At 28.6% G+C, this 43,269-nt stretch carries 42 protein-coding genes, 1 rRNA gene, 1 riboswitch and 2 other annotated features; of the genes, 3 read left to right on the forward strand and 40 right to left on the reverse strand.

The window, feature by feature from the left end; translation table 11 throughout:
- Positions 1 to 89: 89 nt before the first annotated feature.
- The 17 genes from ACRCYC_RS03220 to purR all read right to left on the reverse strand — a co-directional run bounded on the left by ACRCYC_RS03220 (position 90) and on the right by purR (position 17,762).
- Positions 90 to 869 carry a prepilin peptidase gene (locus ACRCYC_RS03220; protein ID WP_438617745.1) on the reverse strand — a complete coding sequence of 260 codons (780 nt, stop codon included), beginning with the start codon at positions 867 to 869 and terminating at the stop codon, positions 90 to 92.
- Positions 869 to 1,930 carry a type IV pilus twitching motility protein PilT gene (locus ACRCYC_RS03225; protein WP_438617746.1) on the reverse strand — a complete coding sequence of 354 codons (1,062 nt, stop codon included), beginning with the start codon at positions 1,928 to 1,930 and terminating at the stop codon, positions 869 to 871. Before ACRCYC_RS03225 ends, ACRCYC_RS03220 begins: the two co-directional genes overlap by 1 nt.
- A gap of 19 nt (positions 1,931 to 1,949) precedes the next feature.
- On the reverse strand, positions 1,950 to 3,383 hold the full coding sequence (locus ACRCYC_RS03230) for a type II secretion system protein (RefSeq protein WP_438617747.1): 1,434 nt from the start codon (positions 3,381 to 3,383) through the stop codon (positions 1,950 to 1,952).
- A gap of 37 nt (positions 3,384 to 3,420) precedes the next feature.
- Complete coding sequence (locus ACRCYC_RS03235; protein ID WP_438617748.1) at positions 3,421 to 5,502, reverse strand: hypothetical protein; 2,082 nt, start codon at positions 5,500 to 5,502, stop codon at positions 3,421 to 3,423.
- A 33-nt stretch (positions 5,503 to 5,535) separates the two neighbouring features.
- Positions 5,536 to 6,060 carry a type IV pilus modification PilV family protein gene (locus tag ACRCYC_RS03240; RefSeq protein WP_438617749.1) on the reverse strand — a complete coding sequence of 175 codons (525 nt, stop codon included), beginning with the start codon at positions 6,058 to 6,060 and terminating at the stop codon, positions 5,536 to 5,538.
- Between the two features lie 11 nt (positions 6,061 to 6,071).
- The gene (gene pilO / locus ACRCYC_RS03245) at positions 6,072 to 6,818 is read right to left on the reverse strand and encodes a type 4a pilus biogenesis protein PilO (RefSeq protein WP_438617750.1); all 747 of its coding nucleotides are present in this window, start codon (positions 6,816 to 6,818) and stop codon (positions 6,072 to 6,074) included.
- Positions 6,811 to 8,364, reverse strand: a complete 1,554-nt coding sequence (locus ACRCYC_RS03250; protein ID WP_438617751.1) for a PilN domain-containing protein — start codon at positions 8,362 to 8,364, stop codon at positions 6,811 to 6,813. The genes pilO and ACRCYC_RS03250 overlap by 8 nt, the downstream gene beginning before the upstream one ends.
- A gap of 12 nt (positions 8,365 to 8,376) precedes the next feature.
- The gene (locus ACRCYC_RS03255) at positions 8,377 to 9,585 is read right to left on the reverse strand and encodes a type II secretion system F family protein (RefSeq protein WP_438617752.1); all 1,209 of its coding nucleotides are present in this window, start codon (positions 9,583 to 9,585) and stop codon (positions 8,377 to 8,379) included.
- Positions 9,586 to 9,599: 14 nt separating this feature from the next.
- On the reverse strand, positions 9,600 to 11,270 hold the full coding sequence (locus ACRCYC_RS03260; RefSeq protein WP_438617753.1) for a GspE/PulE family protein: 1,671 nt from the start codon (positions 11,268 to 11,270) through the stop codon (positions 9,600 to 9,602).
- A gap of 97 nt (positions 11,271 to 11,367) precedes the next feature.
- Positions 11,368 to 11,805: a type IV pilin protein gene (locus ACRCYC_RS03265; protein ID WP_438617755.1), complete on the reverse strand. Its 438-nt coding sequence runs from the start codon at positions 11,803 to 11,805 to the stop codon at positions 11,368 to 11,370.
- 18 nt (positions 11,806 to 11,823) lie between these two features.
- The gene (locus ACRCYC_RS03270) at positions 11,824 to 12,324 is read right to left on the reverse strand and encodes a type II secretion system protein (RefSeq protein ID WP_438617756.1); all 501 of its coding nucleotides are present in this window, start codon (positions 12,322 to 12,324) and stop codon (positions 11,824 to 11,826) included.
- 62 nt (positions 12,325 to 12,386) lie between these two features.
- A riboswitch (cyclic di-GMP riboswitch) is annotated at positions 12,387 to 12,469 on the reverse strand.
- Between the two features lie 57 nt (positions 12,470 to 12,526).
- Positions 12,527 to 13,102: a pilin gene (locus ACRCYC_RS03275; protein WP_438617757.1), complete on the reverse strand. Its 576-nt coding sequence runs from the start codon at positions 13,100 to 13,102 to the stop codon at positions 12,527 to 12,529.
- A 23-nt stretch (positions 13,103 to 13,125) separates the two neighbouring features.
- On the reverse strand, positions 13,126 to 13,701 hold the full coding sequence (locus ACRCYC_RS03280) for a type IV pilin protein (protein WP_438617758.1): 576 nt from the start codon (positions 13,699 to 13,701) through the stop codon (positions 13,126 to 13,128).
- 102 nt (positions 13,702 to 13,803) lie between these two features.
- The gene (locus ACRCYC_RS03285) at positions 13,804 to 14,757 is read right to left on the reverse strand and encodes a ribose-phosphate diphosphokinase (protein WP_438617759.1); all 954 of its coding nucleotides are present in this window, start codon (positions 14,755 to 14,757) and stop codon (positions 13,804 to 13,806) included.
- Positions 14,758 to 14,854: 97 nt separating this feature from the next.
- The gene (gene glmU, locus ACRCYC_RS03290) at positions 14,855 to 16,222 is read right to left on the reverse strand and encodes a bifunctional UDP-N-acetylglucosamine diphosphorylase/glucosamine-1-phosphate N-acetyltransferase GlmU (RefSeq protein ID WP_438617760.1); all 1,368 of its coding nucleotides are present in this window, start codon (positions 16,220 to 16,222) and stop codon (positions 14,855 to 14,857) included.
- 207 nt (positions 16,223 to 16,429) lie between these two features.
- Positions 16,430 to 16,708, reverse strand: a complete 279-nt coding sequence (gene spoVG, locus ACRCYC_RS03295; protein WP_021126861.1) for a septation regulator SpoVG — start codon at positions 16,706 to 16,708, stop codon at positions 16,430 to 16,432.
- A 169-nt stretch (positions 16,709 to 16,877) separates the two neighbouring features.
- Entirely contained in the window at positions 16,878 to 17,762 is an 885-nt protein-coding gene (gene purR / locus ACRCYC_RS03300) for a pur operon repressor (protein WP_438617761.1), read from the reverse strand.
- Between the two features lie 222 nt (positions 17,763 to 17,984).
- On the opposite strand from purR, the gene murC reads away from it, so the two are divergent.
- Positions 17,985 to 19,337: a UDP-N-acetylmuramate--L-alanine ligase gene (murC, locus tag ACRCYC_RS03305; RefSeq protein WP_438617762.1), complete on the forward strand. Its 1,353-nt coding sequence runs from the start codon at positions 17,985 to 17,987 to the stop codon at positions 19,335 to 19,337.
- Positions 19,338 to 19,375: 38 nt separating this feature from the next.
- On the opposite strand, the gene ACRCYC_RS03310 is transcribed toward murC, so the two are convergent.
- The 13 genes from ACRCYC_RS03310 to ACRCYC_RS03370 all read right to left on the reverse strand — a co-directional run bounded on the left by ACRCYC_RS03310 (position 19,376) and on the right by ACRCYC_RS03370 (position 32,396).
- Positions 19,376 to 20,170: a hypothetical protein gene (locus ACRCYC_RS03310; RefSeq protein ID WP_438617763.1), complete on the reverse strand. Its 795-nt coding sequence runs from the start codon at positions 20,168 to 20,170 to the stop codon at positions 19,376 to 19,378.
- A 111-nt stretch (positions 20,171 to 20,281) separates the two neighbouring features.
- Positions 20,282 to 21,178 (reverse strand): cation diffusion facilitator family transporter, encoded by an 897-nt coding sequence (locus tag ACRCYC_RS03315; protein WP_438617764.1) that lies wholly within the window; start codon positions 21,176 to 21,178, stop codon positions 20,282 to 20,284.
- A 186-nt stretch (positions 21,179 to 21,364) separates the two neighbouring features.
- A complete protein-coding gene (locus ACRCYC_RS03320) occupies positions 21,365 to 22,480 on the reverse strand; it encodes a M20/M25/M40 family metallo-hydrolase (RefSeq protein WP_438617765.1) in 1,116 nt (371 codons plus the stop codon).
- A 99-nt stretch (positions 22,481 to 22,579) separates the two neighbouring features.
- Complete coding sequence (locus ACRCYC_RS03325; RefSeq protein WP_438617766.1) at positions 22,580 to 23,692, reverse strand: hypothetical protein; 1,113 nt, start codon at positions 23,690 to 23,692, stop codon at positions 22,580 to 22,582.
- A gap of 72 nt (positions 23,693 to 23,764) precedes the next feature.
- Positions 23,765 to 24,631, reverse strand: a complete 867-nt coding sequence (gene rsmA, locus ACRCYC_RS03330; protein WP_438617767.1) for a 16S rRNA (adenine(1518)-N(6)/adenine(1519)-N(6))-dimethyltransferase RsmA — start codon at positions 24,629 to 24,631, stop codon at positions 23,765 to 23,767.
- 35 nt (positions 24,632 to 24,666) lie between these two features.
- Positions 24,667 to 25,200 (reverse strand): ribonuclease M5, encoded by a 534-nt coding sequence (rnmV, locus tag ACRCYC_RS03335; RefSeq protein ID WP_438617788.1) that lies wholly within the window; start codon positions 25,198 to 25,200, stop codon positions 24,667 to 24,669.
- A gap of 156 nt (positions 25,201 to 25,356) precedes the next feature.
- Positions 25,357 to 26,127, reverse strand: coding sequence for a TatD family hydrolase (locus ACRCYC_RS03340; RefSeq protein WP_438617768.1), 771 nt, complete (start codon positions 26,125 to 26,127; stop codon positions 25,357 to 25,359).
- A gap of 12 nt (positions 26,128 to 26,139) precedes the next feature.
- The gene (metG, locus tag ACRCYC_RS03345) at positions 26,140 to 28,140 is read right to left on the reverse strand and encodes a methionine--tRNA ligase (protein ID WP_438617769.1); all 2,001 of its coding nucleotides are present in this window, start codon (positions 28,138 to 28,140) and stop codon (positions 26,140 to 26,142) included.
- Positions 28,138 to 28,369: a binding site (T-box leader), on the reverse strand. Its footprint overlaps the gene before it by 3 nt.
- 128 nt (positions 28,370 to 28,497) lie before the next feature.
- Positions 28,498 to 29,220, reverse strand: a complete 723-nt coding sequence (locus ACRCYC_RS03350) for an amino acid ABC transporter ATP-binding protein (protein ID WP_438617770.1) — start codon at positions 29,218 to 29,220, stop codon at positions 28,498 to 28,500.
- Between the two features lie 2 nt (positions 29,221 to 29,222).
- Complete coding sequence (locus ACRCYC_RS03355; RefSeq protein WP_438617771.1) at positions 29,223 to 29,954, reverse strand: amino acid ABC transporter permease; 732 nt, start codon at positions 29,952 to 29,954, stop codon at positions 29,223 to 29,225.
- Positions 29,955 to 29,973: 19 nt separating this feature from the next.
- Positions 29,974 to 30,783: a transporter substrate-binding domain-containing protein gene (locus ACRCYC_RS03360; protein ID WP_438617772.1), complete on the reverse strand. Its 810-nt coding sequence runs from the start codon at positions 30,781 to 30,783 to the stop codon at positions 29,974 to 29,976.
- A 219-nt stretch (positions 30,784 to 31,002) separates the two neighbouring features.
- Positions 31,003 to 31,211, reverse strand: a binding site (T-box leader).
- Between the two features lie 82 nt (positions 31,212 to 31,293).
- Positions 31,294 to 31,818 carry a spore maturation protein gene (locus tag ACRCYC_RS03365; RefSeq protein ID WP_438617773.1) on the reverse strand — a complete coding sequence of 175 codons (525 nt, stop codon included), beginning with the start codon at positions 31,816 to 31,818 and terminating at the stop codon, positions 31,294 to 31,296.
- Positions 31,818 to 32,396 (reverse strand): nucleoside recognition domain-containing protein, encoded by a 579-nt coding sequence (locus ACRCYC_RS03370; RefSeq protein ID WP_438617774.1) that lies wholly within the window; start codon positions 32,394 to 32,396, stop codon positions 31,818 to 31,820. Before ACRCYC_RS03370 ends, ACRCYC_RS03365 begins: the two co-directional genes overlap by 1 nt.
- Positions 32,397 to 32,524: 128 nt before the next feature.
- Here ACRCYC_RS03370 and ACRCYC_RS03375 point away from each other — a divergent pair, with 128 nt between their 5' ends.
- The gene (locus tag ACRCYC_RS03375; RefSeq protein ID WP_438617775.1) at positions 32,525 to 33,958 is read left to right on the forward strand and encodes a nicotinate phosphoribosyltransferase; all 1,434 of its coding nucleotides are present in this window, start codon (positions 32,525 to 32,527) and stop codon (positions 33,956 to 33,958) included.
- 23 nt (positions 33,959 to 33,981) lie between these two features.
- A complete protein-coding gene (locus tag ACRCYC_RS03380) occupies positions 33,982 to 34,410 on the forward strand; it encodes an Lrp/AsnC family transcriptional regulator (protein WP_438617776.1) in 429 nt (142 codons plus the stop codon).
- A gap of 26 nt (positions 34,411 to 34,436) precedes the next feature.
- On the opposite strand, the gene ACRCYC_RS03385 is transcribed toward ACRCYC_RS03380, so the two are convergent.
- The 10 genes from ACRCYC_RS03385 to rrf form a co-directional block, all read right to left on the reverse strand.
- Entirely contained in the window at positions 34,437 to 35,138 is a 702-nt protein-coding gene (locus ACRCYC_RS03385; RefSeq protein WP_438617777.1) for a M15 family metallopeptidase, read from the reverse strand.
- 148 nt (positions 35,139 to 35,286) lie between these two features.
- Entirely contained in the window at positions 35,287 to 36,477 is a 1,191-nt protein-coding gene (locus ACRCYC_RS03390) for a pyridoxal phosphate-dependent aminotransferase (protein ID WP_438617778.1), read from the reverse strand.
- 185 nt (positions 36,478 to 36,662) lie between these two features.
- On the reverse strand, positions 36,663 to 37,367 hold the full coding sequence (locus ACRCYC_RS03395) for an HD domain-containing protein (RefSeq protein WP_438617779.1): 705 nt from the start codon (positions 37,365 to 37,367) through the stop codon (positions 36,663 to 36,665).
- Between the two features lie 16 nt (positions 37,368 to 37,383).
- Positions 37,384 to 38,217: a 16S rRNA (cytidine(1402)-2'-O)-methyltransferase gene (gene rsmI, locus ACRCYC_RS03400; RefSeq protein ID WP_438617780.1), complete on the reverse strand. Its 834-nt coding sequence runs from the start codon at positions 38,215 to 38,217 to the stop codon at positions 37,384 to 37,386.
- Positions 38,218 to 38,970, reverse strand: a complete 753-nt coding sequence (locus tag ACRCYC_RS03405) for a tRNA1(Val) (adenine(37)-N6)-methyltransferase (protein WP_438617782.1) — start codon at positions 38,968 to 38,970, stop codon at positions 38,218 to 38,220.
- 61 nt (positions 38,971 to 39,031) lie between these two features.
- Entirely contained in the window at positions 39,032 to 39,916 is an 885-nt protein-coding gene (locus tag ACRCYC_RS03410; protein WP_438617783.1) for a PSP1 domain-containing protein, read from the reverse strand.
- Positions 39,913 to 40,848 (reverse strand): ATP-binding protein, encoded by a 936-nt coding sequence (locus ACRCYC_RS03415; RefSeq protein ID WP_438617784.1) that lies wholly within the window; start codon positions 40,846 to 40,848, stop codon positions 39,913 to 39,915. Before ACRCYC_RS03415 ends, ACRCYC_RS03410 begins: the two co-directional genes overlap by 4 nt.
- A gap of 2 nt (positions 40,849 to 40,850) precedes the next feature.
- Positions 40,851 to 41,540: a dTMP kinase gene (locus ACRCYC_RS03420; RefSeq protein WP_438617786.1), complete on the reverse strand. Its 690-nt coding sequence runs from the start codon at positions 41,538 to 41,540 to the stop codon at positions 40,851 to 40,853.
- A gap of 65 nt (positions 41,541 to 41,605) precedes the next feature.
- A complete protein-coding gene (locus tag ACRCYC_RS03425; RefSeq protein ID WP_438617787.1) occupies positions 41,606 to 43,030 on the reverse strand; it encodes an aminotransferase class I/II-fold pyridoxal phosphate-dependent enzyme in 1,425 nt (474 codons plus the stop codon).
- Between the two features lie 114 nt (positions 43,031 to 43,144).
- Positions 43,145 to 43,261: ribosomal RNA gene (gene rrf / locus ACRCYC_RS03430) — 5S ribosomal RNA — on the reverse strand.
- Positions 43,262 to 43,269 lie beyond the last annotated feature (8 nt).

Consider the following 43,269-nt stretch of genomic DNA (forward strand, 5'->3'; position numbering starts at 1 on the left):
TATCTAGATTATTGCCAATTTAATTAATTTATAGTCTTGTTGATTTTTATAAATAATAACCTATGGGTATAATACTCATAGGTTATTATTTATAAAAATGTTTTTAGATAAAATTGTATTATTTGATTTCCATAAAATATGGAAATTACTGCTGCAATTGATATAAACGGACCAAATGGTATTGTTGAACTAAACCCTTGTTTTTTTACTTTATTGTAAATAATAAATATAATCCCATATACAGCTCCTATATATATGCTTATTACTATAGTTAATAAAGCAAGTTTAGTACCTAAAAATAATCCTATCATGGCATATAGCTTTACATCGCCTCCGCCCATTACTTCTTTTTTAACTATATATTCTAAAGTTAAAGTTACTACTAATACTCCTCCTCCAGCAAATAAAGCTCCCTTTAATCCATCTATAAGAGGCACTCCATATCCTAGTAAGTTTACTATTATAGCTACTATAGAACCTATTAAAATTAGGTTGTCAGGTATTATATAATGATCTATATCTATAAAAGTTATTATTATAAGAAGTGATACTAAAAACATATAATATAGTGTTTTAATTTCATATCCAAAACTTATATATATTAAGCTAAATAATATTGCTGTTAAAAACTCTACTATAGCATATCTTGAAGAAACTTTTACTTCGCAATATCTACATTTACCTTTTAAAAATATCCAACTTATAATTGGTACTAAATCTATATATTTTAATCTTGCATTGCAATTATAGCAATGAGATGGAGGACTAACTATAGATTGTTTTTCTGGTATTCTGTAAATACATACATTATAAAAACTTCCAAATATAGCTCCCATTACAAATGATACTATTAAAAAATATGTATCCATTAATATGCACCACCTAATAACCTATTAGTATATTCAAAATCTGCACATCTACTTAAAACACTTTCCCTGGAAATTTTACCTTTCCTAAATAAATCTACAAGTTCGTGATCCATAGATTGCATCCCCAACTTTGTACCTGTTTGTATCATATTAGGTATTTGATATGTTTTTGATTCTCTTATTAAATTTCTTATAGCTGGTGTAGCTATCATTACTTCAACTGCAACTACTCTGTTTCTACCATCTATAGTCGGTATAAGTTGTTGAGATATTACACCTTCACACACAGTTGATAATTGCGTTCTTATCTGCTGTTGCTGTTCTGATGGAAACATATCAACTATTCTATCTATTGTTTTTGAAGCTCCTACCGTATGTAAAGTGGAGAATACTAAGTGACCTGTCTCAGCTGCAGTTAATGCTATAGAAACTGTTTCTGGGTCTCTCATTTCTCCTATAAGTATTACATCTGGATCCTGACGCAATATAGCTCTCAATGCACTATTAAAGCTTTCAGTATCATGTCCAATTTCTCTTTGTGATATTATACATTGTTTGTGATGGTGCACATATTCTATAGGATCTTCAAGTGTAATTATATGCTTTTGTTGATTCTCATTTATTATATCTAGTAAGCTTGCTAAAGTTGTACTTTTACCACTTCCCGTAGGACCTGTAACCAAAACTAATCCTTTTTCCTTTTCTGTAAATTTACTTATGCTTTCGGGTAGCCCTAACATTTTAAAAGATGGTATTTCAGATGTTATTGTTCTTATTGCTATTGCATAATTCCCCTTTTGCTTATACACATTTACTCTGAATCGTTCTCCAGTCTCTATTGCAACAGAAAAATCGCATTCTCCAAGTTGCCTCACTCTTTCAAAGTTTTTTGGTCCAGCTAATTCTTTAGCCATCTCTTCTGTATCTTCTTTTGTTAATAACTTGTCCGATAACTTAACAAATTTGCCTTTTGTCCTAGCTATAGGTTCACAATCGGTTGTTACATGTATATCCGAGGCCCCTAACTCTACAGCTATTTTTAACATACTAAAAATTTTCATTTAATCTCTCCTTTATATCCTACTGATTAATATAATAGTTAGAACTCTCAATGCGAGCCTTTATCTCTATTAACGCATCTATAAGGTCATCTAACTCATCATTTACTTTTTGTCCCTTTTTATTTACTTCAGCAGAATTTCCTTCTTTCAAAATATCTTCTCTTATTACTTTATTTACATATACTTTAGAATCTATAACTTTATCTATTACAGTATTCATAGTTGTGCATATAATTTTTTTATTTTCATCAGTTAGCCCTGTATTCCACGAACCATGAATTATATTAAATATTTCAGACCCTGCTGTCCTGTTTACATATTTCCACATACTATCAAGATTAGATTTAACTTGTTCTGATAGTTTAGTAGCAAAGTCAATATCATCCTTGCTCATTCCATTGGCATGATGTTTAATTGCATCCGTAAATTCATTCAATTGTATAACAAATGTATTTTTACCACCTTCATTTTCTTCATCATCATAAATACCATTATGTATATTATTTGAAATCGCCTTAGCTTTATCTATATCTTGATTTTCATTTATTTCATCTAAAGTTTCTTCAGCTGTATACATATAATATAGTGCTTTATTTAAATTATCATAAGAGTCTTTAAGTATGTTAGTATCACTTTTTATTATATATAATAAATCATTTTGTAGACCTTCCATAGTTTCTTTCATACTTTCTTGATTTAAATTTATATCTTTAGTTAAAACAGAGTTTAATGATTCTATTATCTGGCTAACCTCTTTATTTCCAAGTTCTGAATCATTCAAGTTTTTCAAACTCTGACTTATACAATACTCAAAATAATTGTCTACTATTATTGGATTATCTGGCTCTATAGGTTTAATGCTATCATTATTAAAACTATATAACCTATTATATACGTCAAAACTATATAACTCTGTATTTTGCTTTATATAACTTATATTTACATTATATAAATCTTTATCAAAAAGTATTTCCAATGGTATTTTATCTTCACCTAAAGCCTGATTAGTTATAAAATTCATTTTTGTTTTTTTATCTAACCTATCAATAGAATATAATTTTTTATAATTTTTAATATAAATATTTACAATGTATTCAACATTTTTTTCATCATTTATATTTATTAAATATTTATATGAAAAAATATCATCACCGCTTATAGAATCTATTTTCTTTTTTATGTTTTCATATGCTTTATTGTCTTTGTCTATATCTTTTATATTTTCGTATTTATTTTTTTCATAACTTAACTTAACTTCTTTAGCTGAACTTAACTCATTTGTCATATAACGTTTTAAATTATTTACCCCATTTTGTATATCAGCTGTTAAGGCTTGATCTTTGCTTAAAGTATGAGTTTTATTTATAACTTGATATCCAATAAAACTAACAGAAGTAATTATAGCTAAGGCTATAATCACTTCTATTAATGTAAATCCGTTATCTTTTTTCATTTTAAATCTCTCCTTAACAAAATCCAATATTAAATTATCAATTTTTCCATTCTAAAACTTTATAATTTATATCATAATCCGATTCAGTTTTTAAACTTGTAATACTTACTTCAACTTTTGATTTAATAGGTTTTTTTAATTTTTTATCCTTAGACTCTAAACTTATATCTATATATATATCATTTCCTGGACTAGTTTCGATAATATTATATCCACCCTCTGGTTTAACTCTAAGAGTGTAATCAATACCATTTACTCTAACTTGATTTAAGCTAACTTTAACATTTCCACCTTGACTATCTTTTAACGTTGTGAAATCTTGAGGAAACTTTATACTTAATTTACCATCCTCATTTCTATTTTGGATATAATGATCGCCTTCACTCCAAACACTGTTAAATTCATACCTTGTCTTTATTAATAAATTTATAGATTTATTTATTTCTTGTAAAAAATTATCTATTTGAGCTTTATCTGCATTAGAGGATATAGAATTTTTTAAATCCTTTAGTTGCTGTTCTATCGATTCTGATTTGTCTAATAAATAATCTAAATTTACAACTATATCTCCTATCGTTTTATCATAATTTAAGTACATTGCATTTTGCGAATCATCATTTCCAAAAATCCACTTCCAAAATCCATTCCACCAGTTGCTTTTATCCTTTGCCCCAAAGACTTTTATAATATCTAAGTTGCTTTCTAACTTTTCACGCTGGTTCAATATACTATCGCAATTATCTTTAATTTTTTTTGAACTCATATTATAGTCATTGATTTTTTCTATATTGTTATATGTGCTATTTATATTTTTTTGAATTTCATCATCTATAATATATTCATTGATAAGCCCTTTATTTATTTTATATTTCATATACTTTAACTGAACTTGAGTGGATTTAATGTATCTTCTAGCAAACTGAGAATATACCCTAATTGTAGATAACATCTCTCTCTCAGATAAACTTATACCGTACTCTTTGCCTGCATCCAAACTTGCAACACCATTTTTATGTATATTCATAATTTCTTTTTCATAGTTATATTTACCAATCATTATGTAAAGACTATCTAACTTTGAAGATATTTTTAAAACTTGATTTAATTTTTGATCGTAATTGTTACAGTCTTTTAGTTTTTGTATATCTATCTTCAAGCTATTTATATAGTCACTATCTTTTACATCCTTCATTGTATATAGCATGTATTCAATAAATTCTATACTTTTTTTATCTTTTTCACTTTCTAAATCTAAATCTTTTAAATTTGATGTTGATTTTACAATTTTTTCTAGATAATTTATACTGATATCTAATTCAGATGTTAATTGATTAATATCTTGATTTGATATTATATTTATATGTTCACTATCTAAAGTAGTCCCATATTGAAAATATATAAATTCACTATTTAATTGATTTATTAAATAACTTATATAATCTTGTGATTGTTGAATAAGATTTTTTATTAATTGCTTATCCGTTGAAGGATTACCTCCATTTAGCTCTTCATTATTTAACACCGTACTAAGATTTTGATTTATATACGTTAATGCATCTACTATATTTTTTTGCTTTTCTTCCGTTATTCCATTTATATATTCCCCTTGATTTATAACATAGTCTATAGGAGATTTTTTACCTGTTTCCGATTTATAAGTTTTATCAAAATATATTTCTTTTAAAATTTTACCTATTTCAGGATATGTACTTTTTCCATCAATGTATTTACCCTCTGAATTAATATTATTTCCAACTTTATCAGGCATCTCTAATTGCTTATTTATAAGCTGAGCTTCAAGTAAATTAGCTTTTACATCTCTTCCTATTCTATAAACAATACTTTGACTAGCCTCATACTTAATTTTTCCTGTTGAATTTGATTCTGTTGACTTATTGTTACCCTCAATACTTACCTGTGATATAAAATCTCCTATACCTTCTTCAATATTTCCTTGGACATTATAATCTGTTTGTATTGAATCTTGAGTATTTTTCGTTATTTTTATTTGATTTAATATTTGCTTTGAAAGAATTAACATTACTATGCTAGCTAATACTATTACAATCATTGCTAGTACCATAGCAGAGCCATTTTTACTTTTCAGCTTTTTTTTCATTGTATATAGCCCTCCTTTCTAGCTTAATTTCTTCTAATTACCATTATCTAGTACCTTAGTTTGTATTTTAGCTTCTCTTTTTGTTAAATCTGTCAAAGGTTTTACTTTAACTTCTATATCATATAAATAATAATTTTTTTCTTGTTGCTTTTTTAAACTTGGTTTTAATGATATAAGAACTTGATATTTGGTATTTTCTTTTTCGTTATATTGAACTATGTATTTAGGATAATCAACATCCCCTTCAATCATATCTAATCCATTTTTTTGAATATAACTTTTTAAAATTTTCTCATTGCTATTAATATCCTCAGTCTCATTTATTTCCTTATCACCGTTAAAATCTATGTCTATAGTTTCTTTTTTACTTTTTATTTCTTTAGTTAAATATTCAACTTGACTTTGAGCTATATCCATAGCCTGTATATCTTTTTCATTTTTAGCATTTTCTTTATTAGTCATGTTTACCGACATAAAAAATGCCATACTTATTATAGAAACAATAGTTAATGAAATTAAAACTTCTATAAGTGTAAATCCTCTATTATCAATATTCATATATTACACTCCTACTTTGTAGTATCGACAAATGGGTTAAACTTTCCAGGGTTCCAGTTGCTAGGATTTTCTGTTTCTAGTTTTAAATTAGGCTCTTGTGACATATACATTACAAATTTAAAAGTTGCCGTAACTTTTCCCTTTGCCTTATTCTCTTTATTAGTAGTCATATTTATATTACCTAAACTAGAGTTTAACGCATTACTTTTATCAAACACTATATTTTCAGGTTCTATATATGTTTCCATATTAAAATTTTGGATTTGAGTAACATTTTTTTGTTCTTCTAAGTAATACATCATTTCTCTTATGTATCTATAATCTCCTCTTACTTCCAATATAGTTGGTACTGCATAAAAATTTTCACACTTTGTGTATGTGTCAACATTATATTTAATTAACTCTATCCCATTTTTACTCATCATATTAGAAAGTCCTACTAAAAACATTCCATCCTGCATATCATAAGATAATTTTTTACTTTTAGTATTTACTTCTTCATTTAAGGTATATAGCTTATCAGTTAGTTGAGGTCTAGTATCTAACTCATATTGATCCGCTTCTAATTTAGATTTAGCTTCATTTAAATTATTGTTTACTTTCATATATTCATTAAATTTAGGATACAAAATAAAATACATATAAATAAATAATCCTAAAAATGCACCTACTAAAATTAATATATTTTTAGGATTTACTTTAATGTCACTTTTAAATAAATCCTTTATATCCATATGAAGTATATTTTTTTTATCCATTGAACATAACACCTTCTTTCAAATAAGCCTTTATTACATATTCATAAGTACCTTTATCTTCATTTTTTTTGATGCTTTGCAACTTAACATCTTTAAAATAACTTGAAGTGCTTAATTCATATACAAATTGACCTACGTTCCTTGTGGAACTTGAATTACCTTCTATAGTTATCATGTTTGGTATTTGCTCATATATAGGTTCTTTATCTTCTTTTTCATTATTAGAATCAGATGTTTTATTATTTTTGTTATTAGTTATTTCATCATACTTAACATCTAACTTTGTTATATCTACCCTATACGGTATATTGCTGTTTATAGAATTTAGTATAGGTCCCCATGTAACCTGTTTAGATAGTATCATATTATAAACTTTTAATTCTTCTTTTTTAGCGTTTATATCTTTCTTTATTTTTACTATTTCTTCATTCTTTATTTCAATTCTCTTTATATCATCATTTAAATTTTTTAATTTTTCTTTTTTACTATCTATAGAATATATAAAAAACATATATGGAATAGATAAAATAATTAAAATTAAAGGAACTATTTTATATGCTTTTTTTATAATTTCTTTTTTTCTTTGCTTTGATTTAAGTTCTTGAGGAAGTAAATTCATATACGGATAACCTTTTTTATTTTCATTATGTAACATACATCCCAAAGCATCTACAATTAAACTTATTTCATTTTCTTTTATGTTTCCTTTTACACTTTCTTCTATATCAAAAAGATTTTCTATTCCTTTTACTAATTCACTAGAAAATGCCATTTTAAATGCATTTTCTAAGTCTTTGTTATATGCATATTTACCAATGGTAACAATTTTATCAACTGACTTTCCAAAGTTTCTAGAAGAATAGTAATTCATAAGTCCATTTACTTCCGTGGCAATGTTACTGCTTTGATATTCCGAATTTTCACTAGTTAATTTAATTGGAACGTTATCGTGAATAAATAATTTATCATCTTTATATATATCAATTGCAGTTCCATAATCTCCCACATTAGCAATCATTATATCTTTATATTCTATTAACTTTAATACTCGCAAATAAGAAGTAGCTATAGTATCTACGACTTCTAAATTCAAATTAAATTCTTTTAAAACTTCTATTATTTTTTCAATTTCGTTATTAGGAATGGCAGCTAATATCATTTCAATAAACTTAGTACCGTCTTGCTCATCCTCAGTTGTTACTTCATATGAAAATACATGACTATCTTTGTCTAAAGATATCATCTCATAAATTTCTATGTTCATAATACCTTCTAAATCTTTTTTATCAACTTTCGGTATTTTATTTGATTTCAAAATAATATCTTTAGTATTAAAACATAAAACTACATTTTTACTTTTAAATTGACTTCTCATTAATGCCTGTCTAAGTAATTCATATTTATCTGCATCATAATCTATGTCGATGTCTGAATTTGAAAGGAAAAATTTTTCTTTTATTATAAATTTTTCTTTTTTCTTATTATAAGTTCCTTCTACTATAGACACATAGTCTCCATAATATGAAATATACAATTTTGCTGTCATAAACACTTCCTCCTATATAGCATCATATATGCTTAACATTGGTAAGAATACTGATATTACTAATATAGCTACCATTATACCAACTATAATTATCATTATAGGCTCTATCATAGCTACCATTCTATTTAAATAAATTTCTGCTTCTGACTCATAAAACTCAGCCATTTGTTTACTTATACTCTCTAATTCCCCTGTTTGTTCCCCTATTGCTATCATCTGTATAAGTACAGGATCAAAGTACTTTGATTTTTCAAGGTTTTCAGATAGTGTTTCTCCTTTAACTATACCTTCTTTTGCTTTGTTAACTGCTTTTTCTGCAATAGCATTATTTAAACTATCTTTTATATGATCTAATCCTTGCAGCATAGGATACCCTGAAGATACAAATAAATATAGAGCTCTTGAAAATCTCATAGAAACTATACTATTTATTCCCTTCCCTAAGAGAGGTGTTTTGTTTACCAATCTATCTTTATGCGCTCTTCCTACTGGAGTTTTTATATAAACTTTTAATTGATAATATAATAGCACTCCCAATATCAATACTAAGTACCAATAATTTTTCATAAAGTTACCTATATACATTACTATTTTAGTCATCAAGGGCAAAGTTGCTCCCGTTTCAGTTATAGTTTCCATCATTTGAGGAAGTATAAAACTAGTAAAAACAAACAACATTACAAATGATGAAATGGCTACTATCGCTGGGTACATAGATGCATTTTTTATCTTTTGATTTATCCTATATTCTCTCTCATAAAAAGTTGACATACTTTTCAATACTTCTTCTAAAGTTCCAGTTTCTTCTCCTGTTGCAACCATTGCACCTAACAACATAGGAAATTTGGATTGTTTATCCATCATAGTTGCTGCAATTGTAGATCCCATTTTTATGTCACTTACCATTCGTTTTATTTCATCTGATAATGTTTTATTTGAAGCTTTTTTACCTAAAGTTTCTAATCCTACCATACTATTTATTCCCGAGGAAATTATTATTGCAAATTGCCTACAAAAATGGCTTATCTGGTCAGCTTTTAATTTCTTTTTTTTTGATTTTTTAGAATTAAATAAAGAAACTACCTTCTTTTCTTTTAATTCTATAATCATCAGTTTTTTTTCCTTTAGCAAAGATTTTGCTTCAATATAATCTTTTGCCATAATTGTGCTAGAAATCTTTTTTCCATTTAGCATTATAGCTGCATATTTAAATTCCTTCATTTATAAACACTCCTTTAATTAGCTATAAAAGTGACTCTTAACATTTCTTCTATTGTTGTTTCTCCATCTATAACTTTATTAGCAGCATCTTCTTTCATAGTCTCCATACCTAATTCCTCAGCTTTAGCTTGTATTTGTGCATCCGTAGCACCTTCATTTATCAAATCTTTTATTGGCTTTGTTATTCTAAGCATTTCATAAATTCCTAGTCTACCTTTATACCCTGTATTGCTACATTTTTCACAACCTTCACCTCTATAAAGAATTAAATCCTTATCTAGTGGATAATTTAAAGCTTTTTTTTCTCCTATTTCTGCCTTGTACTCAGTTTTACAGTTTTCACATATCTTTCTAACTAATCTTTGAGAAACTACACCCATAAGAGATGATGTTATAAGGAAACTATCTATACCCATATCTTCAAGCCTTGAAATTGCTCCTACAGCTGTATTTGAGTGTAATGTACTTAATACTAAGTGACCTGTAAGAGCTGCTCTTATTCCTATTTCTGCAGTATCAGAATCTCTTATTTCTCCAACCATTATTATATCTGGGTCTTGACGTAAAAAAGCTCTTAAAGCACTTGCAAAATTTAATCCTGCCTTATAGTTAATTTGTGATTGATTGATTCCGTCTAGTTCATATTCAACTGGATCTTCAATTGTAAGTATATTTTTTTCAACACTATTTAATTGATTTAACATTGAATAAAGGGTTGTTGTTTTTCCACTTCCAGTAGGCCCTACAACTAATATTAATCCATATGGATTATCAAGCAATTCATCATATATTTTAATATTTTTATTATTAAGTCCTAATTTTTCTTTATTAACCATAAATGTACTTTTGTCTAGCACCCTCATAACAACTTTTTCATCTTTGCTTGTAGGCATTGTTGATACCCTATAATCGATAGGTTTGTTATCTACATTTAAAAATATTCTTCCATCTTGAGGTAGTCTTTTTTCAGATATGTTTAAGCCTGCCATTATTTTTACACGACTTATAACTGCTTTGTATGGTTTAGAATTCATCTTCATATATTCACTTAAAATTCCATCTACTCTAAATCTAATCCTCATGAAATCGCCTTCTCTTTCAATATGGATATCACTGGCTTTTGCTCTTACTGCGGTTTCTAACACATTATGTACAAGTCTAACTATTGGAGCTGAATTCACATCATCTTCTAGCATTATTTCTTCTTTTATTTTTTCTGATTTTGAATACTCAGTTAATGCCTTATCTAAATCTACATTTGAATAAAAAAATTCTATAGCTTGATTTATTTGCCCCATAGTAGCTATATAAGGTATTACATCTAATCCTGATATTCTTTTAGCATCTTGAGTTGCTTGTCTATCTTGAGGATCTGCCATAGCTAAGTATAGTTTATTATTTTCTTTTTTAAATGGAAATATTTTATAACGTTTGCATATATTTTCTGGTATTAATTTTATAGCTTCAGGGTTTATATTTGAACGTGTTAAAGCTATATTTTCTATATCAAGAAGTTCTGTTAATACACTAGTTAATAGTTCTGGAGTTATAAGCCCTTGCTCTATAAGTATTGCCCCTATTCTTTTACCAGTTCCACTTTGAAGTTTTAATGCTCTTTCTAATTGTTCATTTGATATATATCCTTTTTCTACTAATTTATCACCTATTCTTACTTTTTGTGACATTTTTCTCACCTCTATTTAATTATATCACTTATAATTTACACAAATAATGCGTTTATGATAAAACATAAACGCATTATAATAGGTTATATATAATATATTACCCTTTTATTATATTTATTTTTATTGAAGTTTTGCTACTATCAGTTGCAAAATTACTTGCTCCTAAATCTTTAACAAGTTTATCATATCCACTTTGACTAAGCTTATCATTCGCTGGAGTTATAGTTAATACTAATGGACTTGGAGCTGTTCCTGTAAATGCATATTGAGAACTAAACGGCTCCGATAAGCTCTCAAGTTCTGATGATATTTTCGTCATATCTGTAGGATAATTTCCATTATCAGAGTAATACGATAATGATGCAGATTTTATTGCACTTATATTAGACTCTAAATCTGCTATTTTTGCTTTTTCTATATTCTTAAATAAAGCAGGAACTGCTACTACTGCTAGTATTCCTATTATCGCTATTACTACTAATAATTCTATTAGTGTAAATCCTTTATTATTTTTCTTTTTACTATTTTTTTTCATATTTTAATCTCCTTCTATTTAATTTTTATTATTTATTATTGTTATAGTTAGTGGTGCTGTGCTTCCACTTGAAGCATTCACCATACTATTACCTAAATCTTTTTGTAATTTAGCAATTGCATTACTACTTATACTTTTTCCATCTGCTGGAGTTATTTTCAATACTAAAGGTCCGGGTGCTGAGCCCTCAAATTCATATTTTCCTTCATATGGGAAGCTTAAATTTTCAACTTCACTTGAAATTTTACTAGCTCCAGTATCTTTTCCATCTACTTGTGGTGTAGTTATTTTTCCATTAGTAACTACTAATGATCCATTTGGGTATGCCCCATTATCTCCGTAATAAGATAGTGATGCTGATCTTATTGCACTTATATCACTTTCTAAATCTGCAACTTTAGCCTTCTCTATGTTTTTGAATAAAGCTGGCACTGCTACTACTGCTAATATTCCTATTATTGCTATTACTACTAACAATTCTATTAATGTAAATCCTTTGTTATTTTTCTTTTTTTTCATATTTATACCCCTCCAATTCCATTTTTACGCATAAAAAAAGACTATATTGTATAATATTACATACCAATTATAGCCGGTTGCACCACTAACTCCAAATATCCCAGGTGCCCAAATACAGAATATTCTTCAAAGTTCTACAATATTTTTAATTGTCCATACTTATTTTAACATATTATCTACTTTTTACAACATTTTCACACATTTATTTTGGAATTAATCCAATATAAATCTCAACTTTGTCTTTTGCAAAGTTCTTATTTGATACGAAAACATTCTGATAACCTAAGTCTTTCCCTAACTTTAAAAATTCATCTTTTTTTATCTTGATACCACCATCAGCTTTATTTTGTTCATCATATGGTCTTATAGCTAATATAGCTTTGAATTCATTTTGTAATTCACCTGATTTCACATAATCAAAACTATTATTTTTAGAATCATATTTATATGCTCCAAAATTTATATATGGATTACCATTTTCATCATTATAATCTGGAACTATATGATAAAACCCTCCCAATGGCGTTCCTTTAGCTCCATTATCAACATATTTATCTATAAAACTTTGATTCGATATTTCATATGGTAATTTTCCATTTTCTGCATACTCAGCTAAAACAGCACTTCTTATAGCACTATAATCTGACTCTACGTCTGCTATTTTAGCTTTATTTATATTCTTAAATAAAGCTGGAACTGCTACTACTGCTAATATTCCTATTATTGCTATTACTACTAATAGTTCTATTAATGTAAACCCCTCATTATTCTTTTTCATGTTTCTCCTCCCTTTAAATTAAACTATTTTATTTTCAATGCTACCTCTCCAGACTTATTATAGTACACATTTCCATAACCTAAGTCTTTTACTAATTTAGCTAGCCCATTCTTTGAAATATTTATATCCTTAGATTCTTTAGATGTGTCTGTATATATTAATAAAAATAAATCTCCAAACTTATTTAATGGTTTTCTCTCTCCCTCTACATCTCCATTTTTATTAACCACTTGAGCTTCTCTATTAGATAACAAATTGTTTTCAGTTTCATTAGGTTTACTTATATTTCTGTTAGGAGCTAAAATATAATACCCTCCTATAGGTGTACCTTTAGTAAAGTCAGCATTATTATTTTCCATATATTTATTGAATTCATCATTACTTCCATAATAAGTATTATAATATGCTAGCTCTCCTGTTTCAGCATAATATCCTAATGCAGTTGCCCTATAAGCATTGTATTCACTCTCAACATCCGCTATTTTAGATTTTTCTATATTTTTAAATAAAGCTGGAACTGCTACTACTGCTAGTATACCTATTATTGCTATTACTACCAATAGCTCAATTAATGTAAATCCTTTTTCTCCTTTTTTCATTTCGCCACTTCCTTTTCTAAATTTCGACTTTATTTTACCATTTTTAGACAAACAACACAAACAAAAAGAGACCTCTTTAGAGATCTCTTTTTATCGCTCATTTTAGTTGAATAATTTACTTACTGATTCATTAGCAAATATTTTCTTTATAGCGTCTCCAAATAAAGGAGCTACTGTTTTTATTTTTATTTTTTCTATCTTCTTTTCTTCAGGAAGTTGGATAGTATCAAGTACTATTAACTCACTTATAGCTGAATTTTCTATTCTCTCTATAGCTGGACCTGATAAAACTCCATGAGTACAACATGCATAAACATCTTTAGCTCCAAATTCTTTTAGAGCATTAGCAGCATTAACTATTGTTCCTGCAGTATCTATCATATCGTCTAATAATATAACATTTTTATCCTTAACCTCACCTATTATGTTCATAACCTCACAAACATTAGCTTTTGGTCTTCTCTTGTCTATTATAGCTATTGGAACATCTCCATTTAAATCATTAGCAAATTTTCTTGATCTTGTAACACTTCCTAAGTCTGGAGAAACTACTACTAAATCTTCTATACTCTTAGTATTAAAGTAATCTGCTAATATTCTTCCGCCTTGTAAATGATCTAATGGTATATCAAAATATCCTTGTATTTGAGCAGCATGTAAATCCATTGTTAAAACTCTGTCTGCTCCTGCTGCAGTTATTAAGTTTGCAACTAACTTAGCAGTAATTGGATCTCTAGCCTTAGCCTTTCTGTCTTGTCTTGCGTATCCATAGTACGGTATAACAGCAGTTACTCTACCTGCAGATGCTCTTCTTAATGCATCTATCATTATTAATAATTCCATTAAATTATCATTTACTGGACTATTAGTTGATTGTATTACGAAGACATCACATCCTCTTACTGTTTCACTTATGTTTACAGATATTTCTCCATCGCTAAATGTTCCAACTTCACATTGAGCCATTGGTACACCTATATAATCAGCTACTTTTTGAGCTAATTCTTTTGATGCATTTCCTGCAAGTATTTTAATTTCGCTTCCGCTAGTATTCATAATTACCTCCCGAAAATTTTGTTAAAGAAAATATTTTATTTTAAACGCAAGTATAGTCTGGACTATACCCACGTTATAGCCTAGTTAAATTTATCAATTATTTTTTTAAATTCTTCTTCTCTACCCAACCTTCTTTTATTACCTGTCTCTGTCTAGCAACTGCCAATGCACCTGCTGGAACATCATCAGTTATTGTAGAACCCGTTGCAATATATCCATTTTCTTCTACTGTAACTGGTGCAACTAAGTTTGAGTTAGATCCTATAAAAGCTCCATCTTTTACTACTGATTTAAATTTGTTTTTACCATCATAGTTTACAAATACTGTTCCACACCCTATATTAACATTCTTACCTACATGTGCATCTCCTATATAAGATAAATGAGATGCTTTAGAATTATCTTCTATAGTTGCATTTTTAACTTCTACAAAATCACCTATTTTAACATGATTTCCTATATTACTCTTAGGTCTTAAATATGCATATGGTCCAACTGTAGTGTTGCTTCCTACTTTACTATCTATTATAGTAGAGTTTTCCACATCTGTAGCATCACCTATTATTGAATTTGATATACATGAATTCATACCTATAACACAGTTACTTCCTATAACTGTATTTCCTTTTAACATAGCACCAGGATATACTATAGTATCATTACCTATTTGTACATCTGCTTCGATATATGTGCTATTCACATCTATTATTGTTACACCATTTATCATGTGCATAGTGTTTATTTTTTTTCTCATTATTTCTTCTGCTTTAGCTAACTCAACTCTTGAGTTTACACCCATAAGTTCTTCTATTGTTGCTCCATTATATGCACCAACTTTTAATGAATTAGTTCTCATTATCTCTATTGTATCAGTTAAATAGTACTCACCTTGAGCATTATCATTATTTATGTTAGCAAGCGCTTCTTTTAAACTTTTTCCATTGAAGCAGTATATTCCTGAATTTATTTCATTTACTAATTTTTCTTCTTCATTAGCATCTTTTTGCTCTACTATTTTTAATAAATCTTCATTAGCGTCTCTTATTATTCTTCCATATCCATTTGGGTTCTCTACTTTTGTTGTTAAAACAGTAGCGTGATATCCATTATCTAAATGGTATTTAAATAAGTTTTCTAATGTATCTGCATTTACTAAAGGAGTATCTCCACATAGTACAACTATTGTGTCATTTTCTGTTATATGTTCATCAGCCATCATAACAGCATGTCCTGTTCCTAATTGTTCAGTCTGCATAGCTAATTTAGTTTCTTCTGGTAAAACACCTTCAACTACTTCACTTCCGTGACCTAATATTGCAACTATTTCACTAACCCCTGATTTTTTAGATACGTTTATAACATGATTTACCATTTCTTTCCCACATACTTTATGTACTACTTTTGGTAAACTTGACTTCATTCTTGTTCCTTTTCCTGCTGCCAGGATTATAGCCTTAAAATTCATAAACCCACTCCATTTCAAGTTTTTTGATTATTAATCAATCTATATATGATCTGTTATCGCTTTATTTTGTATACAACTTCTTAATTCTAATAACTAATATACCATTTTTGTTTGAAAAAGTACATATCATTCCAATAAAAAAGAGCCTAAAATTCGGCTCTTTAAGAAATATATTATAAAACATATTATATTTTTAGTTCTGTTTTATTACTCAGCAGCTACTTCTAATTGAGATACTGCTTCATGGTAAGCTTTTAATACTTCATCTTCTAACATTTGTCTCATTTCTGCATTTATAGGATGAGCTATGTCTCTAAAGTTTCCTTCTCCTATTTTTCTGCTTGGCATAGCTATGAATAAACCATTATGACCCTCTATAACCTTTATATCATGTACCACAAATAAATTATTGAAAGTTAATGAAACTATACACTTCATTTTCCCCTCATCAGTTAATTTTCTCACTCTAACGTCAGTAATTTTCATTTTCCTAATATCCCCCTTTTGTTTTTGACAAAGTTAATTAAAAAGTTATTAAATCTTTTATATTATATAAATTCTATCATCTTTTTAAATTTCCTCTATTATTTTAGAAATTTTTCATTATTTTTTTATATTTTTTTCATTTGATAGAATTTTACCCTCAAAACCTGTCTTATTCTACTGAATTGTCGATTTCGCTTATCTCTTCTTCAATTTCATCGATAACTTCAGTAGCCCAATATTCTTCTCTGAATGTTTGAAGATTCGGTTCAACTGTAACCACTTCATTATTAATTACATCTATCTGTATTAATGATATGTAGTCTTCAACCATTTTCTCAGTAGGATTAGTCGTAGATATAAATACTCCCTTTCCTATAACTTCAGCCCCAAATTCATGCATAAGTTGCATCATACCTTTTATAGTCCCCCCACCTCTCATAAAGTCATCTATTAATATAACTTTACTACCAGGCTTAACTGCTTTTCTTGGTAAACTCATGCTTTCAACCTTAGAATTCCTTCCACTTACATACGTCATGCTAAGTGTAGGTCCTTCTGATACCTTAGTATCTTTTCTTATTATAACTAAAGGTAAATTCATAGCCTTAGCTGTCATAAGAGCCATAGGTATTCCTTTAGTCTCCATAGTAACAACATAGTCAGCTTCTGAATAATCTATATTTGATGCAAATATTTTCCCTATTTTAGATGCTATTCTTGGATCATATATTAAATCTATTAAGTATAAAAATCCTCCAGAAAGTACTCTAGATTGGTCTTTTATGTCTTCACATAACTCTAATAAAAACTCTTCATTTTCTGATTTAGATGTTTTTGGTATGTATTTAACTCCACCAGCCGCTCCTGATATCGTTATTACTTGTCCTAACTCTAGTTTTTCAAATACATTTTTAACTACTATTAAATCTTCGCTTATTGTAGATTTCGCCGAATTAAACTTAGATGTAAAATAGCTCAATGTAAATATTTTATTAGGATTATCTGATAGTATTTTAACTATCGCACCTATACGTTCCGTTCTTTTAAACTTCATAAAATACCTCCTAAACTTGAACCCTGTGTATTTAAACTTATTAATGCATAATTTTTATCATTATGTTATAATATTTGTTATGTTTTATTTGAAATTTAATATATTAATGTATATAAATATTTTACAATTTTAGTTTGCTTAAAATATTGAACATTATACTATTATAGCATAAATATAGTTCTTATTGTAGAACTTTTAATTTAACAGAAAGGTGGTTTCACTATGAATATATTCTTTATAGGCGTTGGTGGTATTAGTATGAGTGCCTTAGCCAAGATATGTTTAAATAAAGGTTATAACGTTTATGGTTCAGATTCTTCAGACTCTAATTTATTAGATAGTCTTCGTGCTCAAGGAGCAACAGTATATGTTGGGCACAAAAAAGAGCATATAACTGATGATATAGATATGGTAGTTTATACTGCTGCTGTTAAGTCTGAAAACGAAGAGTTAATAGCTGCTAGAGAGAAAAATAAATTAACAATGAATAGAGCTGCATTCTTAGGTCAAATAATGAGAGAATACCAAAACTCTATAGCTGTTTCTGGTACTCATGGAAAAACATCTACAACTTCAATGTTATCTGCTATTTTTGAATATGCAGAACTTGATCCTACTATACTTGTTGGGGGAAATCTAAGTATAATAGGCGGTAATGTTAAAATAGGAAAATCTCAAAACTTTATAACTGAAGCTTGTGAGTATGTTGATAGCTTTTTAAGTTTCAACCCTAAGATATCTGTTGTTTTAAATATAGAAGAAGATCACTTAGATTATTTCTCTGGTATAGATGAAATAAAAGCTTCTTTCAATAAGTTTGGTAAATTATTACCTTATGATGGTTATTTCATAATAAATGGAGATGACGAAAATACTAAAGATATATTACATGAGATAAAAGCTACTGTTATAAAATATGGTCAAAGTGAAGGAAACAACGCTTTAATCAAAAATGTTACATTCAATGCTGATGGTCATGGAATTTTTAGTATATTATACAACGGAATCAATTTAGGTGAATTTAAACTTGCAGTTCCTGGTATACACAATATATACAATGCTACAGGAGCAATATTAGCTGCTTTAGTTTCTGGTGTAGAATTAGAGACTATAAGAAAGAATATTGCTTTATATGGTGGTGTAGGTAGAAGATTCGAAGTTAAAGGTAAATATAACAACGCTCTAGTTGTTGATGACTATGCTCATCATCCAACAGAGTTAAAAGCTACTTTATCTGCAGCTAAAAAAATAAAGAAAAATAAATTATGGTGTATATTCCAACCACATACTTATACAAGAACTAAATCATTATTAAACGAATTCTCTGATGCTTTTTATGCAGCTGATAAAGTTATAATAACTGATATATATGCAGCTCGTGAAAAAGATCCTGGAGATATTCATTCTAAAGATCTAGTTGACAGATTGTACCAAAATAATGTTGACGTAATGTACTTAAGCGAATTTGAAGATATAGCTAAATATCTATCTGAAAATGTTTCAGAAGATGACTTAGTTATAACTGCAGGTGCTGGTACTGTATATAAAATCGGAGAAATGCTACTTGAAATGTAGAAACAAAAAAACTAGGTTTAAATAAACCTAGTTTTTTATTATTTTTTTTCAATTTTAAATATATCATCTCTTAAATATTCAAATAAACCTTCATGAACTTCATAATATGCCGTAGCTTTATCTGAAGTTACTTTAACATAGTCTTTTCCCATTGTCTCAAGATTTATAGAGTATCCATCTCCCTTTATTTTTATAGTAAAGTTGTATGGACTTCTTTCTTTGCTTTTTTCTGGTTGTATTTTTCCAACCAATCTTTTTACTGATATCTTATATGCTAAATCATCATAACTCCATCTCCATGGTTTCTTAACCTGATCACCATATATTATTTCGACACTGTCCCATGTTTTATATTTTTTGACAGAATCTATAGATGTATATATACTTTCCTGTAATAATTTATCAAATGCCTTCTTTTCTGATACAGGTATTTTGTAAAACTCTTCTCTACTTACCGTATATATTCTAAAATAATCTAAATCAGTAGAAAATCTTATCCCATTATCTAAATATCCTTCATAAGTACCATCATAGCTACTTGGCTTTCTTACTTCTTTAAATTTTGTAGAGAAAAATTTTATTTGCTCCCAATATTCTTGATCTATTCTTACATCCTGCAAATTTTCATCAGAAATATATACTGTATCATTAGTTTTAAGTTGAGATAATAACGGTCTTGAATCATCTTTTGTACTTGTATCTTCTACTTTAATAGGCTGATCAGACTCTTGTTCTTTGGAAAAATGGATATATGTACCTGCATATACTATAAAGAATGCTATTACTCCTATAAGTATTACCATGCTTTTTTTTACTTTTCTTTTCTTTGCCATAAAAGCCCCCCCATATCTAGTTAACGCTTTTATTATACTATAAAATATCTAAACTAAAAAGCACTACAATTGAATCATAGTGCTATTTTTCTAAATTATTATAGTATTTTATTATTTTCTACAAGAATTTCCTGGGCAATTTATACAAGGTTCTACATGGACTGTTATTCCTTTTACAAATTGCATGTCATTTATTATATGTTTCTCTAATTTTGTCGCTATCTCATGACCCTCATACACACTTAAATCTTTATTAACGCATATTGTTAAATCTACATAAGCTGTTGCTCCATGTTTTCTAGTTCTAATTTCGCCTAAATTTATTACTCCATTTGTATTTTCTGCTATTTCAATTATTTGATTTTCTTGATCTTCATCAATTGAATAATCCATTAACTCATTAGCTGAGTCTTTAAGTATATCAAAGCCTACTTTAGCTACAAATAAAGCAACTACTATCGATGCAATTGGATCTAATGCTTTGAAACCTAATATTGCTCCGCCTATACCTATAAATGCTGCAATAGATGAAAGCGAATCAGATCTATGATGCCATGCATCCGCTTTTAATGATGGTGAATTTATTTTATTTGCTACTTTTATAGTTATTCTATATTGATATTCCTTTATTGCTATTGATATAACAGATACTATTAATGGCAGTATTGTTGGCACTTGAACTTTATTTAAGTTAAATAGAGAATCTAGTGCATCAAATCCAATTTTTAAAGATACTACTATTAATAATATTGATAGTAAAAATGATACCAAAGTTTCTGCTTTTTCATGTCCATAATTGTGATTTTTATCATTTGGTGCATTTGCAATTTTGTTACCTATTAAAACACCTACGGAACTTATTATATCTGATGCAGAATGTAGTCCATCAGCTATCATTGCATTAGATTTACCTACTACCCCTGCAAATATTTTTATAACAGTTAGTATCACATTCCATATTATAGATGTTATAGTTACCTTGTTAGCTTCATCATACCTTGTCTCCACTATATTACCTCCTTATATTTATATCTTTTATTTTAGTATCCATTTTTATTCATTCTTAAACATTCTTAAACTTATACTTAAATGCAATAAATTATAATTATAATTCAATACTAATTATCATTTATTCCTAAAATTAAAAATCACCCAACAAATGTTGGGCGAATTTTAATTATATCATATATTTAATTATGCTTCTTTAATTATTTCTAATACAGCTCTTGAAGAATTTATTATATCTTCTATAGCTATATACTCTTCTAATGTATGAGCATTTTTCATTCCTATTCCTAAGTTTACAGCTTTTAATCCATTTCCATTTAATACGTTAGTATCACTTCCACCACCAGTTGAAGCAGTGTATCCGTCTATTCCTATGTTAGCAAATGCTTTTTTAGCAAGATCTACTATATCTGTATCATCAGCTATCTTAAATGGTGCATATGCTCTAGTTACTTTAGCTATTACTTCAGCTCCCATAGCTTCTCCTGCTTTTTTGAACTCTTCTACCATGTGGTTAGTTTGAGCATCTAATTTTCCTTCTTCTAAACTTCTAGCTTCTGCAACTATTTCTAGTTCTGGCATAACTATATTTGTAGCTATTCCACCATTAATAACACCTATATTTGCAGTAGTTTCTTCGTCGATTCTAAGTAACTTCATATTTTCTATAGCTTTAGAAGCAACCATTATAGCACTTACTCCGTTTTCTGGTTGTAATCCTGCATGAGCTGGTTTACCTTTTATAGTTATCTCTATTTTATCTTGAGCTGGTGCTTTTGTTATTATTTCTCCTGGAGATCCGCCACTATCTAATACAAATGCATAATCTGCATTTATTTTAGAGTAGTCTAAATATTGAGCTCCAAATAATCCGCCTTCTTCCCATATAGAGAATACTACTTCTATATCAGCATGATCTATTTTGTTTTCTTGTATAACTCTTAAAGATTCTAATATAGCTGCTATACCAGCTTTATCATCTGAACCTAAAACTGTAGTTCCATCACTTTTTATTATTCCTGTTGCTTCATCTATTATAGGTTTTATTCCTTCTCCTGGGCTAACTGTATCCATGTGAGAACTGAATAATACTGTTTTACCTTCTCTATTTCCTTTTAATTTAGCTATTACATTTCCTGTTTCCCCACCAGCTTTAACACCAGCTTCATCTATACAAACTTCGCATCCTATAGTTTCTAATTTTTCTACTAATACCTTTGCTACGTTACCTTCTTTAGATGAAGGACTATCTATTTTCACTAATTCTATGAATTCATCTATTAATCTTTGTTTATTTATCATTTTCAAATCTCCTCCTTAGTTTGTATCACATAAATATATTGTAAATTATATTGTAAGTTTTTTCAAGAGAAAACGCTATTATCAGATTTCTCTTACTATTTACTTTAATATTTTTCTAGTTCTAGAATCTACAAAACATACCCAATATCCAAGTTTATCATTTCTATCATCACAAGGTTTATACATATTAAATCCTGTATGACCTTGATCTGGCTGTTCATCTTTATTTCCTGGAATAGCATACATATAGTTTTTACGCTTGTTGTATTCGTCATATTGAACTCCAAATAAATAATGTCTATATCTATATGATTGAAGAACTATATCACTATACATAGTATAGTTCAAAGTATTTATATACCCTAAATAAGGCATTGTGTAACCACACATAGTCATCGGAGTTATTTCTATTTTCCACCATCTAGTATTGTCTATACTCTCTCTTACAAATGGCTTAACCTCTTTAAACATTTTTAAACCTTTCTTTATTTGTCTAGGCATTAATAAATTTCTTGAAGTATTAATTTCTGCTTCTTTATGATTTATATCCTCTTCTATTTGTTCTATTTCTATATTTGATTTTGATTTTGATTTATTTGTTTTTGATTTCGATTTTTCATTTATTTGTCTATCTGATGTTTCACGAGTTTCATCTTCTTCATAATCATACTCTATGCTATCGCTACTTTCATTTTCATCCATTTCTACATACTCTAAATATTCATACTCATATTCATATTCATCGGAATCTTCAACATCTATATATTCTACTTCTTCGTACACATATTCTTCATCATCTTCTATTTCTTCATATTCTACGTACTCTTCATCTGATGTAAATATTATTTCCTCATAATTGTCTATTTTGCTCCCCTTAAATCCAATTAATGGCACACTTCTTTCACACACCAATGCTATAGCCTTTATATTTATGCTATTTTCTTCTAAATTTAATGAAAATTCCCCTTTACCTTGCTCGCTTAATACAATACGCCCTAAATCAGAAGTATTATAGTCATCTAATATCGCTACAACTTTATATCCATCTCTAACATATTTAAGATTTTCTACATATAAAGCAACTACAGATTTTTCTTCTGTAACTTCTACTTTTGCAAATGCTTTTGGTAGTACTCTATCTTTATATCTAAAGTTCATGTCCTTAGCTTCTAAAATTATATAATCTCTTTTATATTTCTTTTTAGTACTCAAAGTTATCCCCCCTATAAAATATAAATCCCTCTAAACAGTATATGTTTGGACATGCAAAAAAGTACCTTCTATTTAGAAGGTACTTTTTTTATTTACAACATTTGCAAGGTTTGCAAACTCTTCTATTGAAAGAGTTTCTCCTCTTCTTTTTTCATCTATATTAGCTTCATTTAACACTTCTCTTATTTCATCTTTAGTTAAAAAACCTAGTGTTCCTAAAGCATTTAATAAAGTTTTTCTTCTTTGCCCGAAACCAGCTTTAACAGTTTTAAAGAACATTTCTTCACTGTCTACTTTGTATTTTTTTTCTTCTCTTACATGAAGACCTATAACTGTTGAATCAACATTAGGTTGAGGTATAAACATATGTCTTGGAGCTTTTGCTACTATTTCTGTGTCACAATAGTATTGCACTGCTACTGATAATGCACCGTAATCCTTAGTTCCAGGAACTGCATTCATTCTATCTGCAACTTCTTTTTGTACCATAACTACTATGTCAGTTACTGGAATGTCTTCTTCTAAAAATTTCATAACTATAGGAGTAGTTATATAATACGGAAGGTTTGCTACTAATTTCACTGGCCCTCCACTTAACTTCTCTTCTACTAATTCTTCTACATCTACTCTTAATATATCTTTATTTATTACCTCTACATTTTCAAATTCATCTAAAGTATCTTTAAGTATAGGTATCAAAGTTTTATCTATTTCTATAGCAACGACTTTATCAGCTACTTTTCCCATCTCACGAGTAAGAGTTCCTATTCCTGGTCCTACTTCTATTATTTTATCTCCCTCAGTAAGTCTTGCTCCTTCTAATATTCTATCTATTACATTATCATCTATTAAAAAGTTTTGACCTAATGATTTAGAGAATTTAAATCCGTGCTTATCTACTACTTCTTTGGTTTTTCTATGTGACGAAAGTCTATCCATATTCTAGCTCCTTTATTATTTTGTATTGTCGATTTTTATTGTAAAGTTTCTAAAGACTTTTCAAATTCTTCTCTACTAACTCCGTAATTGTTTAATCTATTTAAAAACTGTTTTGCATTTCCATAACCTATACCTAAAATCATGCCTAACTTATCTCTTCTATGAGAAGCATCTTCATTTCCTATAAGTCCATTTCTTATTAAGTCTACTTGTCCGAATTCATCTCTCTTATCTGTGTTTTCAGTTCTTACTTTCTCAAGTGCTCTTCTTATACTTTCTGGAGTAGCATTTTCTATACCTATATCTCCATTTTTCTTAGCTTCTTCTCTTGGTAAAAATGCATGCTTACATCCTGGAACTTCTGCAGCTATTTTCTTTCTTATTTTTTCACCTGCAAAATCTGGGTCAGTAAATATTATAACCCCTCTTCTTTCTTGTGCTGATTTTATTCTTTCCATAACTCCCTTTGGAAATCCAAATCCACCTGTAGTTATAAGTTCAGCATCTAATGCTCTTTTTACAGCCGTTACATCGTCTCTTCCTTCTACTACTATTATTTCCTTTATCATATAATCACCTTTTTCGCTCATTTTACTTAATATCTTTATATTTTAAGCTTTATACTAAATTTTATCAAGGCTACAAATTCAGTTATAGCTAAAATAAAGTACATCCTGCACAAAATAGGGGCTTATCTCTATTTTGAGAAAGCCCCATTATTTATATTACTTTATATTGAAAAATTTCTTTGCATTTTCTTTTGTAGCTTCACAAACTTGCTCATATGAAATTCCTTTTTCCTGAGCTATCTTATCAGCCACAAATTGAACTAAAGAAGGATCATTTCTTTTTCCTCTATGTGGCTCTGGAGCCATATACGGAGAATCAGTTTCTATAAGTAAATACTCTAAAGGTATTTCCTTAGCTACTTCTCTAGTTTTCTTATTGTTTTTAAATGTTACTGTACCTGGTATAGATATATAGCATCCCATTTTTACATACTCTCTAGCTAGTTCAACATTTCCACTGTAACAATGAAGAACACATCCTATTTCAGGATTTTTAGTGTTTTTTATTATTTCAAATGTATCCCCATGAGCATCTCTATCATGGATTATTATAGGTAACTTTAATTCATTAGCCAGTTCTATTTGTCTCTTAAACCACTGCTTTTGAATTTCTCTAGGAGAATTATCATAATAATAATCTAATCCTATTTCACCTATAGCTTTTACTTTATCATTTTCTATAGCTAGTTTTTTTAAAGTTTCTATATCATCTTCAGTCATTTCGCCTACATCATGAGGATGTACACCAACTGCTGCATATATAAAATCATGTTTATTAGCTAATTCAACACTACTTTTAGATGTTTCTATACAAGCTCCAGGGTTTACTACTAAGTCTACACCTTTAGCTTTTAGCGAGTTAATTAGTTCTTCTCTATCTTCATCAAATCTCTCATCATTTAAATGTGCATGTGAGTCAAATAACATATTGTCATCTCCTTATCTAACTTCAGAGCCGTCTTTAGCACCTTCTGTTAATGGTAATACTAAATCGTCGCCGTTATCTCCTGCCGCTAATATCATACCTTGAGATTCAACACCTCTTAATTTTACAGGCTTTAAGTTGCATACTACTGTAACTTCTTTTCCTATTAAATCTTCTGGCTTATACCACTTAGCTATTCCAGATACTATTTGTCTTGTTTCTGGCCCTATCTTAACTTGTGATACTAATAATCTATCAGCTTTTGGATGCTTCTCGCATTTTACTATTTTACCTATTCTAAGTTCTATCTTATCTAAATCATCTATAGATATTTCTTCTTTGTGATCTAGTGGAGCTTCTACTTCTTCTTTCTTTTCAGCAAATAATTCGTTCAATTCTTCTACCTCTTTTTCTATATCTAATCTTGGGAATAATGCATTTCCTTTTTCTACTTTTGTATTTTCTTTTATTAAACCAAAAGTCTTAGTACTTTCCCAAGTCATTAAATTCTCATCAGTTATACCTAATTGAGTGTATATTTTCTTAGCAGTATCATTCATTACTGGATTTATAAGTGTTGCTACTATTCTTATAGATTCACATAAGTTATATAGTACTGCATCTAATTCATCTTTTTTAGATTCATCTTTAGCTAAGGCCCAAGGCATAGTTTCATCTATATATTTATTAGTTCTTCTTATTAATTTCCATGCAGATTCTAAAGCTTCGTTAAATTGTAATTTATTCATTTCTATTTCAAAGTTTTCTACTGAAATTTTAGCAGTTTCTTTTAAACTTGAATCAAATTCAGTGTTTACTTTTGGCATTGGTATTATCCCACCATTATATTTTTCAACCATTGCAACTGTTCTACTTACTAAGTTACCTAAATCATTAGCTAAATCTGAATTAAGTCTTGTTACAAAGTTTTTATGAGTATAATTTCCATCTTGACCAAATGCAAATTCTCTTAATAAGAAGTATTTAAGAGCATCTACTCCATATCTTTCTATCATTTGCTCAGGATATACTATATTACCTTTTGATTTACTCATCTTATCATTATCAAATAGTATCCATCCATGTCCGTATACTTGTGCAGGCATTTCTTCACCTAAAGCCATAAGTATAGCTGGCCATATTATTGTATGGAATCTCATTATTTCTTTCCCAACTATATGAACATTGGCTGGCCAGTATTTTTTATAATCAGAATCATCTTCACTCATGTATCCTAAAGCTGTTATATAGTTGCATAAAGCATCTACCCAAACATATATAACGTGTTTTTCATCAAAAGGAACTTTTATACCCCAATCAAATGTAGTTCTAGTTACACATAAATCTTCTAATCCTTTATCTAAGAAGTTTGCAACCATTTCATTTTTTCTCGATACCGGGAAACAGAAATTAGGATCTGCAAATAATTCTCTTAATTTATCTTCATACTTTGATAACTTAAAGAAATATGCTTCTTCTTTAGCTATATAAGTATCTCTTCCACAATCAGGACATTTGTTTCCTTCTAATAATTGAGACTCTGTCCAGAAACTTTCACATGGAGTACAGTATCTTCCTTCGTAAGCTCCTTTGTATATATCTCCTTGCTCATATAACTTAGTAAATATCTTTTGGATTATAACTTCATGTCTATCTTGAGTTGTTCTTATAAAGTCATCATAAGATATGTCCATAGTCTTCCATAGTTTTTGTATATCTGCTATCATTCCGTCAAGGTATTCTATTTCTGTCATACCTTTCTCTTTTGCAGTCTTTTGTATTTTTTCTCCATGCTCATCAGTTCCTGTTAAGAACTTCACATCATATCCACAGAAACGCTTAAATCTAGCTATAGCATCTGCTGCAACAGTTGTGTAAGTATGTCCTATATGTAAGTTCCCACTTGGGTAGTATATAGGAGTTGTAACGTAAAAACTTGGTTTTGTCATATATATTTCCTCCTCAAAATTTGTATATTCTCTATAAATAAAAAACTCGCCACCTATGATATACATAGGGGCGAGGTTATATTCGCGGTACCACCCTAATTATCTACAACAATGTTGCAGATATCTTAGAAGACATTAACGGGTCCAATCGTTTTATCTTAAAAATAGAATTTATCTATTACTCAGATAAAATAGCTCCAAGACCATATTCAATAACTCTTTTAACGCTAGCTTTCACCTTATCTAGCTCTCTGTGGAAAAAATTATTATTTACTCATCTTTTCTTAGCCTACATATTATTATAATTCACATAAATATTATCTTATATTCATTATTTTAATGAATATTTTTATTAGTTTATTAAACTTAATTTTATTAAATTTACTACATTATGTCAATCTATATTTGCTATATAACTTGCTTTTATATAACTTTATCTAAAAATTGTTTAGTTCTTGTATGCTTAGGATTATCAAATATTTCCTTTGGTTTTCCTTCTTCTAATATATATCCTTCATCCATAAAAACTACCTTATTTGCAACTTCTTTAGCAAATCCCATTTCATGAGTTACAACGGCCATGGTCATACCTTCTTTTGCAAGTTCTTTCATTACATCTAAAACTTCTTTTACCATTTCCGGGTCCAGTGCTGATGTTGGTTCATCAAATAACATCACATCAGGCTTCATTGCTAAAGCTCTAGCTATAGCTATTCTTTGCTTTTGACCTCCTGAAAGTTGTGATGGATAAGAATTTTGTTTATCTAAAAGTCCAACTCTATCAAGCAATTCAAGAGCTTGAACTATAGCTTCTTGTTTATTTATTTTTTTAACCTTCATAGGTGCTACTATTATATTTTCAAGTACAGTCATATTAGGAAATAAATTAAAGTTTTGAAACACCATTCCTATATTTTGTCTTACTTCATTTATATTGCACTTTTTACTTAATATATTTTCTTCATTAAATATTATCTCTCCACCATTTGGTTCTTCTAATAAATTTAAACATCTTAGTAAAGTACTTTTACCTGAACCACTTGGTCCTAATATAGCTACAATCTCACCTTTAGCTATATTTAAATTTATGTCTTTTAAAACTTCATTTTTACCAAATTTTTTCTTTATGTTTTTTATTTTTATCATAACTATACCTCCTGAGCTGCATTACTAGTTTTTAAAATTTTACTTACAATGCTTTTTTCTCTCACATCTCTATTTTGTAATTTCAGTTCAAATAAACCTACTAGTTTAGATAAAGTGAATGTAAGTACAAAATATATCATAGCTGCTACTAATAATGGTTCAAATGCTAAATAAGTATTTCCTTTTACTATATCCGCACTGTACATTAAGTCCTGTATTCCTATTACTGATACTATTGATGATTCTTTTACTAAAACTATAAATTCATTAGCAAGTGCTGGAAGCACATTTTTTAATGCTTGTGGAACTATTACTAATCTCATGCTCATCGAATAGTCTAGTCCTAATGAACGACTAGCTTCCATTTGACCTTTATCTATAGATTGTATTCCAGATCTCAATATTTCTGCTATATATGCACTTGAGTTTATTGAAAGAGCAACTATAGCCGATATATATTCCGATGGTATTGGACCTAAGTCAGGAAAATTTATACCTATAGTTGGAAAACCAAAATAAATTATATATATTTGGACTAAAAGTGGAGTGCCTCTCAAAAATTCTATATATATAGTTCCTAAAAAACTTACTATTTTATTTCTTGATATTCTAGCTAAACACACTACCACACCTACTATAAACCCTAATACTAAAGTACATAAAGATATACCTATAGTTATTTTCGTTCCATCTATAAAAAACTGTGAATAATCACTTAAAAATGTAAAATCCATAATATATTCCTCCCAATATTTATTGAGCTAGTTTAGTAGCTTTTTCAACAAATTCATTTATTTTATTTTCTGACTCTAATTTATTTATTGATTTGTTTACCGCATTTATAAGTTCACTATTTTCATTCTTATTAATTGCTATAGCCGAACCTTCTCCTTTGTTTTCTCCTAAATTAACTTTTGACTCAACTATCTCTGGGTACTGTTTTAAATATCCATCTATAGCTTCTTTACTTACCACTACAGCATCAGCATTATTATTTTGAAGTTCTAATATTACATCAGATATCTTACCTAAAGATTTTATATCCTTAGCTTTAATAACATCTTTGGCTATAGTTTCTTGTAAACTTGCTTTTTGTACAGCTATTTTTGCATCTTTTAAATCCTCTATATTTTTATACTTATTTTTCTTATCTTCCTTAACCAAAATAACATGTTCTCCATTGTAGTATACATCTGTAAAATCAACAGCTTTTTTTCTTTCTTCCGTAGGACTCATACCTGCAACTACCATATCCACATTTCCTGATTTAAGAGCTCCTAAAAGTCCATCAAATTTCATATCTTTAATTTCTAATTTAACTCCTAAATCTTTTGCTATTTCTTCTGCCATCATCATTTCAAATCCTACAATTGTATCTTTTCCATCTATTTCTTTATGAAACTCATATGGTGGATAATCCGCACTAGTTGCTATCGTTAATACACCCTTATCTTTAATAGCTTGTAATTGGTCTTTCTCATCGTTAGACGATGAACATCCAACCACCGATAAACTTAAAACTCCTATTAGCACTGCATATATTGATTTTTTTAACTTTTTCATAATAACTCCTCCTAATTAATAATTATTTGTAATTGATAATAATCGCCTAGTTTTGTTGTAATTTAACCTTCAAACCCTATTTTTTGTAATAAAAAAGTCCCTTAGCATTTTGCTAAGAGACGAAATTATCCGTGGTACCACTCTCATTGATAAGTATAACAATAGTTGATAATACTAAATATAATTTTTTATATTAAAAAAGTCCCTTGGTTATAAAAACCAAGAGACGAATTATATCCGCGTTACCACTCTAATTGATAAGAAACTTATCCACTCTATCCCTTAAGGCAGGCTCACCGATTACCATACTATAATTTCAAGTAATCTTCTCCAAAGCTCTCTTCACATTAAATTTCATTACTAGGCTCACACCAACCCTAGCTCGCTGAAAATCCATTCATTGCTACTCTCTTCTTCATAGAATTTATTTTCTGAATTTTTATTATAAACTAATTATAGTTACTTAATGTGAAATTGTAAATATATTTTTATAAAATTTTTCTAGCAATTTTATGTAAACAATATATAACATATAAATACAGCTGCTATTACTCCGGCTATATGACTAAACATAGAACACGTTAATGTATGTCTAGTATTTTTTATTTTTAAGCTTCCAAAATATATAGCCATTGTATAAAATATTGTTTCTGATGCTCCTACTATAGTCGCTCCCATCTGCTCAATTAGGGTTCCCATTCCAACACGTGTAGCAAGTTCATTGTACATACCAAGTGCTCCACTACCTGATAATGGTTTTATTACTATAAGCCCTATTAATTCTTTTGGAATACTAAGTAACTCAGTTATTGGCTTAAATATAAACTCTAACATATCAATTCCTTTTCCACTCTTAAATATCCCTATAGCTAAAAATATCCCTATTATGTAAGGTAATATAGTCCATGTTGCTTTTAACCCATCTATAGCACCCTTAACAAAACTATCATATATATCTACACCCTTGATTTTTCCATGTACTACTATAATTAAAATAATAAGAGGTATTATTGAGTTAGAAAATATATTTAACATTATCTATACCTCCTTCTCTGAAGAAATTTACAACTTGTAATAGCAACTATTGTAGATACTACTGTTGCAAATAAAGTTGATATTATTATTTCACTTGGATTAGTAGCCCCTCCATCTAACCTTAGCTTTATCATAGTAAAAGGAATAATTTGTATAGAAGATATATTTATTACTAAAAACATAACCATATCATTAGTTGCTGTATCCTTTTTACTGTTTAGTGTTTGTAACTCATTCATAGCCTTAAGCCCAAAAGCTGTTGCTCCATTACCTGCACCTAACATATTTAATACTATATTCATAACTATGTACGACATTGCCTTATGCCCCTTAGGTACAGATGGAAATAACCTCTTTAGAACTGGATATAAAATTTCTCCTATCTTATTTATTAACCCAGAGTCCTTCGCTATATTCATAACTCCCATCCATAGAGCCATTACACCTGCTAAACTAACTGCAAATTCTATACCTCTAGATGCTTCACTTAATATAACTTCATTTAATTGTCCTAAATTATTAGTAAAAATGCTACCAACTATCCCAATAAATATCATCCAAAACCATATCTTCCCCATATCAATCTCCCCCTCTTATCAATTTTATGATGTTAAGTTGTCAGATTATACTTGAAACTTATCCTATATTATGATTAAGTATACTTATGTAATTTTTTTATATTTTAAGGGTAATAAGGAGATATATAATGAAAAACTTAACACTTCTTACTGACTTATATCAGCTTACTATGATTAATGGATATTTTGAGAATAATGTCCATAACGATATAGTTGTGTTTGATATGTTTTTTAGGAAAAACGCTTGCAAAGGTGGGTATACTATAGTCTGTGGTATAGATCAACTTGTTGACTACATAAATAATCTTAACTTTTCAGATAGTGATTTAGATTATCTTAGAAGTCTAAATTTATTCTCAGAAAAGTTTTTAAGTTTCTTAAAAGAATTTAAATTTACAGGAGATATTTATGCTGTTCATGAGGGTACTGTCATGTTTCCAAATGAACCAATAATCAGGATAAAAGCTCCTCTTTATCAAGCTCAACTTATTGAAACTGCCGTACTTACTATAATTAATTTCCAATCTTTAATTGCTAGTAAAGCTTCTAGAGTTTGTTTCGCAGCTCAAGGAGATTCAGTACTAGAGTTTGGATTAAGACGTGCTCAAGGACCTGACGCCGGTATTTACGGTGCAAGAGCAGCTATCATTGGGGGATGTAGTGCTACTGCAAATACACTTGCTGGGAAAATGTTTGATATACCTGTTATAGGAACTCATGCTCATAGTTGGGTTCAAAAATTTGATTCTGAATTGGAATCTTTTGAAGCTTATTCTAAAATTTATCCAGATAAATGTCTTTTATTAGTAGATACTTATGATGTTTTAAATAGTGGGTTGCCTAATGCTATAAAGATTTTTAAAGATTTAAGAAGCAACGGCTTTGAACCAGTAGGTATAAGATTAGATTCTGGAGATTTAGATTATTTATCTAAGGAATGCAAAAAAATATTAGATGCAGAAGGTTTTGATAACATCAAAATAACAGCTTCTAATGATTTAGATGAATATAGCATATCAGAATTAAAATCTTCGGGCTCTCCAATTAATTCGTGGGGAGTTGGTACAAAATTAATAACTTCAGCTGATTCACCATCACTAGGAGGAGTATATAAACTAGTTGCTTCATATAAAAATGGTGAGTTTGAACCTAAGATAAAAATCTCTGAAGATCCTGAAAAGATAACTAATCCAGGATTCAAAAAAGTAGTGAGAATATATAATTCTCAAGGAAAAGCTGAAGCTGATTTAGTAATGCTTGAAGATGAAGTTTTAGATACAACAAAACCACTTACAGTATTCCATCCTGTGTATTCTTGGAAGAAAAAAACATTTAAAAATTATACAATAAGAGAGTTACTTGAACCTTTATTTATTAAAGGAGAGTGTATCTATAAACATAAATCTGTATTAGAAATAAAAGAGTATACAAGAAATGAATTAAATACTTTATGGAGAGAATATAGAAGGATACTATATCCTCAAACTTATAAAGTTGACTTATCTGAAAAACTTTGGAATCTAAAAAATTCTATGTTAGATACTAAAAAAAATACAAATTAGTATAAATCGAAGGGGGTCTAAATATGGATGTAACAGATTGCAAAATAATAGAATTATTACAAGCTGATGGTAGAATTTCTATGAAAGATTTAGGTAAAATAGTTGGGTTAACTTCACCAGCTGTTTCAGAAAGAGTAAAAAGACTTGAGGAATCAGGTATAATTCAAGGTTACAAAGCAATAGTAAACCCTGATAAACTAGGTAGAGTTATAAAATCTTTTATAAATATATCACTTCCGAGTGAGAATTATCTTAACTTCATTGAATATGCCAAAGGTGATAATCGTATTGTAGAGTGTCATCATATAACAGGTGATGATTGTTTACTTTTAAAAGTAATCGTTAAAGACATGTATGAACTTGAACAAGTTATAGATAAAATTAAACAAGTAGGTAGAACTAAAACTTCCGTTATTTTATCAACTTTAATAGAACCAAAGTCCATATTATAAAAAGAGGATGCATATGCATCCTCTTTTTATTTTAATCCTAAATACTCTTCTAATGTTAAATCATTCATCTTGAAATTTTTACTATCTTCTTTTCCTATATATCTATAGTGCCATGACTCATACATATATCCAGTAACATCTTCTTTTCCTTTAGGATATCTAAGAACAAATCCATATTTATAAGCATTTTCATATAACCACTTTGCCTGTGGTGTTTCATCAAACCACGGCCCAATTGATTTTTTACTATTCCCTGTAGTTATATCTAAAGCTAAACCTGTTTGATGTTCACTAAACCCCGGTATTGCTGAATACCTATCAGCGGCTTCTTTTCCATCTCTTCTAACATAATCATTATATAATTGAACTTGAGTATAATAACTTCTATATCCACTTCTTAGATTTATTATAATACCATCCTTTTTAGCTGCTGCTTTCATCTCATTAAAAGCTTCCATAGCCTCTGTATCTTCGCTTCCACTGTCCGGTGAATAATTACTAGGCAATCCATAATCTTTATTTACAACTAATATATCATCTATATATAGAGGTTTTTCACCTTCTACATACTCACTTTTTTTATGTGTTGGTTCTTCATTTATTTCTTTAACTTTTATTTTATTAATATCGGTATCTGCATAAGTATCTTTTTCTTCAGATACCATAAGGCTCCCTATTTGAAATAAAACTACCGCTATAGCAGCAGCTATCAATACTTTCTTGTACATATTTTCCCCCATTTTCACTTTGATTTAAACAATATTATCTATTATACTCTATAATCTTTCTACCTTCCACTAAATGATACATATTATTACTTAATATTATTTTTTTCAACAAAAAAAAGATATCTCTAAAAGAGATATCCTTCATTTATTATAAAGCTATAGCTTTTTCTATTCTAGTTAAACCTTCTTTTATATTATCTAATGATGTTGCATAAGAAAGTCTTACATAATTATCATTTCCAAATCCAATTCCTGGAACAACTGCTACTTTAGCATCTTCTAATAAATAATCCGCAAAATCAATTGAATTATTTATAGCCTTTCCATTTATAGTTTTACCCAATAACTTACTTATATTTACCATTACATAGAAAGCTCCTTGTGGCTTTAAGCAAGATAGGTTTTCTATAGAATTTATCTTTTCAACCATGTAATCTCTTCTTTCTCTAAATGCAGCAAGCATTTCATTTAAAGAATCTTCTGGTGCATTTAAAGCTGCTATAGTTGCATATTGAGCTATAGTATTAGGATTTGATGTAGCATGACTTTGGAAGTTAGACATAGCCTTTGCTATTTCTTTATTGCAAGCAGTATACCCTATTCTCCATCCTGTCATAGCGTAAGCTTTTGCCACTCCATTTACTACTATAGTTAAATCTTTTATTTTTTCATCAAATGAAGCTATACTTGTATGACTTCCTTCATATAATAATTTTTCATATATCTCATCTGATATTACATATACATTGTATTTAACAGCTAAATCCGCTATTGCTCTTAAATCTTCTTCTTTGTATGCAGTACCTGTTGGATTATTAGGTGTGTTTAATATTATAGCTTTAGTTTTATCTGTTATAGCAGATTCTAAAGCTTCAACCGTATATTTAAATTCAGCTTCTTCTGGACACTCAACAAATACAGGATTAGCATCTACAAGTCTTATTAATTCTGGATAACTTACCCAATATGGATTAGGTACTATTACTTCATCTCCAGGATTACAAATTGCTGATAAAGTATTAAATAATGAGTGCTTAGCTCCATTAGATACAACTATTTGATCTGCTGTATAATCTAAGTTATTATCTCTTTTTAATTTATCACATATAGTTTGTTTTAAACTTTCCATTCCTGATGCAGCTGTGTATCCTATACTTTCATTTTCTATAGCATTTATAGCCGCATCTCTTATGTGCTTAGGAGTTCTAAAATCTGGCTCCCCAGCTCCAAATCCTATTATATCTACTCCTTGAGCCTTTAAGCTTTTAGCTTTTGCTGTTATAGCCAAAGTCACAGATGGTTGAATTGACTTTAATTTATTTGATATATCTTTCTTCATGTTTTTTATCCTCCCCAAATTCACGTAGCCTTTTATAAAATCGTTTTCCAAATAAGTATTAATTAAACCTTTATTAACTAAAGGCCTTAATTACAAATATATAAGAGCATATTAACTTTAAATAATTAATACACTCTTATAATATACAAATTTTTGAAAATTGTCTATATTTTCATATTAAATTTTTAAACTTCATTTCTATCATATCTATATATATAGTTTGTTATCCCATATGTCATATAAGATCTTATAACTCCCGTATCTTCTTTAGGTTTTATTAATTTTCTAGTTGATACTATATCTGCATATCCTATAATAAATATATCGATGCTTTCATCTTTTAATTTATCAAAAATATCAAATAAATTTTCTCTACTCATGTTATTATACCTATAAATTTCAAGCAAAGTCATATGATATCTAACATATTTGTATAATAAATTTGTATTTTTTTCACTTAAGCCTAATAAATTTCCTATTTTAAAAATTTCATTAGCACCTATTATTTCATGCTTTTTAAAATGAATTCTGCCATTATCATCTATTGTTTGAGCTAATGGTTTACCCATATCATGTAATAATATACCTAATTTTATCAGCTCTTTTTTAGTAATTTTATTATCTAAATCTTTTTTTAAAACGTCCAACACATTATTCTTTATGTGCTCTTCTAAAAAAGCTTCATCTTTTGTTATTTCCTCAAACAGTTTTAAAGCCAATAAAGAATGTTCAAAACAATTTGTAACATGATATTTACATTCTCCAACAGTTTTCATTTGTTTGACTATAGGGAGTATTTCTTCTAACTCCCCTGAATTATCCATATCTCTAAGATGACTATAACTATCTTCACTTTTTATACAATCCATTAGTCTCTTAACTAATTTCATGTTTTATCACCTCATTTTATAAATCTAAAACTTGTTTATATACGATGTCTTTCTTAAGCTTTCTTTCTTTACAAACAACTTTAATTGCATCTTTTTTAGTTATTCCCTCTTCTATAAGCTTTATTACATATTCTCTATCATTTAAGCTATCATATTCAAAAGTTTTTTCTATTTCACCTTTAAAACCCTCAACTATAAGAACAAATTCACCTTTAACTTCTCTTTCATTAAATATATTTATACATCCTTGTATATCATTTCTTATTACTTCTTGATATTTTTTAGTTAATTCTCTATTTACAGCAATAGATCTATTTCCTAACACCTTAAGCATATCTTTTAAAGTATCTTTTAACCTATGTGGTGATTCATAGAATATTATAGTTCTTCTCTCATGTTTTATTTCCTCTAGTTGTTCTCTTCTTCTTTTCTTATCTCTATCTAAAAATCCTTCAAATACAAACTTTCCCGTTTCAAGTCCAGACCCAATTAATGCAGTAATCGAAGCTGTTGCTCCCGGTAAAACTACTACTTCTATATCATTTTCTATCGCTTGCTTTATAACTTCTTCTCCTGGGTCTGATATACCAGGCATTCCTGCATCACTTATCAATGCTATATCTTCTCCACCTAATAGTTTACTTATTAAATAACCACCTTTATTATCTTTATTGTGTTCATGATAACTTGTTAGTGGTTTAGATATTTCAAAATGATTTAAAAGTTTTATACTATGTCTTGTATCTTCAGCTGCTATTAAATCTACTTCATTTAAAACCCTTAAAGTTCTATATGTTATATCTTCTAAATTTCCTATTGGCGTACCACATATATATAATTTTCCGCTCATTTATTTTTCTCCTATATCTTCATTTGCATATATAGCATCTATCTCTTTAGTATATTTTCCATCCTCATCATAAACATATAATGGATCTAATATCTTTAAATCCGGTCTTCCACCTTTAGTAAATTGAATCAACATTATATTAGGAGCTTTTCCTTGTTTAGGATGTATAAATTGAATTTGTTTAGGTTCTAATTTATATTTTCTTGCTAGTGTTATTATCTCTATTAATCTTGTTGGTCTATGAATCATATAAAATTTCCCTAAATCTTTTAATAATCTAGATGATGATCTTATTACATCTTCTAAATTACATTTTACTTCATGTCTAGATATAGCTTTTTTATCATTAGGATTTTTTATCCCATTATCGTGCATGTAAGGAGGGTTTGAAGTAACTACATCAAACTTATTAACCTCTAAAGTTTCATCTATAGTTTTTATATCTCCCTTAACAATTTTTAATCTATCTTGTAAGTCATTAAGTAATACAGATCTTGAAGCCATTTCATGTACTTCTTCTTGTATCTCAACACCTACTATTTCTTTAGCTTCACTTTTACCAGCAATAAGAATTGGTATTATACCTGTTCCTGTTCCTAAATCTACAACACTTGCTCCTTTTTTTACTTTTGCAAAATTAGCTAATAATACAGCATCTACTCCAAAGCAAAATCCTGTAGTATCTTGTATCAATCTTAATCCTTTTAACTGTATATCATCTATTCTTTCTGTATCTTTTAATTTTACGTCCATAAATCTACTCCTTGCTATTAAAAATCTATAATTTAAAGGGTAGGAATTATCCTACCCCCTATTAATCTTCTAATTTTCTTAATTCCCTTAATGTCTCTGCATCAAGTTTTTCATCTCTAGCACCACATCCGCCACACTTCTTAGCTTCTTGTAATATTTTAACATCTTCTATTTCATATAACTTAATATTCTTGTCTTGTAATTCTACTTTCACTTGTTCTAGAAGTGGATTCATTTCTATTACTTTTCCTTTTCCTTCTGGAACTTGAACTAATGATCCTACTGCAGGCATTTTCTCTAATGCTTCACTGTATACATCATGTTCATATTTTAAACAACAGAATAATCTTCCACATATTCCTGATATTTTAGTCGGATTAAGTGATAGGTTTTGGTCTTTAGCCATCTTTATAGAAACAGGTTGGAAATCTCCTAGCCAAGAAGAACAACATAAACTTCTTCCACATGGACCTAACCCTCCTATAGACTTAGCTTCATCTCTAACACCTATTTGTCTTAACTCTATTCTTGTCTTAAATATAGATGCTAAATCTTTTACAAGCTCTCTAAAATCAATTCTTCCCTCTGCTGTAAAATAAAATATTAATTTATTTCTATCAAATGTATACTCACAATCGATAAGAAACATAGTTAATTCATGCTCTTTTATTTTTTGTTGGCATATTTCAAATGTTTCTTTCGCTTTATCTTTATTCTCTAAATATATTTTAGTATCTTCCTCATTTGCTATTCTAACAATAGGTTTTAAAGGTGATACAAGTTCACTTTCGTCTAACTCTTTAGGCCCTACTACAACCTTGCCATATTCTAATCCCCTTGCAGTTTCTACTACTACGTCTATATTTTTCTCTATCTCAAAATCTACAGGATCAAAATAATATATTTTGCCTGCATTTTTGAATCTAACACCCACTATTCTTATCATTTAATCACCTCATATATATTTAAAGCCATTACTTGTATACTTAAATTAAAGTTACAATTGCTTCTTAACTTTTTCTTAGTCTCTTCTATTATATCAATAATCTTAGACACTTGAGAATAGTTAATTTTTTTACTCATATTTTGTAAGTAAGTTATTTTATCTATATTTATAATCATATCTTTATCTACATTTTCTTTTAACATCATTATATCTCTAAAATAATTTATAGTTATATCTAAAACTTCTATAATGTTATCCTTATATTTATCGTACTTGCTAGGAAGTTCTAATATCTCTACTACATTTTTTTCTAACATAACTTGAATATTATTTTGAATATCTTCTCTCATAATCATAAAATCTGATGACTCTGATAGTTCTAAAGCTTTACTTATGCTTCCTCTCGAAAAAGTAGCTAAAATACTAGACTTTCTTTCATCTATACCTTTATCCTCTAAGTATTTTTTTAACTCAATTAATGGTATAGGTAAAAACTTCACTATATCACATCTAGATTTTATTGTATCTAATAAGGAATTTTTATTATTTGTTATAAGTATTATAATTACATACAATGGCGGCTCTTCTAATGTTTTTAACAATGCATTTTGAGACTCTATAGTCATTTTTTGTGCATCATTTATAACATAAATTTTATAATCTCCATGAGGTTTTATTATTACATCTGTTTGTAAACTTCTTATTTGAGCAATTTTTATACTTGCTCCTTGTGGTTCTATACTTATATAATCTGGACTGTTTTCAACATGTTCTGTTTTAAGTAAATATTTAGCTAATTCTTTTGTAAATGTTAATTTTCCAACTCCATCAATTCCCTCAAATAAATATGCGTGATTTATCTTATCTTTATTTATAGAATTTAATAAATATTTTTTAGCAAAACCCTGACCTATAATTTTATCAAAATACATATCTACTTCTCCATAGAATCTATAGTTTCTTTAACTACATCATATATTTCTTCATGAATACTATCTATACTTCTTAAAGTTTCATCTTCTATACAATTGATTTTATTCCAATTATACTTGTTCGCTATATATAAAGAGTTATCATAAGATTTAGATAAATAATTTATATCACTTTCATGTATATCCTTTTTATCTTCACCAGTAAATTTATTTTTTCTATTCTCCATAAGTTCCTTACTGAATTCTATTGGAACATCTAAAAATACTACACAATCCGGTTGTGGTATTTTATATAAATTAAATTCATAATCAAATAGCCAATCTATAAACTTGTCTCTTTCGCTTTCATCCATCTTAGATGCTTGGTGAACCATATTAGATGTTGTATATCTATCAGCTATTATTATTCCACCTTCATTATAAAATGACTCCCATTCTGTTTTAAAAGATGCATATCTATCTGCCGCAAAGAAAGTAGATGCTACATATGCATCCACATCTTCCGCGTTTTTGCCAAAGTCTCCATTTAAATACATCTTAACCAATGAAGATGATTCCGACTTATAGTTTGGATATTCTACTTTTTTTACATTATATCCATCTTCTATTAATCTATTGTATAATTTTCTAGTTTGAGTGGCCTTTCCACTAGCATCTGAACCACTCTCTATAATTATTAACTTACCTTTCATATTTTACACCTATTACTCCATAAACAAGTTAGTTACTACAAACTTATTTAACAGACAATTCCTTTCTACTCAATTTCCTTTAAATTTACAATTTGAATATATTCTAAGTTAGAATCCTTAACTCCACTGACATTCATCCCTTTTTCTTTGCATTCAATAACATATTCAATAACTTCTCTTGTAATCTCTTCTCCTGGAGATACCAAACTAACGCCCGGTGGATATGGTATTATATACTCACCTGATATCTCTCCTATACTATCATTTATTTTAACACTTTTTGTATCAGTATAAAATGCTTGTCTTGGAGTTAATATTTTTTTCGGTATATTAAGTGGATAATATATATCTTTTAATTCAATTTCAGTTTTCATTGTTTTATCTATTTCAATTAAAGCTTCTTTTAGTTTATAAAATTCTTTTTTTGTATTTCCTATCGTAGCTATTAATAAAGCTCCATAATAATTAGATAGCTCAACTTGTATCTTATATTTTTTTCTTAATATACTTTCTAATTCATACCCCGTAATCCCTAAGTTTTTTGTATTTAAAAAGATCTTTGTTTCATCTTGAGAACTATCTATTTTAATAAACTCTAGATTTTTTACTTCTGTCTTAAATTGTTGTATATTAGCTAGTAATTCTTGCATTAAATAGCTACCTTTATTTACATATATATCTACAGCTATTTCTAAAGATGCCATAAGCAAATATGATGGACTTGATGATTGAGTTATTCTAAGCATATTAGATAATTTATTTTTATCTATTCTATTTCCCTTAATATGTATCATAGAAGATTGAGTAAATGCAGGAAGAGTTTTATGCGTACTTTGTATAACTAAGTCAGCTCCTTCACTTAATGCCGTATTAGGTAACTTATCACTAAGTCCAAAATGTGCTCCATGAGCTTCGTCAACTATAACAACCATATCTTTATTATGTGCATATTCACAAATATCTCTTAAATTAAATATTTGTCCAAAATATGTTGGATATGTCAAAAATAATGCTTTTGCATCTAAATTTTCATCTATAATTGATTTCACATCTTCAAATTTAACTCCATCTAAAGTATTACTATTTTCATTTATACTCGGCGGTATATACACTGGATTTACATCGCCTACTATACATCCATTTATTACAGATTGATGGCAATCTCTATTTACTATAATTTTATCTTTAGGCTTTGTTACAGCCATTACGGCAGCCTCAATACCACAAGTTGATCCATTTATCAAATAATAAGTTTTATCGCTTTTGAAAGCCTCTGATGCTATTTCAAGCGAATCCTTTATAACTTCCTCTGGAGAATGTAAATTATCCGTTCCCGGTATTTCTGTAGTATCCAATTTATATATTTTTTCAAGTAAACTTCCATATCCTAATGAGTCATAAATAAAACCTTTTTTATGACCTGGCATGTGAAATGATATTATATCCTCATCAATAATTTTATTTAAAGAATTTATAATAGGTGTTTTCATTTTTATAACTTTAGCATAATCATTATAGCTAAAGCTCCTCCTTTCAAAATATATTTTATCATGCAAATAAAAGCCACTTAAATAAGTGACTTTTCTGTATAATAAAAAAAGATTACGCGGCTACGTCCTACTCTCCCAGGCAGCTTCCCACCAAGTACCATCGGCGCTAAAGAGCTTAACTTCTGTGTTCGGAATGGGAACAGGTGTATCCTCTTTGCTATAACAACCGCATAATCTTT

The organism is Paraclostridium sp., assembly GCF_051657365.1.
Taxonomy (GTDB): Bacteria; Bacillota; Clostridia; order Peptostreptococcales; family Peptostreptococcaceae; genus Paraclostridium.

Coding starts and splice junctions, on each gene's coding strand:
- ACRCYC_RS03220 (WP_438617745.1), bottom strand. CDS start 869: ATGGATACATATTTTTTAATAGTATCATTTGTAATGGGAGCTATATTT.
- ACRCYC_RS03225 (WP_438617746.1), bottom strand. CDS start 1,930: ATGAAAATTTTTAGTATGTTAAAAATAGCTGTAGAGTTAGGGGCCTCG.
- ACRCYC_RS03230 (WP_438617747.1), bottom strand. CDS start 3,383: ATGAAAAAAGATAACGGATTTACATTAATAGAAGTGATTATAGCCTTA.
- ACRCYC_RS03235 (WP_438617748.1), bottom strand. CDS start 5,502: ATGAAAAAAAAGCTGAAAAGTAAAAATGGCTCTGCTATGGTACTAGCA.
- ACRCYC_RS03240 (WP_438617749.1), bottom strand. CDS start 6,060: ATGAATATTGATAATAGAGGATTTACACTTATAGAAGTTTTAATTTCA.
- pilO (WP_438617750.1), bottom strand. CDS start 6,818: ATGGATAAAAAAAATATACTTCATATGGATATAAAGGATTTATTTAAA.
- ACRCYC_RS03250 (WP_438617751.1), bottom strand. CDS start 8,364: ATGACAGCAAAATTGTATATTTCATATTATGGAGACTATGTGTCTATA.
- ACRCYC_RS03255 (WP_438617752.1), bottom strand. CDS start 9,585: ATGAAGGAATTTAAATATGCAGCTATAATGCTAAATGGAAAAAAGATT.
- ACRCYC_RS03260 (WP_438617753.1), bottom strand. CDS start 11,270: ATGTCACAAAAAGTAAGAATAGGTGATAAATTAGTAGAAAAAGGATAT.
- ACRCYC_RS03265 (WP_438617755.1), bottom strand. CDS start 11,805: ATGAAAAAAAATAGTAAAAAGAAAAATAATAAAGGATTTACACTAATA.
- ACRCYC_RS03270 (WP_438617756.1), bottom strand. CDS start 12,324: ATGAAAAAAAAGAAAAATAACAAAGGATTTACATTAATAGAATTGTTA.
- ACRCYC_RS03275 (WP_438617757.1), bottom strand. CDS start 13,102: ATGAAAAAGAATAATGAGGGGTTTACATTAATAGAACTATTAGTAGTA.
- ACRCYC_RS03280 (WP_438617758.1), bottom strand. CDS start 13,701: ATGAAAAAAGGAGAAAAAGGATTTACATTAATTGAGCTATTGGTAGTA.
- ACRCYC_RS03285 (WP_438617759.1), bottom strand. CDS start 14,757: ATGAATACTAGCGGAAGCGAAATTAAAATACTTGCAGGAAATGCATCA.
- glmU (WP_438617760.1), bottom strand. CDS start 16,222: ATGAATTTTAAGGCTATAATCCTGGCAGCAGGAAAAGGAACAAGAATG.
- spoVG (WP_021126861.1), bottom strand. CDS start 16,708: ATGAAAATTACTGACGTTAGAGTGAGAAAATTAACTGATGAGGGGAAA.
- purR (WP_438617761.1), bottom strand. CDS start 17,762: ATGAAGTTTAAAAGAACGGAACGTATAGGTGCGATAGTTAAAATACTA.
- murC (WP_438617762.1), top strand. CDS start 17,985: ATGAATATATTCTTTATAGGCGTTGGTGGTATTAGTATGAGTGCCTTA.
- ACRCYC_RS03310 (WP_438617763.1), bottom strand. CDS start 20,170: ATGGCAAAGAAAAGAAAAGTAAAAAAAAGCATGGTAATACTTATAGGA.
- ACRCYC_RS03320 (WP_438617765.1), bottom strand. CDS start 22,480: ATGATAAATAAACAAAGATTAATAGATGAATTCATAGAATTAGTGAAA.
- rsmA (WP_438617767.1), bottom strand. CDS start 24,631: ATGGATAGACTTTCGTCACATAGAAAAACCAAAGAAGTAGTAGATAAG.
- rnmV (WP_438617788.1), bottom strand. CDS start 25,200: ATGATAAAGGAAATAATAGTAGTAGAAGGAAGAGACGATGTAACGGCT.
- ACRCYC_RS03340 (WP_438617768.1), bottom strand. CDS start 26,127: ATGTTATTTGACTCACATGCACATTTAAATGATGAGAGATTTGATGAA.
- metG (WP_438617769.1), bottom strand. CDS start 28,140: ATGTATATCATAGGTGGCGAGTTTTTTATTTATAGAGAATATACAAAT.
- ACRCYC_RS03350 (WP_438617770.1), bottom strand. CDS start 29,220: ATGATAAAAATAAAAAACATAAAGAAAAAATTTGGTAAAAATGAAGTT.
- ACRCYC_RS03355 (WP_438617771.1), bottom strand. CDS start 29,954: ATGGATTTTACATTTTTAAGTGATTATTCACAGTTTTTTATAGATGGA.
- ACRCYC_RS03360 (WP_438617772.1), bottom strand. CDS start 30,783: ATGAAAAAGTTAAAAAAATCAATATATGCAGTGCTAATAGGAGTTTTA.
- ACRCYC_RS03365 (WP_438617773.1), bottom strand. CDS start 31,818: ATGTTAAATATATTTTCTAACTCAATAATACCTCTTATTATTTTAATT.
- ACRCYC_RS03370 (WP_438617774.1), bottom strand. CDS start 32,396: ATGGGGAAGATATGGTTTTGGATGATATTTATTGGGATAGTTGGTAGC.
- ACRCYC_RS03375 (WP_438617775.1), top strand. CDS start 32,525: ATGAAAAACTTAACACTTCTTACTGACTTATATCAGCTTACTATGATT.
- ACRCYC_RS03380 (WP_438617776.1), top strand. CDS start 33,982: ATGGATGTAACAGATTGCAAAATAATAGAATTATTACAAGCTGATGGT.
- ACRCYC_RS03385 (WP_438617777.1), bottom strand. CDS start 35,138: ATGTACAAGAAAGTATTGATAGCTGCTGCTATAGCGGTAGTTTTATTT.
- ACRCYC_RS03390 (WP_438617778.1), bottom strand. CDS start 36,477: ATGAAGAAAGATATATCAAATAAATTAAAGTCAATTCAACCATCTGTG.
- ACRCYC_RS03395 (WP_438617779.1), bottom strand. CDS start 37,367: ATGAAATTAGTTAAGAGACTAATGGATTGTATAAAAAGTGAAGATAGT.
- rsmI (WP_438617780.1), bottom strand. CDS start 38,217: ATGAGCGGAAAATTATATATATGTGGTACGCCAATAGGAAATTTAGAA.
- ACRCYC_RS03405 (WP_438617782.1), bottom strand. CDS start 38,970: ATGGACGTAAAATTAAAAGATACAGAAAGAATAGATGATATACAGTTA.
- ACRCYC_RS03410 (WP_438617783.1), bottom strand. CDS start 39,916: ATGATAAGAATAGTGGGTGTTAGATTCAAAAATGCAGGCAAAATATAT.
- ACRCYC_RS03415 (WP_438617784.1), bottom strand. CDS start 40,848: ATGTATTTTGATAAAATTATAGGTCAGGGTTTTGCTAAAAAATATTTA.
- ACRCYC_RS03420 (WP_438617786.1), bottom strand. CDS start 41,540: ATGAAAGGTAAGTTAATAATTATAGAGAGTGGTTCAGATGCTAGTGGA.
- ACRCYC_RS03425 (WP_438617787.1), bottom strand. CDS start 43,030: ATGAAAACACCTATTATAAATTCTTTAAATAAAATTATTGATGAGGAT.